Annotated in this window: 49 protein-coding genes and 2 pseudogenes (1 of these 51 running past the window's edge); 24 read left to right on the plus strand and 27 right to left on the minus strand. The window is 69.8% G+C overall.

Going from position 1 to position 57524, the window contains the following annotated elements; genetic code table 11:
• The coding region (locus VMD50_RS19830) for a PE family protein (protein ID WP_325429889.1) at window positions 1–1680 on the plus strand (1680 nt) is incomplete at its 5' end.
• 120 nt (window positions 1681–1800) lie between these two features.
• On the opposite strand, the gene tatB is transcribed toward VMD50_RS19830, so the two are convergent.
• The 4 genes from tatB to sigE form a co-directional block, all read right to left on the minus strand.
• On the minus strand, window positions 1801–2199 hold the full coding sequence (tatB, locus tag VMD50_RS19835) for a Sec-independent protein translocase protein TatB (protein WP_325429891.1): 399 nt from the start codon (window positions 2197–2199) through the stop codon (window positions 1801–1803).
• On the minus strand, window positions 2200–3720 hold the full coding sequence (gene htrA, locus VMD50_RS19840) for a serine protease HtrA (RefSeq protein WP_325429893.1): 1521 nt from the start codon (window positions 3718–3720) through the stop codon (window positions 2200–2202). It abuts the gene before it with no gap.
• A gap of 141 nt (window positions 3721–3861) precedes the next feature.
• The gene (gene rseA, locus VMD50_RS19845) at window positions 3862–4263 is read right to left on the minus strand and encodes an anti-sigma E factor RseA (protein ID WP_325429895.1); all 402 of its coding nucleotides are present in this window, start codon (window positions 4261–4263) and stop codon (window positions 3862–3864) included.
• A 140-nt stretch (window positions 4264–4403) separates the two neighbouring features.
• Window positions 4404–5180 (minus strand): RNA polymerase sigma factor SigE, encoded by a 777-nt coding sequence (gene sigE, locus VMD50_RS19850; RefSeq protein WP_325429897.1) that lies wholly within the window; start codon window positions 5178–5180, stop codon window positions 4404–4406.
• A 202-nt stretch (window positions 5181–5382) separates the two neighbouring features.
• Between sigE and VMD50_RS19855 the strand changes: the two genes are divergently transcribed.
• From VMD50_RS19855 to VMD50_RS19880, 6 genes are all read left to right on the plus strand, one after another.
• Window positions 5383–6051, plus strand: coding sequence for an O-methyltransferase (locus tag VMD50_RS19855; RefSeq protein WP_325429899.1), 669 nt, complete (start codon window positions 5383–5385; stop codon window positions 6049–6051).
• Window positions 6052–6398: 347 nt separating this feature from the next.
• Complete coding sequence (locus VMD50_RS19860; protein WP_325429901.1) at window positions 6399–7037, plus strand: TetR/AcrR family transcriptional regulator; 639 nt, start codon at window positions 6399–6401, stop codon at window positions 7035–7037.
• Window positions 7027–7953: an ABC transporter ATP-binding protein gene (locus VMD50_RS19865; RefSeq protein WP_325429903.1), complete on the plus strand. Its 927-nt coding sequence runs from the start codon at window positions 7027–7029 to the stop codon at window positions 7951–7953. Before VMD50_RS19860 ends, VMD50_RS19865 begins: the two co-directional genes overlap by 11 nt.
• Window positions 7950–9590 (plus strand): ABC transporter permease, encoded by a 1641-nt coding sequence (locus VMD50_RS19870; protein ID WP_325429905.1) that lies wholly within the window; start codon window positions 7950–7952, stop codon window positions 9588–9590. The genes VMD50_RS19865 and VMD50_RS19870 overlap by 4 nt, the downstream gene beginning before the upstream one ends.
• A 7-nt stretch (window positions 9591–9597) precedes the next feature.
• Window positions 9598–10272: a methyltransferase family protein gene (locus tag VMD50_RS19875; protein WP_325429907.1), complete on the plus strand. Its 675-nt coding sequence runs from the start codon at window positions 9598–9600 to the stop codon at window positions 10270–10272.
• A gap of 30 nt (window positions 10273–10302) precedes the next feature.
• Complete coding sequence (locus tag VMD50_RS19880; RefSeq protein WP_325429909.1) at window positions 10303–11985, plus strand: CocE/NonD family hydrolase; 1683 nt, start codon at window positions 10303–10305, stop codon at window positions 11983–11985.
• Window positions 11986–11998: 13 nt separating this feature from the next.
• Here the strand turns inward: VMD50_RS19880 and glgC are convergent, their stop codons facing one another.
• Window positions 11999–13213 (minus strand): glucose-1-phosphate adenylyltransferase, encoded by a 1215-nt coding sequence (glgC, locus tag VMD50_RS19885; protein ID WP_325429911.1) that lies wholly within the window; start codon window positions 13211–13213, stop codon window positions 11999–12001.
• 250 nt (window positions 13214–13463) lie between these two features.
• Between glgC and glgA the strand changes: the two genes are divergently transcribed.
• Window positions 13464–14627, plus strand: coding sequence for a glycogen synthase (glgA, locus tag VMD50_RS19890; protein ID WP_325429913.1), 1164 nt, complete (start codon window positions 13464–13466; stop codon window positions 14625–14627).
• A 6-nt stretch (window positions 14628–14633) separates the two neighbouring features.
• On the opposite strand, the gene VMD50_RS19895 is transcribed toward glgA, so the two are convergent.
• From VMD50_RS19895 to VMD50_RS19925, 7 genes are all read right to left on the minus strand, one after another.
• Complete coding sequence (locus VMD50_RS19895; protein ID WP_003406247.1) at window positions 14634–14801, minus strand: DUF3117 domain-containing protein; 168 nt, start codon at window positions 14799–14801, stop codon at window positions 14634–14636.
• 178 nt (window positions 14802–14979) lie between these two features.
• Window positions 14980–15561, minus strand: coding sequence for a DNA-3-methyladenine glycosylase I (locus VMD50_RS19900; protein ID WP_325429917.1), 582 nt, complete (start codon window positions 15559–15561; stop codon window positions 14980–14982).
• On the minus strand, window positions 15558–15911 hold the full coding sequence (locus tag VMD50_RS19905) for a DivIVA domain-containing protein (RefSeq protein WP_325429919.1): 354 nt from the start codon (window positions 15909–15911) through the stop codon (window positions 15558–15560). The genes VMD50_RS19900 and VMD50_RS19905 overlap by 4 nt, the downstream gene beginning before the upstream one ends.
• 38 nt (window positions 15912–15949) lie before the next feature.
• Window positions 15950–16912: a glucosyl-3-phosphoglycerate synthase gene (locus VMD50_RS19910; protein ID WP_325429922.1), complete on the minus strand. Its 963-nt coding sequence runs from the start codon at window positions 16910–16912 to the stop codon at window positions 15950–15952.
• Window positions 16909–17733 (minus strand): dihydropteroate synthase, encoded by an 825-nt coding sequence (gene folP / locus VMD50_RS19915; protein WP_325430073.1) that lies wholly within the window; start codon window positions 17731–17733, stop codon window positions 16909–16911. The genes VMD50_RS19910 and folP overlap by 4 nt, the downstream gene beginning before the upstream one ends.
• Before the next feature lie 92 nt (window positions 17734–17825).
• Window positions 17826–19610 carry a long-chain-acyl-CoA synthetase FadD6 gene (gene fadD6 / locus VMD50_RS19920; protein WP_325429924.1) on the minus strand — a complete coding sequence of 595 codons (1785 nt, stop codon included), beginning with the start codon at window positions 19608–19610 and terminating at the stop codon, window positions 17826–17828.
• A 36-nt stretch (window positions 19611–19646) separates the two neighbouring features.
• Window positions 19647–20210, minus strand: coding sequence for a TIGR00730 family Rossman fold protein (locus VMD50_RS19925; RefSeq protein WP_325429926.1), 564 nt, complete (start codon window positions 20208–20210; stop codon window positions 19647–19649).
• Window positions 20211–20271: 61 nt separating this feature from the next.
• Here VMD50_RS19925 and VMD50_RS19930 point away from each other — a divergent pair, with 61 nt between their 5' ends.
• Window positions 20272–22389, plus strand: a complete 2118-nt coding sequence (locus VMD50_RS19930; RefSeq protein ID WP_325429928.1) for an AAA family ATPase — start codon at window positions 20272–20274, stop codon at window positions 22387–22389.
• A 6-nt stretch (window positions 22390–22395) separates the two neighbouring features.
• Here VMD50_RS19930 and VMD50_RS19935 read toward each other — a convergent pair whose 3' ends face one another.
• Window positions 22396–25590 carry an adenylate/guanylate cyclase domain-containing protein gene (locus tag VMD50_RS19935; protein WP_325429930.1) on the minus strand — a complete coding sequence of 1065 codons (3195 nt, stop codon included), beginning with the start codon at window positions 25588–25590 and terminating at the stop codon, window positions 22396–22398.
• Between the two features lie 199 nt (window positions 25591–25789).
• Here VMD50_RS19935 and VMD50_RS19940 point away from each other — a divergent pair, with 199 nt between their 5' ends.
• A complete protein-coding gene (locus VMD50_RS19940; RefSeq protein WP_325429932.1) occupies window positions 25790–27280 on the plus strand; it encodes a cellulase family glycosylhydrolase in 1491 nt (496 codons plus the stop codon).
• A 356-nt stretch (window positions 27281–27636) separates the two neighbouring features.
• Here the strand turns inward: VMD50_RS19940 and dapE are convergent, their stop codons facing one another.
• Window positions 27637–28701: a succinyl-diaminopimelate desuccinylase gene (dapE, locus tag VMD50_RS19945; protein WP_325429934.1), complete on the minus strand. Its 1065-nt coding sequence runs from the start codon at window positions 28699–28701 to the stop codon at window positions 27637–27639.
• Window positions 28702–28789: 88 nt separating this feature from the next.
• On the opposite strand from dapE, the gene dapD reads away from it, so the two are divergent.
• Window positions 28790–29743, plus strand: a complete 954-nt coding sequence (dapD, locus tag VMD50_RS19950) for a 2,3,4,5-tetrahydropyridine-2,6-dicarboxylate N-succinyltransferase (protein ID WP_325429936.1) — start codon at window positions 28790–28792, stop codon at window positions 29741–29743.
• Window position 29744: 1 nt separating this feature from the next.
• On the opposite strand, the gene VMD50_RS19955 is transcribed toward dapD, so the two are convergent.
• From VMD50_RS19955 to VMD50_RS19975, 5 genes are all read right to left on the minus strand, one after another.
• A complete protein-coding gene (locus tag VMD50_RS19955; RefSeq protein WP_325430075.1) occupies window positions 29745–31022 on the minus strand; it encodes an MFS transporter in 1278 nt (425 codons plus the stop codon).
• A gap of 126 nt (window positions 31023–31148) precedes the next feature.
• Window positions 31149–32558, minus strand: a complete 1410-nt coding sequence (locus VMD50_RS19960) for an acyl-CoA synthetase (protein WP_325429938.1) — start codon at window positions 32556–32558, stop codon at window positions 31149–31151.
• 22 nt (window positions 32559–32580) lie between these two features.
• A complete protein-coding gene (locus tag VMD50_RS19965) occupies window positions 32581–33489 on the minus strand; it encodes an alpha/beta fold hydrolase (RefSeq protein WP_325429939.1) in 909 nt (302 codons plus the stop codon).
• Window positions 33490–33602: 113 nt separating this feature from the next.
• Window positions 33603–35849 (minus strand): CaiB/BaiF CoA transferase family protein, encoded by a 2247-nt coding sequence (locus VMD50_RS19970; protein ID WP_325429941.1) that lies wholly within the window; start codon window positions 35847–35849, stop codon window positions 33603–33605.
• A complete protein-coding gene (locus VMD50_RS19975; protein ID WP_325429943.1) occupies window positions 35846–37315 on the minus strand; it encodes an aldehyde dehydrogenase family protein in 1470 nt (489 codons plus the stop codon). The genes VMD50_RS19970 and VMD50_RS19975 overlap by 4 nt, the downstream gene beginning before the upstream one ends.
• 201 nt (window positions 37316–37516) lie before the next feature.
• Here VMD50_RS19975 and VMD50_RS19980 point away from each other — a divergent pair, with 201 nt between their 5' ends.
• The 9 genes from VMD50_RS19980 to VMD50_RS20020 are packed head-to-tail and all read left to right on the plus strand — an operon-like array spanning window position 37517 to window position 45293.
• Window positions 37517–38707 carry a cytochrome P450 gene (locus VMD50_RS19980; protein WP_414686128.1) on the plus strand — a complete coding sequence of 397 codons (1191 nt, stop codon included), beginning with the start codon at window positions 37517–37519 and terminating at the stop codon, window positions 38705–38707.
• Window positions 38707–39906: an acyl-CoA dehydrogenase family protein gene (locus VMD50_RS19985; RefSeq protein ID WP_325429945.1), complete on the plus strand. Its 1200-nt coding sequence runs from the start codon at window positions 38707–38709 to the stop codon at window positions 39904–39906. Before VMD50_RS19980 ends, VMD50_RS19985 begins: the two co-directional genes overlap by 1 nt.
• A complete protein-coding gene (locus VMD50_RS19990) occupies window positions 39903–40451 on the plus strand; it encodes a MaoC family dehydratase (RefSeq protein ID WP_325429947.1) in 549 nt (182 codons plus the stop codon). The genes VMD50_RS19985 and VMD50_RS19990 overlap by 4 nt, the downstream gene beginning before the upstream one ends.
• On the plus strand, window positions 40451–40849 hold the full coding sequence (locus tag VMD50_RS19995; protein WP_325429949.1) for a Zn-ribbon domain-containing OB-fold protein: 399 nt from the start codon (window positions 40451–40453) through the stop codon (window positions 40847–40849). The genes VMD50_RS19990 and VMD50_RS19995 overlap by 1 nt, the downstream gene beginning before the upstream one ends.
• A gap of 8 nt (window positions 40850–40857) precedes the next feature.
• Complete coding sequence (locus tag VMD50_RS20000) at window positions 40858–41973, plus strand: acyl-CoA dehydrogenase family protein (protein WP_325429951.1); 1116 nt, start codon at window positions 40858–40860, stop codon at window positions 41971–41973.
• Window positions 41974–41977: 4 nt separating this feature from the next.
• Window positions 41978–42430 carry a MaoC family dehydratase gene (locus tag VMD50_RS20005; RefSeq protein ID WP_325429953.1) on the plus strand — a complete coding sequence of 151 codons (453 nt, stop codon included), beginning with the start codon at window positions 41978–41980 and terminating at the stop codon, window positions 42428–42430.
• Window positions 42427–43596, plus strand: a complete 1170-nt coding sequence (locus VMD50_RS20010) for a lipid-transfer protein (RefSeq protein WP_325429955.1) — start codon at window positions 42427–42429, stop codon at window positions 43594–43596. Before VMD50_RS20005 ends, VMD50_RS20010 begins: the two co-directional genes overlap by 4 nt.
• 9 nt (window positions 43597–43605) lie before the next feature.
• On the plus strand, window positions 43606–44676 hold the full coding sequence (locus VMD50_RS20015; protein ID WP_325429957.1) for a zinc-binding dehydrogenase: 1071 nt from the start codon (window positions 43606–43608) through the stop codon (window positions 44674–44676).
• The gene (locus tag VMD50_RS20020) at window positions 44673–45293 is read left to right on the plus strand and encodes a TetR/AcrR family transcriptional regulator (protein ID WP_325429959.1); all 621 of its coding nucleotides are present in this window, start codon (window positions 44673–44675) and stop codon (window positions 45291–45293) included. Before VMD50_RS20015 ends, VMD50_RS20020 begins: the two co-directional genes overlap by 4 nt.
• A gap of 11 nt (window positions 45294–45304) precedes the next feature.
• On the opposite strand, the gene VMD50_RS20025 is transcribed toward VMD50_RS20020, so the two are convergent.
• The gene (locus VMD50_RS20025) at window positions 45305–46507 is read right to left on the minus strand and encodes a cytochrome P450 (RefSeq protein ID WP_325429961.1); all 1203 of its coding nucleotides are present in this window, start codon (window positions 46505–46507) and stop codon (window positions 45305–45307) included.
• Window positions 46508–46590: 83 nt separating this feature from the next.
• On the opposite strand from VMD50_RS20025, the gene VMD50_RS20030 reads away from it, so the two are divergent.
• Complete coding sequence (locus VMD50_RS20030) at window positions 46591–47481, plus strand: helix-turn-helix domain-containing protein (RefSeq protein ID WP_325429963.1); 891 nt, start codon at window positions 46591–46593, stop codon at window positions 47479–47481.
• A 49-nt stretch (window positions 47482–47530) separates the two neighbouring features.
• Here the strand turns inward: VMD50_RS20030 and VMD50_RS20035 are convergent, their stop codons facing one another.
• Together VMD50_RS20035 and VMD50_RS20040 are read right to left on the minus strand one after the other, a co-directional pair.
• Window positions 47531–48277, minus strand: coding sequence for an MBL fold metallo-hydrolase (locus VMD50_RS20035; RefSeq protein WP_325429965.1), 747 nt, complete (start codon window positions 48275–48277; stop codon window positions 47531–47533).
• Window positions 48278–48308: 31 nt separating this feature from the next.
• Window positions 48309–48518: a hypothetical protein gene (locus tag VMD50_RS20040; RefSeq protein WP_325429967.1), complete on the minus strand. Its 210-nt coding sequence runs from the start codon at window positions 48516–48518 to the stop codon at window positions 48309–48311.
• A gap of 176 nt (window positions 48519–48694) precedes the next feature.
• On the opposite strand from VMD50_RS20040, the gene VMD50_RS20045 reads away from it, so the two are divergent.
• On the plus strand, window positions 48695–50050 hold the full coding sequence (locus VMD50_RS20045; protein WP_325429969.1) for a PE family protein: 1356 nt from the start codon (window positions 48695–48697) through the stop codon (window positions 50048–50050).
• Window positions 50051–50086: 36 nt separating this feature from the next.
• On the opposite strand, the gene VMD50_RS20050 is transcribed toward VMD50_RS20045, so the two are convergent.
• Window positions 50087–51049 (minus strand): proline dehydrogenase family protein, encoded by a 963-nt coding sequence (locus VMD50_RS20050; RefSeq protein ID WP_325429971.1) that lies wholly within the window; start codon window positions 51047–51049, stop codon window positions 50087–50089.
• Window positions 51049–52680: an L-glutamate gamma-semialdehyde dehydrogenase gene (gene pruA, locus VMD50_RS20055; RefSeq protein ID WP_325429973.1), complete on the minus strand. Its 1632-nt coding sequence runs from the start codon at window positions 52678–52680 to the stop codon at window positions 51049–51051. Before pruA ends, VMD50_RS20050 begins: the two co-directional genes overlap by 1 nt.
• An 84-nt stretch (window positions 52681–52764) precedes the next feature.
• On the opposite strand from pruA, the gene VMD50_RS20060 reads away from it, so the two are divergent.
• Window positions 52765–54342 (plus strand): PucR family transcriptional regulator, encoded by a 1578-nt coding sequence (locus tag VMD50_RS20060; protein WP_325429975.1) that lies wholly within the window; start codon window positions 52765–52767, stop codon window positions 54340–54342.
• Between the two features lie 15 nt (window positions 54343–54357).
• Here the strand turns inward: VMD50_RS20060 and VMD50_RS20065 are convergent, their stop codons facing one another.
• From VMD50_RS20065 to VMD50_RS29910, 3 genes and pseudogenes are all read right to left on the minus strand, one after another.
• Entirely contained in the window at window positions 54358–54867 is a 510-nt protein-coding gene (locus tag VMD50_RS20065) for a glycine-rich domain-containing protein (RefSeq protein ID WP_325430079.1), read from the minus strand.
• Window positions 54868–55327: 460 nt separating this feature from the next.
• A pseudogene (locus VMD50_RS29905) lies at window positions 55328–55435 on the minus strand (DivIVA domain-containing protein); the annotation flags it as partial.
• A gap of 24 nt (window positions 55436–55459) precedes the next feature.
• Window positions 55460–55717: pseudogene (locus VMD50_RS29910) on the minus strand (DivIVA domain-containing protein); the annotation flags it as partial.
• Between the two features lie 552 nt (window positions 55718–56269).
• On the opposite strand from VMD50_RS29910, the gene VMD50_RS20075 reads away from it, so the two are divergent.
• A protein-coding gene (locus tag VMD50_RS20075; protein ID WP_325429979.1) for an HNH endonuclease signature motif containing protein crosses the window boundary here: on the plus strand, window positions 56270–57524 show its 5' portion. 275 nt of this gene lie beyond the right edge of the window; only the first 1255 of its 1530 coding nucleotides appear in the window; its start codon is at window positions 56270–56272; its stop codon lies beyond the right edge, outside the window.

The following is a 57524-nucleotide window of genomic DNA, read 5'->3' on the forward strand; positions in this document are numbered from 1 at the left end:
GGCAACGCCAGCCTGCTCGCCGGCCCCGGCGGCGCCGGCGGTACCGGCGGGATCGGCCTTGGTGTCGGCGGCGGCGGGGCCGGCGGAAACGGCGGCAACGCCGGTCTGCTGTTCGGGCCCGGTGGGGCGGGCGGGACCGGCGGGGTCGGCGAGGGAGGCCCCGGCGGGAACGGCGGGACGGGCGGCAGCGCCGGCCTGCTGTTCTCCAGCGGCGGAGTCGGCGGGACCGGCGGGGCCGGCTTTGGCTCCGTCACCGGCGGGACCGGCGGAAACGGCGGCGCCGCCGGCCTGCTGTTCTCCAATGGCGGGATCGGCGGGGCCGGCGGAGCCAGCCTCTTTGGCGTCGGCGGGACGGGCGGGAGCGGCGGTCAGGCCGGCGTGCTCGTGGGCGACGGCGGTGCCGGCGGAGCAGGCGGGACGGGGGCAACGATCGGTGGTGCCGGCGGGGTCGGCGGCAACGCTGTGCTGATCGGCACTGCCGGCAACGGCGGCAACGGCGGGATTGGTCCGACGCCGGCCAACAACGGCGCCGCCGGCCCGAACGGTGTGGCCGGGCCGCTGCAGCCGGTATTCGATGTGATCAACGCTCCGACCGAGTTGCTGCTGCAGCGCCCGCTGATCGGCAACGGTTCCAACGCAGCCCCGGGCAGCGGGCTGCCCGGTGGACCAGGCGGGTTCTTGCTCGGCGACGGCGGGGCCGGCGGGTCCGGTGTGTCCGGCGCGCTCAACGCGCCCGGCCACAATGGCGGTGCTGGCGGGGCCGCAGGCCTGTTCGGCGCCGGCGGGCCCGGTGGAGCCGGCGGGAACGCATCGGGCAACGGCGCCGTCGGCTTCGCCGGCGGGGCCGGCGGGGCCGGCGGGGCCGGCGGGTTGCTGTCTGGTAACGGCGGGACCGGCGGAAATGGCGGAGTCGCATCGGGCCTAAACCTCATGGTCGGCGGGGCCGGCGGGCCCGGCAATAGCAGCGGCGGGTCCGGCGGGGCCGGCGGAAACGGCGGGGCCGCGGGGCTGCTCAGCGCGCTGGTCGGCGCGGGCGGCGGGGACGGCGGGGCCGGCGGGAACGGCGGAGGAAGCAATGGCGGCGCTGGCGGCGCCGGCGGCAACGCCGGCCTGCTCGCCGGCTCCGGCGGCGGCGGCGGGACCGGCGGATTCAGCGGCGGCAACAACAGCGTCGGCGGGGTCGGCGGGAATGGCGGCAACGCCGGCCTGCTGTTCGGCGACGGCGGGATCGGCGGGACCGGTGGGACCGGCTTTAACGCCCTCGGCGGTGCCGGTGGGACCGGCGGCAACGCCAGCCTGCTGTTCTTCAGCGGCGGGGACGGCGGGGCCGGCGGATTCGCCACCAATGGCGGTGGGGCCGGCGGGGCCGGCGGCAACGCCCTCCTGTTCGGCGGCGGCGGGATTGGCGGGATCGGCGGAGCTACCGAAACCGGGCCCGGCGGGGACGGCGGGGCCGGCGGCAAGGCCGGTCTGCTGAGCGGCGACGGCGGCGCCGGCGGCGCCGGCGGATCCAGCGGTTTCGGCGCAGGCGGGCCGGGCGGGGCCGGCGGCCAAGCCGGCGACCTGGCCGGCGACGGCGGCAACGGCGGCAACGGCGGGACCGGCATTACAACCGGCGCCGGTGGCGCCGGCGGCGCGGCGGGGCTGATAGGCGTAAACGGGCTGAACGGTTTGCCGTAGCCAGCCAGGGTATTGGTTCACGCAGTGCTCGAGCGACACCGAGGTGGCGGGCTTTAATGGGCCGAACTGCACCGGCCGATCAGGGTCTCAGTGACGCTTGTTTCATGGGATCAGCGTCCATCAGGTCGCGTCGGCGTCGAACGGCGCCGGGCCGCCGGTCTGGCTCTCCGGCTGTGCGGGCCGTACAGGCTCAGCTGGTTTGGCGGGCGTTCCATTGACCGGCCTGTCGAAGTTCCCCGTGAGGAACGAGTCGTCGCCGTCCAGCAGATGCTTGGTCAGCGCGGCGCGCGGGCTCATGCCACGCAGTTTCTGCAGCTCGCTGAGCGGCTCGCGCAGTTCGTCGAACTCGGGTCCGAGGTCCTGGCGCAGCTGGGTCGTCATGCCGCTGAGGTAGTCACGTGCCTGCCGGAGCGCGTTCGACGTCCACCGGATCGCGCCCGGGAGCCGCTCGGGCCCAAGGATCACCAGCCCGACCACGACGAGGACCAGGATGTGCTCCCAGCTCAGATTCGCGAACACTTAGCCGTTATCCGCGTCGGGTTTCACCGTCAGCGTGACGTGCCGGCCATCGCGGACCACCTCCACCGGGGAGTCCTGCCCGATGGTCAGCTGCCGCACGGCGACGACGAATTCGTCGGCGTCGGCGACCTTGCGGTTGCCGACCTTGACGATCACGTCGTTCTCCAGGATCCCGCCCTTCTGGGCCGGGCTGCCCGCTTTGACGTTGGCGACCTGGGCGCCGGAGGCGATCGCGTTGCTCACCGACCGGCTGCTGACGCCCAGCGTCGGGTGCACGATCTTCCCGTCCTTGATCAGCGTCTGGGCCACCTGCTTGGCCTCGTTGATCGGGATCGCGAAGCCGAGCCCACTTGCGCTGTCGGACAACGACTTACCGGCGGTGTCGATGCCGATCACCTGGGAGTCCATGTCGATCAGGGGGCCACCGGAGTTGCCGTGGTTGATCGACGCGTCGGTCTGGAGGGCGTCGATGACGGTGTCGGTGTCCGAGCCCTCCCCCGACAGCGGGACGGGGCGGTGCAGCGCGCTGATGATGCCATGGGTCACCGTGCTGCGCAGCCCTAACGGCGCACCCGCCGCGAGGACCTCGTCGCCGACACGGACCTTGTCGGAGTCACCGAGCCGGGCCACGGACAGGTTGTCGACGTTGTCGACCTTGAGCACGGCCAGGTCGGTCTTGGGGTCGCGGCCCACCAGGTTGGCCGGCACCTCCTTGCCGTCGTTGAAGACCACGGTCGTCTTGAACTGGCTGGGATTGTTGGCCGCCTCGGAGATGACGTGGTTGTTGGTGACGATGTAGCCGCGGCCGTCGATGACGACCCCGGAGCCCTGCATGCCCTCCTGGTCGCTCTTCGACTCGATCGTGACCACGGCGTTGGCGGTCGCCGTCGCCACCTTGGCGAACCGGCCCGCCGGCTGCTCACCGTTGCCGGGCGTCGACAGCGTGACCTTAGAGGTGGTGAACGCCTCGACGACCTCGGCCGTCTTGCGCCCGATCACGCCGCCGATCAGGCCGATCACCAGCGCGATCAGCAGTAGGACCGACAGCGCCAGGTAGGACACCTTGCGCCCGAACAGCACGTCGCGGACCCCGAGCTTGCCGCCGTAGCCCGGCACGGCCTGCGGTCCGGCCGGCGCGACGGCCGGCGCGCCCAGGGCCGCCGCGGCGGCGGGGTCGCGCCAGGGGTCTTCCGCCCCCTCGGGCTCGGCGCCGTCCTGCTCGGCGGCCAGCGCGCAGGCATCGATCGGGTGGCGCTGCAGCGTGTCCACGGTCCCGACGGGCCGGCTGAACGCCTCCTCGAGGACGGGATCGCCCGGTTGGTCGTGGGGCGTGAACTCGGCCTGTTCGCGGTACTTCGGCGGGCGCACCCGCTCGGCCACGAAGGAGCCCCGGAGCCCGGTGGGACGGCCGAACGCCTGACGCGATGCGGGGTCGACCGGTGGCCGGGAGACGGGGCGCGGCGCCAGGCGATCCGCGCCGTTGCCGCTGTCGTTGCCCCTGTTGTTGCCGTCGGAGGTCACGTTACCTTTGGATCCTCTTCTTGAGCGCTCGAGACAGGCCGCTTACCGGGCGCTTTGCGCCGCGCCCGCATTGCCGTGTCCACCCTAGTATCCACGGTGCGGGATTGGTCGGCACGAACGCGCGGCGGCGATGCCGGCAAGCTACCGGCGCTTACGCTGATCGCGCGCGTCGCGGTCGCGAGAACGGTCCGGGGCCTCCGGAGCGGTCTCGTCGTCGGACGACGGGTAATGCGGAATCTCGGACAGCAGCCCCAGCAGGTTGCTGGGGATGCGGATCGGGTGGGAATCACGCAACGCCGCACGCGCCCGGCTCTGGTCCTCGACCTCGGCCGCGCATTCCGGGCACAGCGAGAGGTGGTGGGCCGCGCGCAGGTGTGCGTTCATCCGCAGCTCACCGTCGACGAACGCGGCGATCGCCTCGATGGACAGGTGCTCGGTGGAACGGAACCGGCGCGGCGCGCCGACGGGCGCGTCGCTCTGGGAGGCGAACTGCGCGGGCAACCAGGAGAACGCGCGGCGAAACACCTCTCCTCGGTCCGCCATCACCAATTCCTTTCTTACCGCCCATCCACGAATGTAGCGCGAGGTCGCGCCCATACCGCGCCTACAGCGCGGAAAGCCGTTGGGTTCTTGCGTCCAACGGTGTTATTCGGCTGTGGATAAGCCGTTCGGCGGCCGTGCCGCTACGCCGGCTCGGCGTGCAGCCCGTGCTCGGGATGCGCGGCCAGATAGTCGCGCAGCGCCTGACGCCCGCGGTGGATGCGGCTGCGCACGGTGCCCAGCTTGACACCGAGGGTGGCGCCGATCTCCTCGTAGGACAGGCCCTCGATGTCACACAGCACGACCGCGGCGCGAAACTCCGGCGGCAGCGAATCCAACGCGGCCTGCAGGTCGGGCCCCAGCCGCGCATCGTGATAGATCTGCTCGGGGTTGGGCTCGTCGGCGGGCACCCGGTCGTAATCCTCGGGCAGCGCCTCCATGCGGATGCGGGCGCGCCGACGCACCATGTCGAGAAAGAGGTTGGTGGTGATGCGGTGCAGCCAGCCCTCGAAGGTCCCGGGCTGGTAGTTCTGGACCGACCGGAACACCCGGATGAAGGTTTCCTGGGTCAGATCCTCGGCGTCCTGCTGGTTGCCGGAGAGTCGGTAGGCCAACCGGTACACCCGATCGGCGTGCTGGCGCACCAACTCGTCCCACGACGGCATCGTCGCCTTGTCCCCGGTCGCGTCGAACACCGCGGTGCCCTGCAACGCGTCCGTCTTCTCCACCCATTCGTCGTCCCGGCAGTCCTGGGCGTGAGACATGGTAGTCGGGCTCAAAAGCGACGTGATGATTGAATCCTCCGGGTTTTCCCTGCTGCCGAAGCCTGACAGCTCGTCGACCGCGTCAACGCGAAGCTGCCAGTGTGTATTCCCAATCCGGTGATTTGTATTCCCGGTCCCCCGCCCACCGCGTTCCATACGCATACCGTCGCCCATCGGCGTATGCGCGACATAGGAGCAATCTGAGGTTTGGCTGAGAAACCAGATCGTTACCTGCGTTGAACTGGGCCAATGCCCGGGGGAGTGAGTTGCGTCGCTCCGCGGGATCCGGGCGTGTCGGCCCGGTTCTATTCAGGCGCGCCTGCCCGGCCTGGCGGCAAATTGGAATACGCTGCGGGTCATGGACGGCACCGACGCAGCAGCCCCCGGCCAGACGGCTCCCAGTCGAGCCGAGTCACTCTGCGCGCACGCCGAGGGGTCGATCTCTGAGGACGCGCTGCTGGCCGCGGCCCGCGAACGCGCCGTGGAGATCGGCGCCGGCGCCGTGACACCGGCGGTCGGTGCGCTGTTGAGCCTGCTGGCCAAGCTCAGCGGCGGCAAGGCCGTCGCCGAGGTGGGTACCGGCGCGGGGGTCAGCGGGCTCTGGCTGTTGTCGGGCATGGGCGACGACGGCGTGTTGACCACGATCGACAACGAGCCCGAGTACCTGCGGCTCGCCAAGCAGTCCTTCTCCGACGCCGGCATCGGACCCTCGCGCACCCGGCTGATCAGCGGGCGCGCCCAAGAGGTGCTCACCCGGCTCGCCGACGAGTCCTACGACCTGGTGTTCATCGACGCCGACCCGATCGACCAGCCCGACTACGTCGTCGAGGGCGTGCGGCTGCTGCGATCCGGGGGCGTCATCGTGGTGCACCGCGCGGCGCTGGGGGGCCGGGCGGGTGATCCCGCCGCGGGCGATGCGGAGGTGACCGCGGTGCGCGAGGCGGCCCGGCTCATCGCCGAGGACGAGCGGCTCAGCCCGGCGCTGGTGCCGCTGGGCGACGGGCTGCTGGCCGCAGTCCGGGACTAGTTCGGGCGCAAGCGCGGCGTAGCCCGGCGCTGGGGTCGCCACCATCGACCTATTTCGTGAGTCGTTAACGCGTTGCCACTAGTGGGCGTTGACGATCGCCCCGCCGGGACGCTTCCACCGCGCCGAGCGTGGACTGGTTGCGAGTTTCTGGCCAAAATTTCGCGGTGAGCGCACGTTCGGTGATGTTGCCCGGGTCGCTCCCAAATCTGATTAAGAATCATGACTTACGAGACCAGGCGTTATGCCGGGTTAGGAATCCGGATTGTCCGTTGCCCGCGTCAAACCCACCCGAAACTCTGGGCGCGCCCCCTTGACGGTCGGCTGAACGCACGTTTAGCGTACTGAACATGCGTTCAGCCGACCTGACCGCCGCAGCCCGGATCCGCGAGGCGGCGATCGAGCAGTTCGGCGAGCGCGGCTTCGACGTGGGGCTGCGCGCGATCGCCGAGGCGGCGGGGGTGAGCGCCGCGCTGGTCATCCACCATTTCGGCTCCAAGGAAGGCCTGCGCAAGGCTTGCGACGACTACGTCGCCGAACAGATCCGCGAGACCAAGGCGGAGGCGCTGCAATCCAATGACCCGGCCGTTTGGTTCGCGCAACTGGCCGAGATCGAGGAATTCGCCCCGATGACCGCCTACCTGTTGCGCAGCATGCAGACCGGCGGCGACCTGGCGAAAATGTTGTGGCAGAGGATGATCGAGAACGCCCAGGAATACCTCGAAGCCGGCGTGCGGGCCGGGACGATCAAACCCAGCCGCGATCCGCAAGCCAGGGCCAAGTATCTGGGCATCACCGGGGGCGGCGGGCTCCTGCTCTATCTGCAAATGCACGACAACCCAAACGATCTGCGCGCGGTGCTCCGCGACTATTCGCGTGACATGATCCTGCCCGCCCTCGAGATCTACACCGAAGGCCTGATGGTGGACCGCACCATGTACGACGCATTCCTGGCCGCCGACGATCAAGGAGGATCCCATGCCAGCTGACCACGTCGCGCCCATCGAAATCCGCGACCTGACGAAGAATTTCGGTGCGGTGCGGGCGCTGGACGGCCTCGATTTGACGGTGCGCGAAGGAGAGGTGCACGGGTTTCTCGGGCCCAACGGTGCAGGCAAGTCGACGACCATCCGCGTCCTGCTGGGACTGGTGAAAGCCGACGGGGGAACCGCCCGGTTGCTGGGTGGCGACCCGTGGACCGACGCGGTCGCGCTGCACCGCCACATCGCCTACGTGCCGGGCGATGTGACCCTGTGGCCCTCACTGACCGGCGGCGAGACCATCGACCTGCTGGCCCGCATGCGCGGCGGCATCGACGAACGCCGGCGCGCCGAGCTGATCGAGCGGTTCGACCTCGACCCGCACAAGAAGGCGCGCACCTACTCGAAGGGCAACCGGCAGAAGGTCTCCCTGATCTCCGCCTTCTCGTCACACGCCAGGCTGCTGCTCTTGGACGAGCCCAGCAGCGGGCTGGACCCGTTGATGGAGAACGTGTTTCAGCAGTGCGTCGGCGAGGCGCGCGACCGCGGTACGACGGTGTTGCTGTCCAGCCACATCCTGGCCGAAACCGAAGCGCTGTGCGAACGGGTGACCATCATCCGCGCCGGCAGGAGCGTCGAGAGTGGCTCGCTGGAGTCCATGCGCCACCTCAGCCGCACCTCGATCAAGGCCGAACTGATCGGCGACCCCGGCGACATCGCGGGCATCAGGGGCGTCGAGGACGTCAGCATCGAGGGCACCACGCTGCGCGCCCAGGTCGACAGCGAAAGCCTGGGCGAACTCATCCGGGCGCTCGGCGCCGCCGGCGTGCGCAGCCTCGTCAGCCAGCCCCCGACGCTCGAGGAACTGTTCCTGCGCCACTACGACGGCACAGACGCCGCCAGCGACGCGAAGGTGTCGGCATGAGCACCGCGACGCTGGATCGGGCCCGCCCCGAGCAACCGGCGCCGCGGGCGGGTTCCCACATCTCCGGCACGCCGGGCATGCTGCGGCTCTACGTGCGCCGGGACCGGGTCTCGTTGCCGCTGTGGGTGCTGCTGCTGTCGGTGCCGCTGGCCACGGTGTACATCGGCAGCATCGAGAAGGTCTACCCGACCCAAGCGGCCCGCGCCGGGTTCGCGGCGTCGATCACGGCCAGCCCGGCCCAGCGCGCGCTCTACGGCCAGGTCTACAACGACAGCCTTGGCGCCGTTGGCATTTGGAAGGCCGGGATGTTCCACCTGCTGATTGCGGTGGCCGTCATCCTCACCGTGATCCGGCACACCCGCGCCGACGAGGAGACCGGCCGGACCGAGCTGGTGGACTCGACCGCGATCGGCCGCTACGCCAGCCTGACCGCGGCGCTGCTGTTGTCCTTCGGGGCCTCGATCGCCACCGGCGCGATCGGGGCGGCGGGATTGCTGACGACCGACGTCCCGGCCGGCGGGTCGCTGGCGTTCGGGGCGGCGCTGGCCTGCTCCGGCCTGGTCTTCACCGCGGTCGCCGCGGTGACCGCGCAGCTGTCGCCGAGCGCCCGGTTCGCCCGCGGCGCCGCGTTCGCCGTGCTGGGGGCCGCGTTCACGCTGCGCGCCATCGGCGACGCGGGTGGCGGCGCGCTGTCGTGGCTCTCGCCGCTGGGGTGGTCGCTGCAGGTCCGGCCGTACGCGGGCGACCGCTGGTGGGTTCTCCTGCTGCACCTGGTGACGACGGCCGTGCTCACCCTGGTGGCCTATCGACTGCTCGCCGGCCGCGACGTGGGCGCCGGCCTCATCGCCGAACGCGCCGGTCCCGGCGCCGCCGGAAGCCGGCTGAGCGGCGTCGACGGCCTGACGTGGCGGCTCGACCGCGGCGCGCTGCTGCTGTGGACGGTGGGCCTGTGCCTGTATGGCCTGCTGATGGGCAGCGTCGTGCACGGCATCGGCGACGAGCTGGGCGGCAGCACCGTCGTGCGCGACATCGTCGCGCGGATGGGCGGCACCAGCGCCCTGGAGGAGGCCTTCATCGCGGTGGCCTACGCCATGATGGGCATGGTGGCCGCCGCGTTCGCGATCTCGCTCACCCTGCGCTTGCATCAGGAGGAATCCGGCCAGCGCGCCGACACGACGCTGGCCGGCGCCGTCTCCCGAACTCACTGGCTGGCAAGCCATTTGGCCGCCGCACTGATCGGATCCGCGGTCGCGATGCTGGTCAGCGGCGTGGCCGGCGGGCTGGTCTACGGCGTCGCGGCCGGCGACGTCGGCGGCAAGCTGGCCGTCGTGGTCGGCACCGCGGCCGCCCAGCTGCCCGCCGTCTGGCTGCTCGCCGCCGTCACTGTCGCGTTGTTCGGTGCGGCACCGCGGTTCACGCCGTTGGCGTGGGGCGTGCTGGTCGGGTTCGTCGCCGTCTACCTGATCGGCGAGTTGGCCCGGTTCCCGCAGTGGCTGCTCGACCTGGAACCGTTCGCGCACACCCCGCGGGTCGGCGCCGACTTCACCGCCGTGCCGCTGCTGTGGCTACTGGCCATCGACGCGGCGCTGATTATCTTGGGCGCCATGGCTTTCCGACGTCGCGATCTGTGTTGTTAGGAGCACCATGAAACTCGCTGCCCGGCTGACGTTGTCCTCGATCCTCGGGCTGGCCTTCTACGGCCTGATCCTGTTCGGACCGGCCGGCACGTTCGACTATTGGCAGGCCTGGGTTTTCATCGCCGTGTTCACGGCGTCGACGATCGTCCCCACGATCTATCTGGCCCGGAACAACCCGGCGGCGCTGCAGCGCCGCATGCGGGCCGGGCCGAGGGCCGAAACCCGAACGGCCCAGAAAATCATCATCACCGGCTCGTTCCTGGACCTCTTCGCGATGATGGCGTTCAGCGCCCTCGATCATCGGATGGGCTGGTCGACGGTGCCCGTGTGGCTGTGCGTGCTCGGTGACGTCCTGGTCGCGACCGGGCTGACGATCGCCATGCTGGTGATCATCGAGAATTCCTACGCCGCCGCCACCGTCACGGTGGAGGCCGGCCAGCGGGTGGCCTCCGGCGGCCTCTACAAGTTCGTCAGGCACCCGATGTATGTCGGCGACGTGATCATGATGGTGGGCATACCTTTGGCGCTCGGCTCCTACTGGGGACTGCTCTTCGTGATCCCGGGCGTCGCGGTGCTCGTCTTCCGCATCCGCGACGAGGAGAAGCTGCTCACCCAGCAGTTGCCGGGATACCGGGAGTACGCGCAGCGCGTGCGCTATCGCCTGGTGCCCGCCGTGTGGTAGCGGCCCGGCTGAACTGCTTAAGGTAGCGGCGTGGCGCGAAATTCGGCACCCGCGCTGGACCGGCCCTGGCGACGCCCCGGCGGCCTGCGGTACGCGCTGGTCAGGCTCCGCGGCATCGCCAAACCCCCGATCACGATCACCCCTGCCCCACCGGACGTCTTCGTCGAGCATGATGTCGCCGTCCCGACGCGCGACGGGACGGTGTTGCGGATCAACGTCTACCGGAAGTCCGACGACGTTCCGCGGCCGGTCATCCTGAGCATCCACCCCTACGGCAAGGACAACCTGCCGAGGCGACGGCGCGGGAGGTGGACGTTCTCGGTGCAATACCGGGTCTTGCGTCAGCCGCGACCGGTGACCTTCTCGGCGCTGACCGGTTGGGAGGCGCCGGACCCGGCGTGGTGGACCGCGCGGGGCTTCACCGTGGTGAATGCCGACTCGCGGGGGTGCGGCCACTCCGACGGCACCGGAAACCTGCTGTCGCGGCGGGAGGCCGAGGACACCTACGACCTGGTGCAGTGGATCGCCGGCCGGCCGTGGAGCGACGGCCGCATCGTCATGCTCGGGGTCTCCTACCTGGCCATCACCCAGTACGCGGTCGCCGCCCTGAAGCCGCCGGCGCTGCGGGCGATCTGCCCTTGGGAGGGCTTCACCGACGCGTATCGCGACCTGACCTTTCCCGGCGGCGTTCGCGAGACCGGATTTACCCGGCTGTGGTCGCACAACCTGCGTCGCGACACCCGGCAGGCCTACGACCTCGCGCGGATGCAGGAGGGCCACCCGCTGCGTGACGACTTCTGGCGCTCGGTGGTGCCCGACCTGTCGGCGATCGAGGTCCCCATGCTCGTCTGCGGCAGCTTCTCGGACAACAACCTGCACAGCCGCGGGTCGATGCGCGCTTTCACGCGCGCCGGTTCCGCCCACGCCCGCCTCTACACCCATCGGGGCGGCAAATGGGCGACCTTCTACTCCGAGGCCGCGCTGGCCGAGCAGCTGACGTTCTTCCGGGGCGTGCTCGACGGAGCGGCGCCTTCCCGTAGCGTCCGCCTCGAGGTGCGCGAGGACCGCGATACCGTCGCCGCGGTGCGCGAGGAGGCCGAGTGGCCGCTGGCCCGCACCCGCTGGCGGCCTTTATATCTGGATGGGCCCGGGCTGCTGGCGCCCGAGCGGCCGGCTAGCGCCGGCAGCATCGCGTTCGAAACACGTTCCACCGCAGCGGCCTTCAGCTGGACGGTGCCCGCCGACCTCGAGCTGACCGGCCCGATGGCCGCCCGGCTGTGGGTGGCGCTGGATGGCTGCGACGACGCCAACCTGTTCGTGGGCGTGGAGAAGTGGCGTGCGGGCCGGTTCGTCGCCTTCGAGGGGTCCTACGGCTACGGCCGCGACCGGGTGACCACCGGGTGGCAGCGGGTCTCGCTGCGGGCGCTAGACCCCGAGCTGTCGCGGCCGTGGGAGCCCGTGCCGTTGTGCGCCGAGCCGCAACCGGTTTCCGCGGGCGAGGTGGTCGCGGTCGACGTCGCGCTGGGCCCGTCGGCCACGCTGTTCCGGGCCGGCGAGCAGCTACGGCTCGTGGTCGCCGGGCGGTGGCTGTGCCCGACCAATCCGCTGATCGGTCAGATGCCCGCCGCCTATGAGAGCTCGCCCCACGGCCGCGTCGCCCTGCACTGGGGCCCGCGCTATGACGCGCACCTGCTGATCCCCGAGGTCCCCTAATTAGCCGAGCCGGCTAAATCCAGACGCCCTTGCCGACCGCGACCACGCCGCCGGCGCTGATCGCGAAGCGCTCGCGGTCCTTTTCCAGATCGACCCCGACCATCTCGCCGGGCCCGACGACGACGTTCTTGTCGAGGATCGCGTGGCGCACCACCGCGCCGCGGCCGACCCGGGCGCCCGGCATGATCACGCTGCCCTCCACGATAGCGCCGTCGTCGACCACGACGTTGGACGACAGCACCGAGTTGCGCACCGATGCCGCCGAGATGATGCTGCCGGCGCCCACCACCGACTCCTGCGCCGAGCCGCCGTTGACGAACTTGGCCGGCGCCAGGTTCTCCGACTCGCCCCGAATCGGCCAGCGCTTGTTGTACAGGTTGAACACCGGATGCACCGAGACCAGGTCCATGTGCGCGTCGTAGAACGCGTCCAGCGTTCCCACGTCGCGCCAGTAGCCGCGGTCGCGGTCGGTGGCGCCGGGCACCTCGTTGTCGGAGAAGTCGTAAACCGCGGCCATCCCGTCCTCGACCAACCGCGGGATGATGTCGCCGCCCATGTCGTGATCGGAGTGGTCGTCGTCGGCGTCGGCCCGGATCGCGTCGATGAGCACCTTGGTGGTGAAGATGTAGTTGCCCATTGAAACGAACGTCGACGAGGGGTCATCGGGAGTTCCGGGCGGCTCGAACGGCTTCTCCACGAAGGCGCGGATGCGGCGGGAGTCGTCGGCGTCGATGCAGCCGAACGCCGAGGCATCGCTGCGCGGAACCCTGATGCCGGCCACGGTCGCGCCGGCCCCGCTGTCGATGTGGTGACGGACCATCTGTTCGGGGTCCATCCGGTACACGTGGTCGGCGCCGAAAACGACTATGTAGTCGGGATCTTCGTCGTAGATCAGGTTGAGCGACTGATAGATCGCGTCGGCGGAGCCCGTGTACCAGCGCGGTCCGAGGCGCTGTTGCGCGGGCACCGGCGTGATGTATTCGCCGGCCAGGCCGGACAAGCGCCAGTTCTGCGAAATGTGACGGTCGAGTGAATGCGACTTGTACTGGGTGAGAACGCAGATCCTCAGATAGCGGGCATTGACCAGGTTGGAAAGCACGAAGTCGATCAGCCGGTAGGCGCCACCGAAGGGAACCGCGGGTTTGGCCCGGTCCGCGGTCAGCGGGTATAACCGCTTGCCCTCACCGCCGGCCAGGACAATGCCCAGCACGTGTGGCGCTTCCCTCATGGCTCCCAAACTATCGGCCGCCGCCAACCGCTGCCAGGGGGAATCCCGGTGGCCGCCGTTCTGACGGACTGCCTGTCAGGGTATTTGGCTCAATTCTCGCCAGGTTTCACAACCCGATACCGTCCATTATTGCTCAGGCCCACTCAAGGGCCGTGCAATCACCGCGCCGTGACCGAGCGGAAACCGAATTCTCCGAATTCCTCACCGCCCGACTCGCGGGCGGCGGCGTCGCCGAACTACGGTGCGGAGTATGCGGGTGGCGATGATGACTCGGGAGTACCCACCGGACGTCTACGGCGGGGCCGGGGTACACGTCACCGAACTCGTCGCGCAACTGCGCCTGCTGTGCGCGGTCGACGTGCACTGCATCGGTGCGCCCCGCCCGGATGCCTTCGCGCAGCAACCCGACCCGCGCATGCACGGCGCCAACCCCGCGCTGTCCGCCCTGTCCGCGGACCTGATGATGGTCAACGCCGCGTCGGCGGCCACGGTCGTGCATTCGCACACCTGGTACACCGGTCTGGCCGGGCACCTGACCGCGTTGCTCTACGACGTTCCCCACGTCCTGACCGCGCATTCGCTGGAACCGCTGCGGCCGTGGAAGGCCGAACAGCTCGGCGGCGGCTACCGGGTGTCGACGTGGGTGGAGCGGACCGCGGTGCTGGCCGCCGATGCCGTCATCGCGGTCAGCGCCGCGATGCGCGAAGACATCCTGCGCGTCTACCCCACGCTCGATCCGAGCCTGGTGCACGTCATTCGCAACGGCGTCGACACCAACGTCTGGTATCCCGCCGGCCCGCTGCAAACCGGGTCGGTGCTCGCCGAACTCGGCGTCGACACCAGCCGGCCCATCGTGGCGTTCGTCGGGCGCATCACCCGGCAGAAGGGCGTCGCGCACCTGTTGGCCGCCGCGCACCGGTTCCGCCCCGAGGCGCAGGTGGTGCTGTGCGCCAGTGCTCCCGACACCCCGGAGCTGGCCGAGGAGATTCGGGCCGCGGTGGCGGAGTTGGTCCTCGACCGCGATGGGGTGTACTGGATCAGGGAGATGCTGCCCGTCGGCGAGCTACGCGAAATACTTTCGGCAGCAACGGTTTTCGTATGCCCATCGGTGTACGAACCGTTGGGGATCGTCAACCTCGAGGCGATGGCGTGCGCCACCGCCGTGGTGGCCTCCGATGTCGGCGGGATACCCGAGGTGGTCAGGGACGGGATCACCGGGTCGCTGGTTCATTACGACCCCGACGATCCGACCGGCTTCCAGGCCGGGCTGGCCGAAGCGGTCAATGAGCTGGTCGCCGATCCCGACAAGGCTAAGCGCTATGGCGAGGCGGGACGCCAGCGCTGCATCGAGGACTTCTCCTGGGCCCACGTGGCCGAGCAGACGCTGGAGATCTACCGGAAGGTGACGGCGTAAGCCGGCTCAGCTGGTAACGCCCTTGAGTTCGTCACCCAGGGCGGCGGCTTCGTCGGGCGTCAGCTCGACGACCAGTCGGCCGCCACCCTCGAGCGGTACTCGCATAACGATGCCGCGCCCCTCCTTGGTTGCCTCCAAAGGACCGTCTCCGGTGCGGGGCTTCATCGCCGCCATCGAGTGCTCCCTCCAGATTCGAGCTGGCCCGGCGTCGCGGACCTGGTCGGCGCCGAGCATGCCCCGCCAGTGGATTTCCAGCCGTACCCGACATTGAACTGCCAAATCACGCCTCCATTGTTCCCTATTGGGGGCGGCAGTTACACCAAGACCCGCCTCTGACCCCTCACAGAGGCCCTCACAGTGCGTTCGCCGGCACCCAGCAACCGCGAATGTGGTCGTCGACCATGCCGGTCGCCTGCATCAGCGCATAGGCGGTGGTCGGCCCGACGAAGCGGAATCCGCGCCGTTTGAGCTCGCTTGCCATCGCCTTCGATTCGGCGCTGGCCGAGGGAATTTCGGACCCGTCGGTGGGGCGGGGGCGCGGTGACGGCGCGAACGACCACAGCAGCTTGGACAGGTCGCCCGCCGATCCCAGCTCGGCGGCGGCGCGCGCGTTGGCGATCGTCGCGTCGATCTTGGCCCGGTTGCGGACGATCCCCTCGTCGGCCATCAGCCGCTGCACGTCGGCGTCCGTGTAGCCGGCGACCGTCTCGATGTCGAACCCGGCGAAGGCGCGCCGGAAATTCTCCCGCTTGCGCAGAATGATCAGCCACGACAGGCCGCTCTGGAAGGCCTCCAGGCTCATCCGCTCGAACAGCGCCACCCCGTCGTGCACCGGGCGGCCCCATTCCCGGTCGTGGTAGTCGCGATACATCTCGAAGTCCGCTCCGGGCCGAATGGCCGCCCAGCCGCACCGAACCAGCCCGTCCTCGCTCATATTGAGTCCTGACGGTTCTCGCCGTCCTCGGGTTCCACGGAATCGGTCTCGTCGTCGGGGGCTGCGGAAGCGTGCACCGCCGCCAGCTGGCCGCGCAGCGCCTCGAGCTCGCGGGCGAGCCGGTCCAGCACCCAGTCCACCTCGCTGGTCTTGTATCCGCGCAGCACCTGGGTGAACTTGACCGCGTCAACGTCGGCGCCGGTGACCCCGTAGGCGGGCAGCACGGTCGCCGTCGTCCCCCGCGGCAAGGGCGGCAGCTGCTCGCCGCGGCCGAACAGCAGGCTGGCCGCGCCGAACAGCACGATCGCCACCAGGACCAGCACGACCAGGTACAGCAACACCAACGCCACGCGTTCGATATTGCCCTATCGCCCCGACATCCCGGCTATCAGCGGGGCCTGACCCCCTGGATCGGCGGACGGTCCTCCAGCGACACCGGCGAGGTGTGCGCGGTGTAGCCGAAACCCTCCGCGCCGTCGGCGAAGAACTGGGTCAAGCCCACGCCGGAGTCGGGGATCCCGCAGCGCGAGAGCAGGGTCGCGATGACCTGGCGGCTCATCGCGCCCAGCTCGGGCAGCGGCCGGTTGCGGTGCGCCCGCACACCGAGGTTCACCTGGGCGATCGCGTCCAGGCCCAACCGGTCGAAGGTGTCCACCAGCAGGCCGATCTCCACGCCGTAGCCCGGGGCGAACGGCAGCGATGTCAGCAGTTCCCGGCTGGCCGCGTACTCGCCGCCGAGCGGCTGCAGGATGCTACCCAGCTCCGGGCGCAGCGCGGCCAGCAACGGCCGGGCCACCAGCTCGGTGACCCGCCCGCCGCCCGCTTCGGCGCCATGGAGCGGCCGCCGGTAGAAGCTCTTGACGAGGTGAATCCCGTCGCCGGTGAGCAGCGGGGCCACCAGCCAGGGAACGAACATCGGGTGGGGGTTGATCAGGTCGGAGTCGACGAACACCACGATGTCGCCGCTGGTGGCCGCCAGCGAACGCCACAGCACCTCGCCCTTGCCGGGCCGGACCGGCACCTCGGGCAACGCCTGCTCGCGGCTGACGACGCGCGCGCCGGCGGCGATGGCGCGGATCTCCGTGTCGTCGGTGGAGCCGGAGTCCAGGACGATCAGCTCGTCGACCAGGCCGTCAACCAGCGGCGAGATGCTTTCGACCACCGACTCGACGGTGGCTTCCTCGTTGAGGGCCGGCAGCACCACCGAGATGGTGCGCGCGGCCTTCGCGTCTGCGAGTTCGCCGAGTGTCCAGCCGGGCCGGTTCCAATTGCGGTCGGATAGCAAGACGTCCCCGGGGCGGGCGGCAAGCACGCCCGCGCCGGCGAGATCGACCAGGTCCGATGCCGTCATGCGAGCCCCCTCACCGTGCGCGCCGGCGGGCGCACGCCCTGGATCGAGGACACCATCTCGAGCACCCGCCGGGTGGCCGCGACCTGATGCACCCGGAACATCCGGGCGCCGGCCGCCGCCGCCAGCGCGGTGGCCGCCAGCGTTCCCTCGAGCCGTTCGGTCAGTTCCACACCCAAAGTCTCCCCGACGAAGTCCTTGTTACTCAAAGCGAGCAGGACGGGCCATCCGGTCTTAACCAGATCGCCCACGTGGCGCAACAAAACCAGCCCGTGGAAGGTGTTCTTGCCGAAATCGTGGGCCGGGTCGATCAGCACCCGGTCGCGGGCCACCCCGGCCGCGACCGCCCGGTCCGCCGCCGCGGTCACCCGGCGGATAACGTCGTCGACCACCCCGCGCGTGGAGGTTCCGTAGCTCACCCGGAACGGCCGCGTGCGCGGCAGCGCCCCGCCGGTGTGCGAACACACCAGCCCCGCCCCGAGCTCGGCGGCGACCTCGGGCAGGGCGGGGTCGATGCCGCCCCAGGTGTCGTTGATCAAGTCGGCGCCGGCGGCGCAGGCCACCCTGGCCACGCCCGAGCGCCAGGTGTCGACGCTTATCAGCTGGTCGGGGTAGGCGCCGCGCAGCCATTCGATGAACGGCACCAGCCGGGCGATCTCGGTCTCCTGGTCGACGCTGTCGCCCGGGCCCGCCTTGACCCCGCCGACGTCGATGACGTCGGCGCCCTCGGCGATGGCTTTGTGGGCGGCCTCGCGGGCGGCCTCGTCGCTGAAGGTCGCGCCCCGGTCGTAGAAGGAATCCGGGGTGCGGTTGACGATCGCCATGATCAGCGGGCGATCGCCGGCGACGGGCCGCCCGCAGAGAGTCGACTGCACGCGTCTATGGTGCCTGGCGCGGTCCGCGAGTGTGCGGCGACTCAGCCCTTGGGCCGCTTACCCTCGGCCACTTCCTCGGGGTACTCGTCGTAGAACGGCACGTAGCCCTCGTCGCGGCCGGCCAGCACATACAGCGGGTCCTTGACGTCGGAGCCGTAGCCCTGCTCGCGCAGCTCCACCTTGCGGCTCTTGAACGTCGACGTGTGCTCCAGCGTCTCGACCACCCGCACGAACAACGGCAGCGCGTAGGGCGGCAGCTGGCCGTATACGGCGCGGGCCAGGGAGTGGCCGTCGAACTCGGCGCCGTCGCGCAGCTGGACGGCGGCCATCCCGGCGCGGCCGCCGGTGCGCGGAATCTCGACGCCGAACACCGTGCATTCCTCGACGGACTCGTCGGACGCCAGGGCCGCCTCGACCTGTGTGGTCGCGACGTTCTCGCCCTTCCACCGGAACGTGTCGCCGAGCCGGTCGACGAACGCCGCGTGGCCCATGCCCTGCGGGCTCATCACGTCGCCCGAGTTGAACCAGCAGTCGCCCTCACGAAAAGCGTTGCGCACCAACTTCTTTTCGCTCGACTCCTTGTCGGTGTAGCCGTCGAACGGCTGCAGGCGGTTGACCGGGCTGAGCAGCAGCCCGGGCTGACCGGCAGGCACCCGGCGCACCCGCCCGCTCTCGTCGCGCAGCGGCTCGCCGGTGTCGGGGTCGTACTCCACGTAGGCCAGCGGCATGGGAAAGACGCCGGTGCTGCGGGGCACGTTGAAGATGTTGATGAACGCGGTGTTGCCCTCGCTGGAGGCGTAGAACTCGCAGACGCGCGCGATGCTGAACCGTCTGGTGAACTCGTCCCAGATCTCCGGGCGCAGCCCGTTGCCGGCGATCACCCGCACCTTGTGCGCGCGGTCGGTCGGCTTGGCCGGCTGGTTGAGCAGGTACCGGCAGATCTCGCCGATGTAGATGAACGCGGTGGCCTCGTTGGCGATCACCTCGTCCCAGAACTTCGACGCCGAGAACGACTTGCCCAACGCCAGTGTCGCCCCGGAGTTGATCACCGACGACAACGCCACCGTCAACGCGTTGTTGTGGTACAGCGGCAGGCAGCTGTACAGCGTGTCGGTGCTCTTCAGCCGCAACCCGATGCCGCCGAACGCGGCCAGGGCCTTGAGCCACCGCAGGTGCGTCATCACGCTGGCCTTCGGGAAACCCGTCGTGCCCGAGGTGAAGATGTAGAAGGCGGTGTCCCGGGCCTGCACGGCCGACGCCGACGCCGGGTTGGTGGCCGGTGCGCTCACCGCGAATCGCTCCAGGTCCTCCACCGTCAGCGTCTCGGTGGCGCCCGCGCCGCCGCACTCGGCCACCGCGCTGACCAGGTCGGTCTCCGCGATCAGCACCTTGGCGTCCAAAAGGCCCAGGCTGTGCGCCAGCACCTCCCCGCGCTGGTGGTAGTTGATCATGCCGGCGACCGCGCCGCACTTGACGGCCGCCAGCATCGCCAGCACCGCCTGGGGCGAGTTGCGCAGCATGATCGCGACGACGTCGCCGCTGCCGACGCCGCGCGCGGCCAGCACCGCGGCGTACCGGTTGGCGGCCGCGTTGGCGTCGCGGTAGGTCAGCTGCTGGTCGCCGAACCGCAGGAAGACCCGGTCACCGTGGCGGGCGGCGCGGTCGGCGAACACCGTGCCGATCGACTTCCGGGAGCCCGGCTGGGCCAGCAGCCCGGTCAGCGCCCCGCGCACGATCACGGGGATGTCGGCCAGCACTCCCGGCACCCGCGATGCGATGTCGGTCAGCCTGACCGCCGTGCGGGCTCCCCCGTCGTGGTCGGACACGTCATCCTCGATTCCCCTGGGCGCCTGTCCGCAAACTCAGGCGGGTGCGCACGCCTCCACTGCGGCACCCACCTTATCCACCAGTACCAACCGGTCCATCGCGGCTTGCGAGATGTAGCCGCTGTCGACCAACCCGCACAGCCACAGCCACAGGCCCTCGTAGTGCCCGAAGGGGTCCAGCATCACGATAGGTTTGCCGTGCACGCCGAGATAACCGGTGGTCCAGGCGTCGAACAGCTCGTCGAGGGTGCCGACGCCGCCGGGCAGCACGATGAACGCGTCGGCGCGCTGCTCCATGACCTGCTTGCGCTCATGCATGGTGTCGGTGACGACCAGCTCGTCGGCATGGGCGTCGGCGAGCTCGCGGCGCATCAGGTTCTGCGGGATGACACCGACGGTCCGCCCACCGCGGGCGCGCGCCGCGCCGGCCACCGCACCCATCGCCGACACCCGGCCGCCGCCCCACACCAGGGTCCAGCCGCGCTCGGCGATCGCCTCGCCGAGTTCCGAAGCGAGCGTGAGCAATTCGGGGTGCTCGGGGCCCGACGCGCAATACACGCACACCGCCCAGGCGGCTGACGGATCGCGTTGCGGGCGCATACAACGAAAGGTAGACCAAGCCCGATGCGCCACGCACACGACGCGCAATAAAATCCGGCGGGTGCCGATTCGATGGAACGTCCCCCAGCACGAGGAGGCGTTGGAGCGGCTGAACGACGCTCTGGTGGCCGGCCGGGGGGCCGTCGTGCTCGGGCCCGACGGCTGCGGCAAGTCGACCCTGGCCCGGTTGGCCGCCGAGGGCTACGCCCGCTCTCATCCGGCCACGCTCACCCGCTGGGTCACCGGCACCCCGACCGAGCGGCCCATCCCGTTCGGGGCGTTCAGCCACCTCGTCGCGATCTCCGAGATCGGGAAGCCCGCGGCGCTGTTGCGGGCCGCGCGGGCCTCCCTCGGCGGGGATGACCTGCTGCTCGTCGTCGACGACGCCCACGAGCTCGACGTGCTGTCGGCCACGCTGGTGTACCAGCTGGCGCTGGCGGGCACGGCCCGGCTGATCGTCACCGCCCGGGCGGAAGTCGCGCCCGGGGCCATCGCCGCGCTGTGGACCGACGGCCTGCTGGATCGGATCGACATCGAGGCGCCCGGCGGGGCGACCACACCGGCCGAAGTCGACGCCTTCCTCGCCGAATTGCCCGCCGCGGCGCGGGCCGTGCTGGACTATCTCGCCGTCGCGGAACCCCTGTCGCTCGCCGACGTGACCGTCCTCGCCGGCGCGGGCGCGGTCGACGAGGCGGTGGACCTCGGCGCGGCGGAGACCCGGGCGCGCGGCGGGCGTTCCGACGACCCTGTCGTGTACACGGCTCACCCGCTGTTCGCCGAGCGCGCGCTCGCCGCGCTCGCCGCCGACGATGCGCGACGACGGCGCACCGAGGTTGTCGGCGTCCTGTCGCGGCATCCGTCGGAGCACCTCAGCGACCGGCTGCGGCTGGCCTCGCTGGCGCTGGACGGCGACGCCCCCCAGCGGGGCGCCGACGTCGCCGCCGCAGCGCAGCAGGCGTTGCGGCTGGGCGACCTCGCGCTCGGCGAACGACTGGCCCGCTCGGCGCTGGAACGCTCCGGGGGCCTGGCGGCGCGGCTGGCGCTGGCCCACGCACTCGCGTGGCAGGGCCGTGGCCGCGAGGCCGATGCGGTGCTGGCCGCCGTCGACGCGGGCGCGTTGGCCGAGCCGGCGCTCATGGACTGGGCGCTGCTGCGGGCGGCCAACCAGTTCTGGATGCTCGGCGAGCCCGAACGGGCCACCGCGTTCCTGCGAACCATCCGGGGCCGGGTTTCGGACCCGGGCCCGCGCACCACGCTCGACGCACTGAGCGCCACCTTCGCGATGAACGCGGGCAACGTCGGCTACGCCGTCAAGGTCGCCGGCGAGGTGCTGGGGTCGCCGTCGGCCGACGACCAGGCAGTGGCCTGGGCCGCCAGCGCGTCCGCGCTGTGCGCGGCGCGGCAGGGCCGTTTCGGCGACGTCGAACCGCTGGCGCAGCGCGCCCTAGCCGCCGAGCACCCCGGGCTGCTGCGCTTCACGATCGGGCTGGGCCAGACCACCGCCTTGCTGATGGCGGGCCGGCTGTCCGCCGCGCGCGAACTGGCCCAGCAATTCACCGATTTCGCCGAACTGCAGCAGCCCGGCCGCGCGATCGGCGAGGTCCTCCTGGCGCACGTGCTGATCGCCGACGGCGACTTCGCCCGCGCCGCGGCGCTGCTCGGCCCGGCGTCCGCCACCCTGCAACGCACCGGCTACTCGTGGGGGCCGCTGTCGCTGACGCTGCTGGCCACCGCGCTGGCCCAGCAGGGCGACACCGCCGCGACCGCAAAAGCCTTGAGCAGGGCCGAATCCCGGCACGGCACCAAGTCGGCGCTGTTCGCCCCGGAGCTCGGCGTGGCGCGGGCGTGGCGGCTGGCCGTCATGCGCGACCCGCACGGCGCGGTGGCCGCCGCCCGCGACGCCGCCCGGATGGCCGAACGTGGCGGGCAGTCGGCTGTGGCGCTGCGCGCCTGGCACGAGGCGGTGCGCCTCGGGGACACCCGCGCGGCGGATCCGCTGGCGCGGTTGTGCGGCGAGGTCGACTGCGCGGTGGGTGGGCTCGCTCTGGCGCACGCGCGGGCGCTGGCAGCCGGCGACGGCGCGGCGCTGCGGGCCGTTTCCGACGAGCTGGCGGCGGTCGGGATGCGCGCGGCGGCCGCCTCGGCATTGTCAGCCGCCGCGCAGGCGGACCGCTGCTGACTTCCGTCATGTCATCGCGTCGGCCAACGCGATATGGCCCTCGAAGCCCAGCGTTGTGGCCATGTCGCGGTATCGATCCCGGAAGTCACGATAGGCCATCGCGTCACCGCGGGCCTTCGCCAACAGCGCCCGCATCCGTAGCAGCGGAAGTTCGTGCATGACGAACCCGGGGTCGGTGGGGATGGCTGCCAGCCTGTCCATCGCAGTCTGCGCCTCCTGAAGGTCGCAGTGGGCGCCGCGGCGTAGCAACGCTTCCACCAGCGTGCCGGTAGCCGGTCCACACCATTGCATCTCGCCGCCGGCGAGTTCGACGCCGATGGCCGCCCGCGAAAGTTCAATGGCGCCGTCGACATCCCCGGCGCGAGCCCTCTCCCTGGCGGTCGCGATGTCGACAATCGGCACGGCACTCATGCTGTAGCGCTCGTTGATGGCCATGTCTCGGGCTTTCGCGAGCAAGTCGAAGCCGGCATCGCGTTGGCGGGGGTCGAGCTGAAGCAGGGTGATGCCTCGCGTCAGTCGAGCACTGCCCAGCGCGAAATTGTCCCCGGAGTCCTCCGCGATCTGCAGGGCCGCGGCCGTGTCCGACAGGGCGGCCTCGTCGATCAATAGCGTCCCGTGCAGGTAGCCGAGAACGTATTTGTACATGATGACCAACGCACGGGTCGTCGGCTCGAAAGTGCGTGCCAGCGCAATGGACTCGTCGAAGTCTTCTCGCCATCCCGGAATTCCCAGGTACATCCTGGCCGTGCCCCGATGCGTGAGCGCTATCGCCAGCGGCGATCCGATGAGTAGGTTCCCCATCGCGGGGTCACCATCGGCCAGATCGATAACCTGCTGCGACAGTCGCAGGGCTTCCACCATTTCACCGGCCTCGTACTTTGCGACGATCGCCGCGCAGAGAAGTGCGACGGTCAACGTCGGATCCCCGATCGGCTCGAGCAGCCGCGCGAGTTCTGTGGCCAGCCGCGATGCTTCGCGATGCTGGTTGTGATACATGTGCGCCAGCACCAGCCCCGCCGTGCCAAAGACGAGTGACACCCAGTCGCCCGCGGCGATGCACAGCTCGCGCAGTTCGGCGAAACCGACATCGGCGATGCTGCCGCCTACTCGCCACTCGGTTCCGCACAGCAGCGTGCGCGGCGCGATCCGCATCGACATCCGATCGGGGTCGTCGTCGGGCAGCCGATCGGCGACCTGGCGAGCCCGCTGCCAACTGACCCGCGCCGCGGCGACGTCACGGTTGGTCGACCAGGTTCCCGCGCGCATGTGCCAGGTGAAGGCGGCACGCAACTCGCCCGCCGCCTCGAGATGCTCGGCGATCAACGCCGCGTTCTCCTCGACCGATCCAGGGTCGTTGTGTTCGATCGCGGCGGCCAGTCGCCGGTGCAGCTGCACACGATCGGATTTCAGCTGCGACTCGTAGGCCACCGCCCGGATCAGCGGCTGGCTGAACGCATACTCAGCGCGCGGGGTGGGGCCGACCTGATCGATCAGCTCTGCCACTACCAGCTCGTCGAGAACGGGGTCGATTCCCATGCTGGACAGGACACCCGGGCTGAACCGCGACCCGATCACCGCCGCGGCGCTCAATGTCTGCTTGGCCCGAGCACCGAGGCGGTCAATGCGGGCGGCGATGGTTGCCTGCAGGGTGGCGGGCACACCGACCTCAGCGCCTTCCGTACGGCACACATACGCGCCGCGGGTGCCGTGCAGCACACCGCGCTCGGCCAGATCACGCACCATCTCCTCGATGAAGAACGGATTACCGGCGGCCTGCCCGGCGATCGTGGCGGCCAGCGCGCCAACCGAGGGATCCGGTCCCATCAGCTCGGCGAGCAACGTCGTGGCTTCCGAATCGTTCAGGGGGCCAAGGGAAATCGTTTGGGCGCCGGCCACCGTGGCCAACCCACTGCGATACTCGGGGCGGTACGTGATCACCACCATCGAGTGGGTCTGCGGGATCACCGAGATGAAATCGGCCAGCATCGACTCGCTTACCTCATCGATCCAGTGCGCATCCTCGAGGATGTAGACCGCCGGTTCTGCGCGGGCCGACTGCGCGGCGCGGACCACCGCGGTCAAGCGACGTCGTCGCGCGTCGGGGTCGATCTTCGGCGACGGCGTACCCGGGTCTGCGATCCCAAGCAGCTCATCTAACAAGACCAGGTCCTGCTCATTCGCATCCGGAAGCCGGAGTCGTACCCGGGCCCGGGCCGCCCGGGCATCCAGCTCGCCCAACCCGAGCGCCCCACGCAGCAGGGTCGCAATCACGTGGAACGGGATCCCGCTGGCGTGCGACTCGCAGAACGTCCAGAACACCTCGACACCGCGGCCGGCGGCCAGCGCCTCGACTTCCCCCGCCACCCGGCTCTTGCCGATGCCCGCCGGCCCCACCACTCCGACGACACCGCCGTGGCCCTCGATCGAGCGGTCCAAAATGGCTGCTATGGGGGCTATCTCCCCGCTTCTTCCCACCAGGCTCGACAACACGCGTCCGACGAGGCCATGCCGCGGCTCGATCACGAGCAGGCGACGTGCGGGCACCGGGGCATCGACCCCCTTGATGTGCACCCACTCGCGTCCACCCAGCACCGCGCCACTTTGCTCGACCAGGTGCGCGGTGGACTCGCTGAGCATCACCCCACCGGGCGGGGCGACCGACTCCATCCGCTGCGCCATGCCCACGTGCTCGCCGACGGCGGTGTAACCGAAAGGGCCCGAACCGATCTCACCCGCGATCACCTGACCGGAGTTCAGTCCGACACGCAACTGAAGGTCGACACCGTCGCGCCGCCGGATGTTGCCGGCCAGCCGCTTGGCCTCCTCCTGAATACTCAGGGCGGCCAGGCAGGCCCGAACGGCGTGGTCCTCCAGTGCCACCGGTGCACCAAACATCGCCATGACGCCGTCACCCGTGAACTTGTCCACCGTGCCGCCGTACCTCTTCACCACGGCCGCGCAGCGGTCGGCCAGGTCGGCCATGATCTCGCGCAGTCGCTCCGGGCCGACGGCTGCGGCGATGTTCAGGGAATGAACAACATCGGCGAACAGCACCGTCACCTGCTTGTACTCCGCCGCTCGGCGGGCCGGTGTGACGGGTGCACCGCACTGGTGACAAAACCTGGACTCTGGAGGCAATCGGGTGCCGCACGACCCGCACGACGTCGCCGCCGCTTTCGGTGCGCCCCGTGCTTCGTCCACGCCACTATCGTGTCACTCGGGTCAACGGTGTCCGTCGTATCGCCGGGTGATCCCAGCATTCGGGACCCTTTCAATGCCGTCGGCCGCGCCGAATCGTACGCGAACCGTGACCCAATCGTGTTGGCGCAGTGACGATCACCCTTCACTGTTTCCAAAGTGGTTGCGGCGGTTGCAATTCAGCCGACGGTTTGGAGGCGCGATGCGTACCCGTGCGGCCAGACTGCTCGCGGCCGGTTTGCTGATCGCGGCGCTGACGACTGACGCGTCCTCGGTCGTCGCCCCACCGGCCGCGCTGGCGGCATCCACCGGGCCGACGCTGCCGCTCGGCCACGCCGGCCGCTGGATGACCGACGCCGACGGTCGCGTCGTCGTGCTGCACGGGCTCAACCAGGTGTACAAGGTGCCGCCGTACGAGCCGTCGGCCGACGGGTTCGGCGACGACGACGCGGCCTTCCTGCAGGCCAACGGCTTCAACGCGATGCGGCTGGGTGTCATCTGGGCCGCCGTGGAGCCGCAGCCGCTCAGCTACGACGACAACTACCTCACCTCGATCGCGCAGACCGTCGCGACGCTGGCGTCGCACGGCATCGTCAGCCTGCTCGACTTCCATCAGGACCTCTACAACGAGGCGTTCCAGGGCGAGGGCGCACCCGCCTGGGCGGTGCAGCAGGCGGGCCTGCCCAACCCGCAACTCGGCTTCCCCGGCAACTACTTCCTCAACCCCGCCGAGGAGTACGCCTGGAACGCCTTCTGGCGGGACGCCCCCGCGCCGGACGGGATCGGGCTGCAGGACCACTACGCGCGCGCCTGGCAGCACGTCGCGTCCTTCTTCCGCGGCAATCCCGGCGTGTTCGGCTACGAGGTCTTGAACGAGCCGTGGCCCGGGTTCATCTGGGAGGGCTGCTTCAACTTCGTGCTGGGCTGCCCGCTGCAGGACCACAAGCTGACCGTGTTCTACCGCAAAGTCGTGCCGGCGATTCGCGCGGCCGACCCCACCACGCTGGTGTTCTTCGAGCCGAACACGTTGTCCGACGAGGGCGTCCACACCGACCTCGGCGGGGTGGTCGACCCGAGCACCGGGTTCTCGTTCCACGACTACTGCGCGATCGAATCGGTGTTGCACAAGAACATCACCTGCCGCTTCGAGGACGGCCTCACGATCACCAATGCCAGCCTCTACGCGGACTTCCACCACATTCCCCCGCTGCTGACGGAGTTCGGCGCCACCAACGACCTCAACAACCTCGCCGAGGTGATGCGCCACACCGATCACCAGCGGATGGGCTGGCTGGAGTGGGCCTATACCGGCAACGACAAGACGAGCTCGTCACCGACCGACCAGGCGCTGGTTTTCGACCCCGGCCAGCCGCCGACCGGCGCCAACGTCAACACCCCCAAGCTCGCGGTGCTCGCCACCCCCTACCCGCAGGTGGTCGCCGGCACGCCGCGGGACTGGTCGTTCAGGTCCGGCACCTTCCGGCTGTGCTACTCGACCGAGCGGGCCGACCGCGCGGGCCGCTTCGCGCCCGGCGCGCAGACGCTCGTCTCGGTGCCGCCCATCGAGTACCCGAATGGTTATCACGCGAGTGTCACAGGCGGACAGGTGGTTTCGCCGCCCAACGCCCCCGTGCTGGCCGTCGTGGCCAACGCGGGAGCGGAGAGCGTCGACGTCGTCGTGACGCCGTCGTGACGCTCAGCGTCACGCTAGCGTGGCCGTCGGCGGCGAGCGCCACGCTGGCGTGACGCTCGGGCCAGCCGTCAACCATCCAATGCTGACGTCACCCTGGAGTCCCTGGTCGATTGACCAGTCCAGGTCAGCGCGGAACAGAACATGGCCGATACGCACGGCCCCCGCCGCTGGCGCGGCGACGTCATCGCGCTAGACGAACGAAGAAGGACGACCCGCTCTGATCGGGCGAAGCTCGGCCACCGGTTCGCGTCGCGGGTGACGACGAAAGTCTCGCCCGATGTCACCGCATCGATCACCTTTGCGCTCCTATTGCGCAGTTCGTGCTGGTCGATAGTCCTCGCCATGGTGCTATCCCACTACGCGCTCAGATACCGCCGCAGGATCTCCACCGCGGCGGTGATGTTGGCGACCGGCACCCGCTCGTTGCGCGCGTGCGCCACGTTGGGATCCCCCGGGCCGAAGTTCACCGCCGGGATGCCCAGCGCGGCGAACCGCGCCACGTCCGTCCAGCCGTACTTCGCCCTCACCCGGCCCCCGGCGGCCTCGACGAGCGCCTTGGCGGCGGGCTGCGACAGGCCGGGCAGCGCGCCCGCCGCGGCGTCGGCCTGCTCGATGCGCACGTCGAGCCCGTCGAACACGTCATGCACGTGTTGCAGCGCCCCATCCACCGAACGGTCCGGAGCAAAACGGAAGTTGATCGTCAGCGAGGCCGCGTCGGGAATCACGTTGCCGGCCACACCGCCGTCGATGCGCACCGCCGACAGGCCCTCGCGGTACTCGCAACCGTCGATGTCGACGGTGCGCGCGGTGTAGGAGGCCAGCCGGTCCAACACGGCGCCCAGTTTGTGAATGGCGTTGTCGCCCAACCAGGCTCGCGCCGAGTGGGCGCGCGTGCCGGTGGTGCTGATCACCACGCGCAGGGTGCCCTGGCACCCGGCCTCGATGTAGCCGCCGGTGGGCTCGCCCAGGATGGCGACGTCGGCGGCCAGCCAGTGCGGCAGTTCCCGCTCGATGCGGCCCAAACCGTTTGCCGCCGCGTCGATTTCCTCGCAGTCGTAGAACACCAGCGTCAGGTCGTGCGCCGGCTCGGCCACGGTGGCGGCCAAGTGCAGGAACACCGCGTCGCCGGATTTCATATCCGAGGTGCCGCAGCCATACAGCTCGGCGCCGTCCAGACGGCTGGGCAGGTTGCCCGCCACCGGGACGGTGTCCAGGTGACCGGCCAGCAACACCCGCGACGGCCGGCCCAGCGAGGTGCGGGCCAACACCGCGTTGCCGTTGCGGACAATCTCGAAGCCCGACGTCTGGGCGCGCAGCGCGGCCTCCACCTCGTCGGCCAGGCGCGCCTCGTGGCGCGATTCGCTGGGGATGTCGACCAGCGCAGCGGTCAGCTCGATCGGGTCCCCGCGCAAGTCCAGCACGCCCCCCATTCTGCCCACCAGACACCAAAGCCCCCTTTTCATCGGCGTGTCGGGGGCTTTTGTGTCTCCTCGGCCGCGAGCAAGTAGCGTGTCGGCCGTGACTGGAGCTGCGGGTATCGGGCTGGCGACGCTGGCGTTCGACGGATCAATCCTCGACACGTGGTTCCCCGCACCGGAGCTGACCGAATCGGGCGCTGGCGGCACGTCGCGGCTGGCGCTGTCCGACATCCCCCCGGAGCTGGCCGCGCTGCTCGGCCGCGACGACGACCGCCGCACCGAGACCGTCGCCGTGCGCACGGTCATCGGTTCGCTCGACGACGTGGCCGCCGACGCCTACGACGCCTACCTGCGGCTGCATCTGCTGTCGCACCGGTTGGTGGCGCCGCATGGGCTCAACGCCGGCGGACTGTTCGGGGTATTGACCAACGTCGTGTGGACTAATCGCGGACCCTGCGCGATCGAGGGCTTCGAGGCGGTCCGCGTGCGGCTGCGCCGGCAGGGGCCGGTGACGGTCTACTGCGTCGACAAATTCCCGCGGATGGTCGACTACGTGCTGCCGACCGGGGTGCGCATCGCCGACGCCGACCGGGTGCGGCTGGGCGCCCACCTGGCGCCGGGCACGACGGTCATGCACGAGGGCTTCGTCAACTACAACGCCGGCACCCTGGGCGCGTCGATGGTCGAGGGGCGCATCTCGGCCGGCGTGGTCGTGGGCGACGGGTCGGACATCGGCGGCGGGGCGTCCATCATGGGCACGCTGTCCGGCGGTGGCACGCAAGTCATTTCGATCGGCAAGCGGTGTCTGCTCGGCGCCAACGCGGGCCTGGGCATCTCCCTGGGCGACGACTGCGTCGTCGAGGCCGGCCTTTATGTCACCGCGGGCACCAAGGTCACCACGCCCGACGGCACGACGGTCAAGGCCCGCGAGCTTTCCGGCGCCAACAACCTGCTGTTCCGGCGCAACTCGGTCACCGGCGCCGTCGAAGTGGTGGCCCGCGACGGTCAGGGCATCGCGCTGAACGAGGACCTGCACGCCAACTGAGTCACCGCGCTTCGCGACCGGCCCCAAGCGTCGTCCCGTTGGTTTCCGGCAGCACATAGGTGCACACCAGGCTGGCCACCACCAGGGCGGCCAGCATCACGCCGATCGCCCAGCCGCCATAGGTCGCCAGCAGTGAGCCGGCGAGCAGCGGCGGCAGGGCCCCGCCGATGACGCCGGCGAGGTTGAGGGCCAGCGCCGATCCGCTGTAGCGGTAACGCGTGGCGAACAGCTCCGGAACGAAGGCCGCGGTGGGTCCGGAGCCGATCCCACCACCGACGGCCATGCCGACGACGGCAACCACATACAGCGCCGGGTTGCGGGTGTTCAGTAACGGCATCACCACGAACGCCCACGGCAAGAGGATCGACCACCCCAGCAGCATCAAGCGGCGGCGCCCCACCCGGTCGGACAGGGTGGCCGAAGCCGCGACCGTTGCGATGCTCACCAGCCCGGTCAACGCGCCCACGGACCAGATGAAGCCGCGCGTATAGCCGAGGTGCGAGTGGGCGTAGATGAGGAGGTAGGTGTGACCCAGGTAGCCGAAACCGAACCCGCCCAGCAGGCTGCCCCCGGCCAGGAGGATCTCGCGGCGCTGCAGGCGCCACAGCTCCCCGAGCGGCGCCTTCGGGACGAGGTTGCGGGCCTTTTCGTCGGCGAACACCGGGGTCTCGTCGATGTTGAGCCGCACGTAGAGGGCGATGCCGATCAACCCCGCGCTGAACAGGAACGGCAGCCGCCATCCCCACTGCATGAAGGCGGCGCTCTTTTCGCCGATGCTGAAGTTGACACCCAAAAAGGTCAGGCTGCTGAGCACGGCCGCGGTGCCGGCGCCGAGCAGGGTGAACATGCCGTAGCGGCCCCGCTGGCCGGCGGGCGCGTACTCGGCGCTCAGCAGCGCCGACCCCGCCCATTCGCCGCCGACGGCGAACCCCTGCATGAGCCGCAACACGATCAGGATCAACGGGGCGAACGCACCGATGGCCGCCGTGCTGGGCACCAGCCCGACGCTGACGGTCGACACGGCCATGATCAGCAGCGTGGCGATCAGCGTCTTCTTGCGGCCCAGCCGGTCACCTAAGTACCCGAAGACAGCCGCGCCCAGCGGCCGGGACAGGAACGCCGTCGCAAACGTCGCCATCGAGGCGACGATGCCCAGCGTCGAACCGAGTCGCGGGAAGAACACCGTCGGAAACACCAGCGCCGCCGCGGTGCCGTAGATGAGGAAGTCGTAGTACTCGATCGCCGAGCCAACGAGGCAGGCCGCGGCCACCCGTCGCATGGGTGTGGGCGCGGGTCGCGCCGCGACCGTCGGCAGTTCCGTCACGCCTACGACGGTAGGTGAAGGTTCGCGGTCGCGCTCGACGGAAAGCTGGCAAAACGCTGCGTGTCGCCCGAGGCCGAGCGCTCAGCCCTCGGACAGCAACTGCTTCTTGAGGACCTTGCCCATGGCGTTGCGCGGCAGCGCCGCCACGAGGCGGACCTCGCGTGGCCGCTTGTGCATCGAAAGCTCTTGGGCGACGTGGTTGATCAGGTCGTCGGTCCGCAGGTCGGACGAACCAACGACGTAGGCGACGATGCGCTGGCCCAGGTCCTCGTCGGGCAGCCCGACGACGGCCGCCTCCTGCACGCCGGGGTGCCCCAGCAGGGAGGTCTCGATTTCTCCCGCACCGACGCGGTATCCGCCGGACTTGATCAGGTCGACCGACTCGCGTCCGACGATGCGGTGCATGCCGCCGCCGTCGATCACCGCGACGTCGCCGGTGCGATAAAAGCCGTCGGGGGCGAACGCCTCCGCGGTGGCCTCGGGCCGATTCAGGTAGCCGTCGAACATCATTGGCCCGCGAACCTGAAGCCGCCCAACGGTTTCCCCGTCGTGCGGCACCGGGTTGTCGTCGTCGTCGAGCAGCCTGGTCTCCACCCCGGCGACAGGCAGGCCCACCCAGCCCGCGCGGCGCTCGCCGTCGGCGCGCGTCGAGATGGTGATCAGCGACTCCGAGGCGCCGTACCGTTCGATGGGCTGGTGCCCGGTGAGCTCGGCCAGCCGGTCGAACACCGGCACCGGCAGCGGCGCGCTGCCGGACACCAGCAGCCGCGCCGGACGCAGCGCCTCGGCCGCCGACGGGTCGGCCACCACCCGCGACCACACCGTGGGCACCCCGAAGTACAGGGTCCCGGCGGCCTGCGCGTAGCCGGCCGGTGTCGGTCTTCCGGTGTGCACGAAGCGGTTTCCGATCCGCAGCGATCCCAGCAGGCCCAGTACCAGGCCGTGCACGTGGAACAGCGGCAGGCCGTGCACCAGGACGTCGTCGGCCGTCCACTGCCAGGCGTCGGCCAGCGCGTCGAGGTCGGCGGCGATCGCGCGTCGGCTCAGTACCACGCCCTTGGGCAGCCCGGTGGTGCCCGAGGTGTAGACGATCATCGCGGTCGCCTCGGGCCGCGGCTCGGGGTAGCGGTGCCAGGAGCGGGCGTGCAAGCGAACCGGGATGTGCGGCAGCCCGTCACGATTCTCGGGTTCCGGGCCCAGCCACGCCTCCGCCCCGGAGTCGGTGAGCATGTGCCGGCGCTCGGCCACTCCGACATCGGAGGGCACCGGCACGAAGGGCACGCCGGCGGTCAGGCAACCGGTGACGGCCAGCACGGTGGACGCGGTCGGCGTGGCCAGGATCGCGACCCGGTTCGCGCCGGCGACCCGCTCGGCCACCGACGTCGCGGCGCCGACCAAGTCGCTGCGGCTGAGCGTCGCCCCGTCGATCCGCACTGCGTCGGCGATGTCGGTGGTGGTGACGGCCGAGGGATTGAGCGACGCGAGCAGCACGTCTGCAGGTTACCCGGCGCCGTCAGGCCCCCTCGTCCCAGATCTTCATCAGGGTGGACAGGATCTCCTCGCCGCGGCCCAGCCCGGCGAGATGGCTTTCGCCGGGCAGCACGAACAGCTCGGCGTCGGGCAGCATGGAGACGACGTGCTCACCGTGGGCGAAGGGAACGATGTGGTCGCTGTCGCCGTGCCACCAGCGGACCGGGACCTTGACCTCGTCGAGCCGGAAGCCCCAGTCCTGAGTGAACAGGATGATGTCGTTGAAGGGGGCCGCCAATTGCTTGCGGCTGCCGTTGAGCAGGTCGTCGAGGAACATGGCGGCGAACTCGGGCCGGGTGAGCAGCCGCCGGTCGGCCTCCGGCGACACCGCGGCATACAGATACAGCGCGGGATTCGCGACCGGACGGATCATCCGGATCACCAGGCTCGCGCCGATGCGCAGCGGGTCGCCCCCCAGCCGCAGCAGCGGCGCCGCCCGCTTACCCAGGTTCATCAGACCGCTGGTGATCCCCTCCTCGCCGAGGAAGGGCGCCACGCCGCCGAGCACGCCGGCCGCCACCACGCGATCGGGCATCACCGCGGCGGACGCGAGCGCGTAGGGGCCGCCGCCGGACAGGCCGATGACGGCCATCTTGTCGATGCCCAGCGTGTCGGCGATCGTGCGCAAGTCTTCGCCGAAGGCCCGAATGTTCTCGTACCGGTGGGGCGTCGACGAGCCGATGCCCGGCCGGTCGATCCCGATCAGGCGGATGTTGTGCTGTTCGGCGTAGACCCGGGCCTCGATCGGGATCTGCCGGCGGGCGCCGGGAGTTCCGTGCAACCAGAAGACCGCGCGACCCCAGGGGGCGCCGAACTCGGCGAAACCGATTTGGCGGTCCTCGCCGACCGCGATGTTGCCTTCGAGCTTGGGGCGAGCGATCTCGATGACCATGCCCAGCAGCCTTTCATGTGGCGAGCCGTTTACCAAAGGCGCACCGGGCTGTCTCCAGGACCGTTGACGGTTGGCGAAAGCGGTATCGCGGGCGCTATCACAAAGCCGGGCGGCTACGCGTTCAGCGGCCGCTCGCCGATGACCCGCTCGGCGCGCAGGGCGGCCAGCTCGTCGTCGGAAAGGCCGAGCCCGCGCAGGATCTCGTCGTTGTGCCGGCCCAGCGTCGGCGGGGCGCTGCGGTGGTGGCGCGCCGGGCCGGGGGTGATGCGAAACGGCCACCCGGGATAGCGGTGCGCTCCGGTGACGGGATGTACGAGCTCCTCGTAATATCCGCGCGCGTCGAGCTGAGCCATGTCATACATCCGGTCACCGGCGATCACCTCTTCGGCCGGGATGCCCTGGGCAGCAAGGGTTTCCACGATCGCCTCCGGCGCCTGGGTGCGGGTCCAGGCGGCAACCGAGTCGTCGAATGCGTCGTGGTCGACGTCCGGGTCCTCGGGCAGTGACAGCGCCACCCATACTCCTTCCGCGTTCGTCGGGTAGACGCCCTGCAGGTAACCACGCCGGCGATTGCCCTCCCGCGCGCGCACGACGCCGTTCATCGAGTACTCGATCACCGGCTCGGCAGTCACGCACGCAGCGACCTCGATCTGGGCGATCTCGATGAGCTGGCCCTCCCCGGTGCGGCTCCGGTGCTCGAGCGCGGCCAGCAGCGCGACCCCGGCGTGCACGCCGACGATCGGATCGGCCGGCCCCTGCGGGTTGCACGGCGGCCCGTCGGCGTAACCGGTGACCGCCGACATCCCCGAGGTCTGCTCGAAGTTCAGCGCCCAGCCGACGTAGTCACGCCAGGGGCCGTGCAGCCCGTATCCCGGCATCCGCACGGCGATCACGTCGGGCTTCAGCGCCACCAGCGAGTCGTAGTCCAAGCCGAACTGCTCGACCACTCGCGGTGAGAAGTTCTCCACGACGACGTCGGCCCGCGCGGCCAGCCGGCGGGCGATGTCCAGGCCCCGCTGCGTGGTCAGGTCGAGCGTGAGACCGCGCTTGTTGAGGTTGGTGCCCTGCCAAATGGGGCTGCGCTCGTACCAGTCGTCGCCCTCGTAGGCGAACGCGCCCGAATAGCGATGCCCGTCCGGCCGCTGGATCGACTCGACCTTGACGATGTCGGCGCCGAACGCGCCCAGGTAGCAGGTGAGATACGCCCCGGCCCAGAACGTGGTCAGATCGAGCACCTTTAGTCCCCCAAAGGGTTCCGGCCGCGAGTGTGACGCCATGGTGATTTCCGGCGCGGAATTTCGCCGTGGCGTTACGCTCGCGCCCAACCGGAACGGCGTGCCGGGACGTTGAAATCCGCCGCCATCGATGAAGAATCCCCGCTTGGCGTACTGCGGACAGTCCAGCACGGTGGCGCCGTCGTTGACCGGGGCGGCCGGAATGCGCAGCGCCTGGCCGAGTTCCACGATCTCGGAGACGGTCTGCGCGGCGAGCAACGGTCGCGCCTTCGCGAAGAATTCGTCCCGCTCGGGGCCGCCCATCATGATCGCGAGCTGCTGCTCGCCGTACTCGGGCAGGCCGAGCATCGCGCACACGTCGAGCCAGTGCTGGCCGGTCAGGCAGTTGATCCCGACCCACCCGTCGGCGGCCCGCACGACCCCCAGCATCGGGGCCGACCTCAGGTTCGCGGGCAGGCCCAGGCGCTGCATCCGCTGCGCCATCAGCATCGGGTACGGCAGCGTCGACAGCAGCGCTTCCAACTGGGAGACGTCGACCTGCCTGACACCGCCGGCGGGTCCCAGCCGCAGCGCGGTCAGCGCACCCAGCGCGGCGTAGCCGCCCGCGACGTACTCCGAGATGCGGGCGCCGACCTGGACCGGTGGGCGCCCCGGGTCCCTGGCGCTGATCCACCCCGATGCCGCCTGCAGGGTCAGCGGCGTGGCCGGCCGATGGCGCCACGGCCCGGTCTGGCCGAAGGCGGAAATGCGAAGCAGCACCAGGTTCGGGTTGAGCCGGCCCAGGGTGTCGGGGTCCAGTCCCCAGCCCTCCAGCGTCCCGGGCCCGAAATCCTCGACCACCACCTGCGCCCCCGCGATCAGCTCGCGGGCGGCCGCCAGGTCGTCGGGCCGGGCCAAATCCAGTGTGGCGGCGCGTTTTCCGGCGTTGAGGTACTCGAACAGGCCGCAGCGCTGCGGGTCGCGAACCCCGCCGGGGAACGGGCCCCAGCGGCGCAGCGGGTCGCCGGCGGGAGGCTCGATCTTGGTGACCGCGGCGCCGAGGTCGGCGAAAAGCTTTGCGGCGTAAGGGCCCGCAATCTCGTGGGCGAATTCGACGACGTGGATCCCGGCGAGGGGACCCGTCATGCGGGAATCCCGATGGCCTTCATCTCCATGTACTGGTGCAGGCCGACGACTCCGCCGCTCTCCCGGCCGAACCCGCTCAGCTTGAAGCCGCCGAACGGCGCGTCACCGGGGCCGACGCCGTTGACCGCGACCTGGCCGGTGCGGATGCGCCGTGCTACGCCGACGGCCCGTTCCACGTCGGCTGCCCACACGGCCCCGGAGAGCCCGTAGCGCGAGTTGTTGGCGATCGCGATCGCGTCGTCGTCGTCGGAGTAGCGCAGCACCGACAGCACGGGCCCGAAGACTTCCTCCTGGGCGATCGTCGAATCCGGGTCGACGTCGGTGAGGATCGTCGGCTCGAAGTAGAACCCTACGTCCAGGCCGGCCGGACGGCCGCCGCCGGTCGCGAGCTTGGCCCCGTCGTTGACCGCCCCGTCGACGTGGGCCTGGACGCGGTCCCGCTGCGCCGCGCTGATCAGCGGCCCCATCTGCGCCCCGGGGTCCCTGGGGTCGCCGACTTTCACGTCGCGGGCGAGCGCGACGAGCCGGTCGACGAGGTCGTCGTGCAGCGAGTCGGGAACCAGGAGCCGGCTGTGCAGGATGCAGGCCTGCCCGGCGTGCAGCGAGCAGCAGTCGAACAGCATCTGCCGCAGCATCTCGTCGGTCACCTGCGCGTCGTCGAGCACGATGCTCGCCGACTTTCCGCCGCACTCCAGCAACAGCCGCTTCATGGCGTCGCCCGCGGCGCGCATGACCTCGCAGCCGACGGCCGAGCTGCCGGTGAAGCTGACCATGTCGACGCGCGGGTCGGTGGTGAGCAGCCGCGCGGCCTCGAGTCCCGACGGCGTGACGACGTTGACCACCCCGCGCGGGATGTCGGTCTCCTCGTCGATGACGCGCGCGAGCGCCAGCCCTGCGAGCGGCGTCAGCGGCGAGGGCTTGAGCACGACGGTATTGCCGGCCGCCAAGGCGTTGTTCACCTTCATGACGTTGAGGCAGTGCGGGAAGTTCCACGGCGTCAGGATGGATACGACGCCGAGCGGCTCGCGCCGCAGCAGCGTCGTTCCCGCGCCGACGCCGCTGACCGGCTCGTCGGTCAACTTGGTGGCGAGCTGGGCCGCGTGCATGGACATGTATCCGGCGCCGTCGATCTGCATCATCCGCTCGTTTTCGACGCAGCCCCACTCCGCCTGCGACAGCGCGAAGAACTCGTCGGCGTGCCTGCCCAGGGCTTCGCCGAGTTGGTTGAGGCAGGCGGCCCGCTCTTCGGGGCCGGTGGTCGCCCACGGCCCACTGTCGAAGGCCCGGCGCGCCGCGGCGATCGCCTCGCCGACCTGCGCGACGCTGGCGTCGGGCGCGGCGGCGATGGTCTGTTCGGTGGCGGGGTCGATGTCGTCGTAGCGACCGCCCTCCGGTTCGACCCAGCTGCCGTCGATGTAGAGCTGGTAGGAGTCGGCAAGTGGTCCCGGAGGTTGCAGCTCGGCCATGTGCGTCCTTACCCGAATGTCGGTCATCTAGAGAGCCAGTGTTCACCCCCCGCGTCCCCGCCGTCAATCATCAATACGGCGAATTTCCCTCTATTTCATGGCGTTGCGAACGTGTTGACAGCCGCGGCCATGCCAGAGTAGACACAACGTCGCAAGACACATTGCCTCGATGTGTCGGATCGCCGTTCAGGGAGGCCGGCCGTGCGGACTACTTTTCCCGCTTCTCTGTTGCACTCCCCCGACTTCTACGCCGGCGACCCGTACCCGGCGTACCGGGAGTTGCGCGCGGCGTCGCCGGTGTGCTGGAACGACGTCACCAACTTCTGGGCGCTGCTGAAGTACGAGGACATCCGTTTCGTGTCGGGCAACCCGGCGCTGTTCTCGTCCACCCGGGGCATCACCATCCCCGACCCGAACATGCCGAGCCCGGTCCAGCCGGGCAGCCTGATCTTCACCGACCCGCCGCGGCACCGGCAGATGCGCAAGCTGATCAACTCGGGGTTCACCCGGCGGCGGGTGGCCGTGTTGGAGCCGAAGATCCGCGAGATCGTGCGGGGCATCCTCGACGGCGTCCAGCCCGACTCCGCCCACGAGTTCGCCGAGGAGATCGCCGCGCCGCTGCCCACCCGGATGATCGCCGAGCTCATCGGCGCCCCGCCCGACGACTGGGAGCAATTCCGGGCCTGGTCGGACGCCGCCACCGGGACCGCCGACCCGGAGATCGAGCTCGACCCGCTGGTGGCCATGGGGCAGCTGTTCGAGTACTTCCAGAAGCTGATCGCGGCCCGGCGCGTCGACGCCCGCGACGACCTGCTGTCGGTTCTGGCCGGAGCGGAGATCGACGGGGTCCGCCTCACCGATGAGGACCTGCTGAACTTCGCGTTCCTGCTGCTGGTCGCCGGCAACGAAACCACCCGCAACCTCATCGCTTTGGGCACCTTGGCGCTGATCGCGCACCCCGACCAGTGCCGGCTGCTGGTCGAGGACCGGTCGCTGATCCCGGGCGCGGTCGAGGAGATGTTGCGCTGGAACAGCCCGGTGGTGCACATGGCGCGCACCGCAACGGCCGACGTCGAGATTCGCGGGCAGCTGATCGCCGAAGGCGACACGGTGGTGATGCTGTACGGGTCGGCCAACCGCGACGAGGACATCTTCGGCGTGGACTCCGAGGAGTTCGAGGTGACCCGCCACCCGAATCCGCACATCGCGTTCGGCTGCGGTGAACACTCTTGCGTCGGTGCGCAATTGGCACGACTGGAGGCCACGGTCATGTTCGACGAGCTGCTGCGGCGGTTCCCCAGGCTGGAGCTGGTCGGCGCGGTCGACCGGATGCGCGCCACGATGGTGCCCGGCGTCAAGCGGATGCCGGTGCGGCTCGGGACGGCGGGGTGATGGAACTCGACTACACGCCCGGGCAACAGCGGCTGCGCGCCGAGATCCGCGCCGCGTTGGAGAAGGTGATGACGCCCGAACGCACCATGGCGCTCGGTGCACGCATGGAGGGCGGCCCCGAGGTGCGCGAATGCGTACGCGCCCTGGCTGCGGCCAAGCTGCTGGGTGTCGGTTGGCCCAAAGAGTATGGCGGACGGGGATTCTCGGCGATCGAGCAGTTCATCTTCGCCGAGGAGGCGCAGCGGGTCGGCGCCCCGATCCCGCTGGTGACGCTCAACACCGTCGGGCCGACGCTCATGCAGTACGGCACCGAGGAGCAGAAGCGGACGTTTCTGCCGGCGATCCTCGACGGCAGCGTGGAGTTCGCGATCGGCTACTCGGAGCCCGGGGCGGGCAGCGACCTGGCGTCGCTGCGGACCACGGCGGTGCGCGACGGCCCGGATTACGTGATCAACGGCCAGAAGATGTTCACCAGCGGCGCCGCGTACGCCGACTACATCTGGCTGGCGGCACGCACCGATCCGAACGCGAAGAAGCACAAGGGCATTTCCATCTTCATCGTGCCGACCTCGTCGCCCGGACTCTCCTGGCAGCCGCTGCACACCATGCCGGGCATCTCCACCTTCTACACGTTCTACGACGACGTGCGTGTCCCGGCGAGCGCGATCGTGGCCGGCGAAAACCACGGGTGGCAACTGATCACCACCCAGTTGAACTTCGAACGCGCCGCCCTGGGCAACCTCGGCGCGCTCGAGCCGCTGTTCGAGAAGACCCTGGACTGGGCCACCGCCACCGAGCTCGACGGCGGGCGCGTCATCGACCGGCCATGGGTGCGGCTCGCGCTGGCCCGGGTCGAAGCGCAGGTCGCCGCGTACAAACTCGTCAACGCGCGAGTCAACGCGGCCATGACCAAGGGCGCGCTGAACATGGGAGAAGCGTCGGCCGCCAAGGTTTTCGGCACCGAGCTCACCCAGCAGGTCGCCCGTCAGCTGCTGGAAGTGCTCGACGGCAACGGGGTCCGCCGCGGCGACGATGCACCCTTGCGCGGCGCCCTGGAATCCGCATATCGCTGGGCGGTCATCAACACGTTCGGGGGCGGCGCCAACGAGATTCAGCGTGACATCATTGCCATGGCCGGATTGGGCATGCCGAGGGCACCCCGAGACCTTCGGGCCCCAGACAAATCAGGAGGATCGTGACCGATCAAGACTCCGAGGTGCTTGCGAAGCTGCGCGAGCTCGTCGGCAAGCCCACCGGCGGGACCGGAAAGCCCTCGGTGGCACCGGATCCGGTCAACCAGCCGATGATCCGGCACTGGGCCCACGCGCTCGACGACATGAACCCCGTCTACCTCGATCCGGAGTTCGCGGCGTCGTCGCGGTTCGGCGGCATCGTGTCGCCGCCGGTCATGCTGCAGACCTGGACGATGCCGTCCCCGAAGCTGGATGGTATCGGCGACCGGGGCGGCGCTCCCGTCGAAATCCTCAGCAACCCAACGGCATTCCTCGACGAGGCCGGGTACACCAGCACGGTGGCGACCAACTCGGAGTTCGAGATCGAACGCTATCCCCGGCTGGGCGATGTCATCAGCGCGACGTCGGTGTTCGAGGACGTCTCCGACGAGAAGAAGACGGCGCTGGGCACCGGCTTCTTTTTGACCTGGGTGATCACCTACACCGACCAGAACGGCGAGGTGCTGGGGCGACAGCGGTTCCGCGTGCTGCGATTCAGGCCGGCGCGCTGATGGCCCCCCGCCTGGCGCCGGCGATCAGTCCGGACACCGAATTCTTCTGGAGCGGGCTGCGCGAGCACAAGCTGCTGATCCAGCGGTGCAGCGGTTGCGGGGCGCTGCGCCACCCGCCGCGGCCCATGTGTCCGAAATGCCGCTCCCTGCAGTGGGAGGAGATCGAGTCGTCGGGTCGCGGCACCGTCTACAGCTACGTGATGCCGCACGAACCCCGCTTCCCCTTCTTCGACTATCCGTACATCGTGGCGCTGGTCCAGCTCGACGAAGGGGTGCGGCTGGTGTCGAATCTGTGCGGCATCGACCCGGCCGACGTCACGGTCGGGATGCCGGTCGAGGTCTACTACCAGGCTTTCGATAACGACCTGGTGCTGCACCAGTTCCGGCCTCGTCAGTAGGTGGCACAATGGATTTCACCTTCACCGAAGAGCAGGAGGCGATCGCCGAACTCGCCCGCGAGATCTTCGAGCGCCGGGCCACCCCCGAACGGCTGACCGAACTGGAGGCGGGCGAGACCCGGTTTGACGCGGCGCTGTGGCGGGAGCTCGCGGCCGCCGACCTGTTGGGCACGGCGCTGCCGGAGGCGGTCGGCGGGACAGGCGGCGGCTTCGTGGAACTCGGGGTGCTGCTGGCCGAGGTGGGCTGGAGCGTCGCGCCGGTGCCCGCGTATGCGACGCTGGTGCTCGGCGCCGACCCGATCGCCCGGCACGGCACCCCGGAGCAACGGCGACGGTTTTTGCCGGGCGTCATCGCGGGAACCCGCATCCTGAGCGCGGGCCTGCAAGAGCCGGGCCGCTCCGACCCGCTGAGGCCGTCTTGTACCGCGCGCCGTGACGGCCCGAACTGGCGGCTGGACGGTGCCAAGGAGCTGGTGCCGGCCGCCCAAATCGCCGACACCATTGTGGTTCCGGCCGCTACCGACGACGGTGGTGCGAGGCTGTTCCTGCTGCCCACCGACGCCCACGGCATCGAGGTCCGGCCGGTCGCGACCACCAACGGAGAACCGCACGCGGACGTATTCCTCAACGGCGCAACAGTTTCCGAGGACGACCGGCTCGACGGGCCGATCGAGTCGCTCTACACGCGCGCCCTGGTCGGCCTGTGCGCGATCCAGCTCGGCGTCTCCGACCGGGCGTTGCGCATCGCGGCCGACTACACCAGCGGGCGTGAGCAATTCGGGCGACCTATCGGCAGCTTTCAGGCGGTGCAGCAGCGGATGGCCGACGCCTTCATCGACGTCGAGGCGATCCGGTGGACCACCTGGCATGCGGCCTGGCTCGTCGCGCGGGGACGGCCCTTGGAAGAGGCCCGGCGGGCGGCCCGCATCGCGAAGTTCTGGGCCGCCGAGGCCGGCGCCCGGGTCGCCGCCACCACCCAACACGTCCACGGCGGCATCGGGATCGACGTCACCTATCCGCTGCACCGCTACTTCCTGTGGGCCAAACACAACGAGCTCACCCTCGGTCCCGCCAGTGCCCAGCTGGCCGGTATCGGCAGCACCTATCCGGAAGGAAACCGATGACCCTATGACAGCAGCCAAGCCCCGCTCGACACTCAAGTGGGCCGACATCGATGTCGGGGACGAGGTGACCACCCTCGAAATCCCCATCACCACAACGATGATCGTCGCCGGCGCGATCGCCTCGCGGGACTTCATGCCGGTGCACCACGACCGCGACTACGCCAACAAGCAGGGCTCCCCGAACCTGTTCATGAACATCCTGACCACCAACGGGTATTGCGTGCGCTTCCTCACCGACTGGGCCGGACCCGAGGCGATGGTGAAGAACCTGTCGATCCGCCTCGGCGTGCCGTGCTTCCCCGATGACCCGCTGCGCTTCACCGGCAGCGTGACTTCTAAAACCGAAGGTTCGGACGGGGAGAACTTCGTCGAGGTGACGTTCAGGGGCTCCAACAGCCTCGGCGACCACGTCTCCGGCACCGCGGTGCTCAGCCTGCTCGACGGGGCCGGCGCGTGAGCTCCTCGCTGCCCGGCAGCTGCGCCATCGTCGGGATCGGCCAGACCGAGTTCTCCAAGGAGTCCGGGCGTAGCGAGCTCCAATTGGCTTGTGAGGCAGTCAGTGCCGCGCTAGACGATGCCGGCCTGGCACCCGGTGACGTCGAGGGCATGGTCACCTTCACCATGGACGCCAGCGACGAGATCGACGTGGCGCGCAGCGTCGGCATCGGCGACCTGAGCTTCTTCTCCCGGGTGCCGCACGGCGGTGGTGCGGCGGCCGGCACGGTGGTGCACGCGGCGATGGCCGTCGCGACCGGCGTTGCCGATGTGGTGGTGTGCTACCGCGCGTTCAATGAGCGGTCCGGCATGCGGTTCGGCGGCAGCGGACGCACCAGCGCCGAGACCCCGCTGTTCATGGCGCATTACGCGCCGTTCGGGCTGCTCACCCCCGCGGCCTGGGTCGCGCTGCACGCCCAGCGCTACATGTCGACCTACGGGGTGACCAACGAGGACTTCGGCCGCATCGCCGTCGTCGACCGGGCGCACGCGGCGAACAATCCCGACGCCTGGTTCTACCGGCGCCCGATCACGCTGGAGGACCACCAGAATTCGCGCTGGATCATCGAACCCGTGCTGCGCCTGCTGGATTGCTGCCAGGAGAGCGACGGCGGGGTCGCTCTGGTGGTGACCAGCGCCGAACGCGCCCGGGATCTTCGGCAGCCGCCGGCGGTGATCACCGCGGCCGCCCAGGGCGCGGCCCGCGAGGGCGAGATGATGACCAGCTACTACCGCGAGGACATCACCGGTCTCCCGGAGATGGGGGTAGTCGCCAACCAGCTGTGGCGCGATTCGGGCCTCAAGCCCCAAGACATCCAAACCGCCTTCATCTACGACCATTTCACGCCGTTCGTGTTCACGCAGCTCGAGGAGCTCGGCTTCTGCGGGCGCGGTGAGGCCAAGGACTTCGCCACCGTCGAGCGGCTGTCGCTCGGCGGGGAATTTCCGATCAACACCAACGGCGGGCTGCTCGGCGAGGCGTACATCCACGGCATGAACGGCATCACCGAGGGCGTGCGGCAGGTGCGCGGGACCTCCCCCAACCAGGTCGAGGGCGTCGAGCACGTGCTCGTCACGTCGGGAACCGGCGTGCCCACCAGCGGACTTATCCTCGCGCCAGCGGACTGAGGGGGACCCATGCCCAAGCTCGCGGTGTTGACCGCGCCCGGGGGGCCGATCGAGCTGGCCGAATTCCCGCTCACCGCGCCCGCGCCGGGAACCGCGGCGCTCAAGCTGCGGATGGCCGGGATCTGCGGATCCGACCTGCACATCTTTCGCGGCGAGCTGCCATTGCCGTGCCCCTTCGCCCTGGGCCACGAAATGGTCGGCGAGATAGCCGAACTCGGCGAGGGGCTGACCACCGACGCGACCGGCAAGCCGCTCGCCGCCGGCGATCGCGTCGTCACCCCGTACTTCTGGACCTGCGGGCAGTGCCACGCCTGCGCGCGGGGCCGCTCCCACGCGTGCCAGAACCTGATGGCCGGCGAATACCGGACCCACGAGCAGGAGCCGCACTTCGTCGCCGCGCACGGCGAGTACTACTACACCAGCCGGCGGCAGCCGTTGTACAAGGTGCCCGAGGACCTCCCCGACGAAGCCGTCGCCCCGCTGAATTGCGCCTTGGCCCAGGTCTTGTTCGCGCTGCGTGATGTGCGCCTGGGCGACACGGTCGTCATCCAGGGCGCGGGTGGGCTGGGCATCAACGCCGCCGCCGTGGCGCGCACCGCGGGTGCGGCTGAAGTCATCGTCATCGACAAGATCGCTGAAAGGCTCGATGTCGCGTCCGATCTCGGCGCCACCGTCTGCATCGACGCCAGCGGCATCTCCACTTTCGAGGTGACGGAGCGGGTCCGCCGGCACACCGACGGCATCGGCGCCGACTGGGCGCTCGAGGTCGTCGGGGTGCCGGGCGTCATCCCCGACGGTGTCGGCTTTCTCAACAACGGTGGCACGCTGCTCGAGGTCGGCAATATCGGGATGGGGCGCACGTTCGAGCTCGACCCGAGCGTCCTGGTCTACGGCAACAAGTCCGTGCGCGGCGTCATGCTCTACGACCCGGCCACGCTGGCGGTCGGCCTGTCCTTTTTGCAGCACACCGACTTTCCGTTCGGCCGGCTGATGCCCAGGCCGTTACATCTCGCCGACGTCAATGCCGCCTACGCCGCAGCCGACGCCGGGCTGGTGCCCAGGGGGGCGCTGGTGCCGTGACTCAGGCCTCGGCTTTCACCCCGGCGACCGACACCCGCGAGCTCATCGTGGAGTCCGCGTATGCCTGCTTCCGCAGACAGGGGCTGCAGAAGGCGACGATCGTCGACATCGCCCGGACGGCCGGCGTTTCGCGCAGCACCGTCTACGAGTACTTCAGCGACAAGGCCGCCATCATCGAGGCGTGCGCCGAACACGCCTCCGAGCGGTTCTACCGCGAGATGTCCAAGGCGATGGACCAGGGCAGCTCGCTGGAGGACAAGCTGAGCCGCGCTGCGGTGTTCGTGACCCAGGCGCGGCGGGTCATCGCCTCCGAGAAGTACTTTGATGAGGACGCGATCAGCCTGCTGCTGACCAAGGACGCCGCGGTGCTGCTGCGCGAGTGCGTCGATTTCTTCGCGCCCTACCTTTCCGCCGCCAGGCTCACCGGCGAGGTCCGCAAGGACCTCGACGTCGAGGCCGCCGGAGAATGGTTTGCGCGCATACTCTTTTCGCTCTTCAGCACGCCGTCGTCGACGCTGGACATGGACGACCCCGAGGTGGCGGCGGAATTCGTGCGCGCTCACGTGGTCCGCGGATTCGCCCGGGACCGCCCCAGAAATAGGCGCGCAGCAGGCTAGGCAACTCTTGGTCAGGCCGGGTCGAAGTAGACCGGAAGCGAGTCGGGGCCGCGCAGCGTCGTCACCGTCTGACTGGTGATCCGCGCGCCTTCCGCCGCCCCCGCGGCCAGGCGCAGGTTCGGGAGCCTGTCCAGTAGGGCACGCAGCGCCGTGACGAGTTCGGTAAATGCCAGCCAGTTTCCAATGCAGCTGTGTGGGCCCTGGCCGAACGCGACGAGCGGCGTCGCGCGCCGGGTGATGTCGAATGTGTGCGGGTCCGGGTAGACGGCCGGATCCCGGTTGGCGGCGTTGATCGCGAAGATCATCGGCGTCCGGGCCGGGATGTTGATGCCGCGCCAGGCGACCGCCTGCGGGCAAACCCGGGGCAGCAGACCCACCGGCGGCTCCCAGCGCAGCGCCTCCCATATCGCCCACGGCAGGTGTTCGTCGACGTCGGAGCGCAACAGCGCCAGCTGCCCCGGGTGGGTGAGCAGCGCGGCCAGCACGTTGCCCATCGCCAGCATCGTGGTGTCGGCCCCCACCGGGTACAGCAGCCGCACGAACGACAACACCTGCTCGTCACCGAGTCGCTCGCCGTCGTCGGTGGTTTCCGTGACGATGCGCGAAATCATGTCGTCGCCGGGCTCGCGCCGGCGCGCCGCGATGATCGGCAACACGTACTCCGAAAGCTCCCGGGCGCACCGTGTGGCCTCCGCCGGATCGATGGCGTAGTGCAACAGGCCCTGAGCCCACCCGTAGACCGTGTCTTCGTCCTTGATGGGAATCCCGAGCATCCGGTTGTTGATCAGCAGCGAGAACCGTTGGGTGAACTCGGAAACCAGGTCCGCCCGGCCCCGAGACGCAAACCGGTCGATCAACTCGTCGATGACCGGCGCGATGATCGGCTCGGCGTAGCGGTCTACGAAGCTACGGCGCAGCGGGGTCGACACGATCGCGCGGTTGACGCGGTGTTCCCTGCCGGTCATGCACTGAATGGTGTGTCCCCACACCGGTTTCGTGGTCAACGAATACGCGGCCCACGACGGGAAAGTCTCCTCGTCGCGGAATCCGGCAGCCACCAGCTCCTGGGTCAACAGCAGGACCGCTTTGGCGCCCGCGAACGGCACGATCGCATGATCACGACGCCGCCGCAGGCCCGCCAGCACCTCGTGCAGATCGGGCTGGTCGTCCAGCGCGAAATCGATGCCCTCGATGTCGGCCCGGGGCAATGCCATTGGGTTCACTTCAGTCCTCGATGCGATTATTCGTATAGCATAGTGCGATTATCCGCCTAGGCAGTTCACTGTACGGAGAGGCCATGCAGACTGGCAAGCCCCGCGCCGGGTCGCCGTCCCCGCCGACGCTGCGGGTGATCTCGGTCGTCGAGTTCCTGACCCTCCGCGAGCGGCCGCAGTCCTCGGCGCAGATCGCCGACGGCCTCGGCCTCAGCAGATCGACCGTGGGCGCCATTCTCGCCGCGCTCGATGACCAGGGCTGGGTCACTCGTCTACCCGATCTGACCTACCGCCTGGGTCCGGGCCTGATCGCGATCAGCGAGCGGGCCCGGCCCGCTCTGCCTCGCCCCAACGTGGTGGACGCCGAGCTCGAACGCCTCGCCGACAGCGTCGGCTGCGCGGTCGGCCTGAGTACGGTCCATCGCCGACAGTTGATCATCGTCGCGGTCACCGCGCTTCGCGGCCACGTTCCCGCCGGCATCTCCTCCGGTACGCGGCTGCCGCTGGCGCCGCCGGCCGGCGCGTCGATCATCGCCCACGCCGACAAGACCGCGCAGCGCGACTGGCTCGGGCGCGGAAAACCCAAGGAAATCAAACGGTTACGGCGCACGCTCGAGGTGATCCGGGAAACCGGAATCGGTGTATGGGGTGCCGGAGCCGCCGTCGAAACGGTCGATGTAATCGCCGACGTTGTGAGCTTCCTGTCGGAGGACCCCAGCAGCGCGCAACTGCGCAACCGGGTCGTAGCACTGCTGGGTAGCCTCAACGGCACCGCGTATGAACCCGAGCAGCTGGCCATCGATGATGAATTGCCGGTCAGCGTGCTGACCGCGCCCGTCTTCGACAGCGACGGCACCGCGCGATGGGAATTGCAGATCGGACCGTTCCGGCCGGCGGTTTCACGGCCGCAGCGGCAGCGCTACATCGACGAATTGCGTCATACCGCAGACCGGCTCAACGGGGCCCGACCCTAGCCCGGCCCAGTCCGATCTCAGTGGCCGCACTGCGGAATACCGCTGGAATTCATCGGCGTTGCTCGGGCCACACGGTATCGCCGGCGTGAACCGGTCTGCCATGGCCCGGCAGCAGGTGGGCGACCGGTAGTTCTTCAAGTTGCTTGCGGGTGACGGCGGCGCTGACCGCGTCGACGATTTCCGGTGTGTGCCATACCTTGCCGCGAACTGTCAGCACGGCGTCACCCGACAGCAGCGTGCGCGTCGTCGGATTCCACAGCGCGATGCTGTCATCGGTGTGTCCGCTCGCATTGACCACGGCCCAATCCGGGGCGCCGGGCAGCGGCTGGCCATCGGCAAGGCCACCGCCAGGGGGTGGTCCGGTCCAGCGCATACCGGCCGGCGTGCCGTATCCGGCCACCCGGGCACCGCTGAGGAGCCCGGTCACGCCGAGTCGATCCAGCGGCTGGTCGATCATGGTGGGCCAGATACGCGCGGCCCGGGCCGGGGTCGGGGTGCGCGGTTTCACCCCGTCGAGGTAGGTAAGTGTGTTCTCGGGCAACCAGATTGGCGCGCCGTGACGCATGGCCAACTCCGCCGCACCGGCGACGTGGTCGCTGTGTCCGTGGGTCGCCACCACGGCGTGCAGGGTTCCGCCGAGGCGATCCAGGACGGCTGAGAGATCGCTGGCGACCCGCGGCAATCCGGCGTCGACCACCACCGCGCCGTCACCGCTTCGCAGGACGTAACAGTTGAAGATCCAGCGCGAAAGCCGGGTGATACCGAGGTCGGGCATCTCGTCGATAACCAGGCTCATAGCCGAGACGCTACGCCCGCGACTCCGATCGCTAGCCCGCCGGTGGCACCGGGATCGGGAACTCCACGGGCGGCGACCACGGCTGGGGCTCAGGCGACGGCGGCGGCGGCGGGCCCCATGGTTGCCCGGGCGCCGGAGGTGGTGGCGGGTCGGCGTGTGCCACGCCGACGCCGATACCGAGTGCAACCACCCCCAGCGCAGCGGCGACGGCGGATCCGGCCAACAGCTGCTTGACATGCATGGCGCGAATCTACTTGGCGCGCCGGGCCCGCGCGGTGTTCGCTTTCCACGGATCGCGGTACAGTGCTCCTGCCGGCTGGTCGAAGTCGGCGGGACGACGGCTCGGTCGGCATGGCTTATTGGCCATGACGCATCGAGGGGTGCCAGGCGTCCTTTCTCATCACAGCCCCGGAGACATTGACCGCGGTCGCAACGGATTTGGCGAGTATCGGTTCGGCACTCACCGCGGCCAACGCGTCGGCGGCGGCGCCGACGATAGGCGTGGTGGCCGCGGGCGCCGATGAGGTGTCGGCGGCGATCGCGGCGGTGTTCGGCGGCCACGCCCAGGACTACCAGGCTCTCAGCGCCCAGGCCGCGTCATATCATGACCAGTTCGTGCAGGCGCTCAACGCGGGCGTGAACGCGTATGCGAGTACCGAGGCCGCGAGCGTTTCGCCCCTGCAGGAGGTGCTCGACCAGATCAACGCGCCGACCTTGGCGGTATTGGGTCGCCCGTTGATCGGCAACGGCGCCAACGGCGCCCCGGGTACCGGGGCGAACGGCGGGGCCGGCGGAATATTGTTCGGCAACGGCGGGGCGGGCGGGTCGGGCGGCATCGGCCAGAACGGCGGGTCCGGCGGAGCCGCCGGACTATTCGGCAACGGCGGTGCCGGCGGAGACGGTGGGATCTCAGCGGGCACGGCCGGCGCTGGCGGAGCCGGCGGGCACGGTGGCATCTTGGTCGGCAACGGGGGCAACGGTGGCACCGGCGGGTTCTCAGGGGGCAACACCGGGGGGACCGGCGGGGCCGGCGGCGCCTCCGGACTGTTCGGCTTCGCCGGGACCGGCGGCGCGGGTGGCCTGGGCGCTACCGGCGGTATCGGCGGGGCGGGCGGGGCCGCGGGATTGTTCGGCGCGGCGGGAGCCGGCGGCGTCGGCGGCAACGGCGGCCTCGGGGGCGCCGGCGGGGCCGGCGGGACGGCGGGATTGTTCGGCGCGGCGGGAGCCGGCGGAACCGGTGGCACGGGCGGCGTCTTCGGCGGTGGCGCCGGCGGCGCCGGCGGCAGCGGCGGCCTGTTCGCGTCGGGCGGCGCCGGCGGTGCGGGCGGTCTCAGCACCCAGGGTTCGAATGGCGTCGGCGGAGCCGGGGGCGCCGGCGGCAATGGCGGCATCATCTTCGGTTCCGGCGGTACCGGCGGCATTGGCGCCTACGGCGATCACGGCGGGGGTGCCGGCGGGGCGGGCGGCAATGCCGGCATGCTCGCCGGTTCCGGCGGCGCTGGCGGCACCGGCGGTGTCGGCCTTAACTTCGTCGGTGGAGCCGGCGGGGCCGGCGGCAAGGCGGGGCTGATCGGCAATGGTGGCGCCGGCGGCGCCGGCGGGATTTCCTTTCACGGGGTAGGCAGCCAGGGCGGACCGGGCGGCAATGCCGTGCTGATCGGTAGCGGCGGCAACGGCGGCAACAGCGGGCCGGGAACTTCCAACGGCACGCCCGGCGCCGGCGGCACCGGCGGTCTGCTGCTCGGCCTCAACGGGATCGACGGGATGTCTTAGCCCGCGTGTGCAACGTGGGCTTCGAGCGTGCGGGGTTCACGCCCGGTGCGCCAGCGCCCGCAGGAAGAACTTCAGGTTGGCCGGTCGCTCGGCCAACCGCCGCACGAAGTACCCGTACCACTGGGTGCCGAACGGCACGTACACCCGCACGCGGTCGCCGGAGCCGGCGAGCCGGCGCTGCTCCCCCTCGCGGATGCCATAAAGCATCTGATATTCGAAATCGTCGACGCCGCGCCCCGATTCGCGGGCCATACCGGGAACCGCCTCGATCACCGCCGGATCGTGCGAGGCCACCATCGGATACCCGTTGCCCGCCATCAACACTGCAAGGCATCGCAGGTACGAGTCGGTGACCTCGGTGTCGTCCCGGTAGGCCACGGACGCGGGTTCGTCGTAGGCGCCCTTGCACAACCGGATCCGCGCGCCGGACGCGGCGAATTCCTCGCAATCCCCGCGCGTGCGGCGCAGGTAGGCCTGGAGAACCGTTCCAAGCCATGGGAAGTCGGCCCGCAGGTCACGCACGATCGACAGCGTCGAATCGGTGGTGGTGTGGTCCTCGGCGTCCACCGTCACCCACACACCGGCCCGACGCGCCGCGTCGCAGATCGCAAAGGCGTTCTCGCGGGCGATCTTCTCGCCGTCGCGGTCCAGCGCCCGCCCCAGCGCGGACAGCTTCAGCGACACTTCCAGCGGCCGAACCCCGTCGCCCTCGTCACGGAACTGGGCCAGCCTGCCGATCAGATCGACGTATACCCGCACGGCCGCGTCGGCGTCATCGGAGTCGGTGACGTCCTCGCCCAGGTAGTCAATGCTGACGAGGCGGCCCGAATCACGAAGCGCAGCAACGCTGCCCAGCGCGCAATCGATCGTCTCGCCAGGTACGAACCGCCCGACCACCGTGCGCGTGACCGGCATCCGCTCGGCCGTGCGGCGCAATCCCTCCCACCGGCCGGCCGCCAGGATCGCCGGGCGCACGGTGTGGGCGAACAATCCGGCCATCAGCCGGCCGCCATGTGCGGGTAGGTGTGGTCGGTGGCCGGAACGAACGTCTCCTTGATCGTGCGGGCCGACGTCCAGCGCAGCAGATTCAGCGCCGAACCGGCCTTGTCGTTGGTGCCGGAACCGCGCGAGCCGCCGAACGGCTGACGACCGACCACCGCGCCGGTCGGCTTGTCGTTGACGTAGAAATTCCCTGCGGCGAACCGCAGCCGGTCCTGGGCGGTCAGCACGGCCGCTCGGTCGTCGGCGACGACGGCGCCGGTCAGGGCGTAGCGTGACCCGGTGTCGATGACATCCAGGACTTGTTCGTACTGGTCGTCGGGGTAGACGTGCGCCGACAGGACCGGGCCGAAATATTCCGTCGCCAAGGACTCGTCGGTCGGATCGTCGGACAGCAGCACAGTGGGCCGCACGAAATAGCCGACGCTGTCGTCGTATTCGCCGCCGACCGCGATCGTGACGCCGGGCGCGCCCTTCGCCCGCTCGATGGCGTCGACGTTCTTGAGGAAGGCCCGCCTGTCGATCAGCGCGCCGCCGAAGTTGGTGAGGTCGGTGATGTCGCCGTAGCGCAGCGCGGCGGTCTCGCCCAGGAAGGTGTCGCCCATGCGCTGCCACACCGAGTGCGCGATGAACACCCGTGACGCGGCGGAGCACTTCTGGCCCTGGTAGTCGAAGGCCCCGCGAATCAGCGCCGTGCACAACACCTCCGGCCGCGCCGAGGCGTGCGCGACGACGAAGTCCTTGCCGCCGGTCTCGCCGACCAGGCGCGGGTAGCTGAGGTAGCGGCCGATATTGGCGCCCACCCGCTGCCACAGGTGCTGGAAGGTGGCGGTCGACCCGGTGAAGTGGATGCCGGCCAGCCGGGGATCATCCAGGGCCACATCGGAAACCGCGTAGCCGTCGCCGGTGAGCAGGTTGATCACGCCGGGCGGCAGGCCCGCCGCCTCGAGCAGTTGCATCGTCAGATATGCCGACAGGGTTTGGGTGATCGACGGCTTCCACACCACGGTGTTGCCCATCAGCGCGGGCGCGGTCGGCAGGTTGCCGGCGATCGAGGTGAAGTTGAACGGCGTGATCGCGTAGACGAAGCCGTCCAGCGGGCGGTAGTCGCTGCGGTTCCACTCGCCGGGTCCACTGATCGGCTGCTGCGCCAGGATCTGACGGGCGAACGCCACGTTGAACCGCCAGAAGTCGACCTGCTCGCACGGCGAGTCGATCTCGGCCTGATACGCGGACTTTGATTGCCCGAGCATCGTTGCGGCCGCGATCTTTTCGCGCCACGGCCCGGCCAGCAGGTCGGCGGCCCGCAGGAACACCGCGGCGCGCTCGTCGAAAGGCATTGCCGCCCAGTCTTTCTTCGCGGCCATCGCCGCGTCGATCGCCGCCGTCGCGTCGGCGTGCGTGGCGTTGGTAAGGGTGCCCAGCTTCGCGGCATGCCGGTGCGGCTGGACGACGTCGACCCGATCACCCGCACCCATCCGGTGCTCGCCGCCGATGACGTGCGGGAGGTCGACCGCGTGGTCGGCCAGGGCGCTCAACTCGGCGAGCAGGCGAGCGCGTTCGGGGGATTGCGGCGCATAGTCGTGGACCGGCTCGTTAGCCGGGACCGGTACCTGGGTGATCGCGTCCATGCTGCCGATGATCCCCGGCGCGGACCCTGATCTTGTTGGCCGATTGGACAAGGTTGGGGGTTCTGGCTAGTAGAATCGGACAACATGCGAGTGGCGGGTATCGGTCTGGGTCAGATGTTGCTCGCGCTGGACGCAACGCTGGTCAGCCTGGTCGACGCCCCGCGCGGCCTGGACCTTCCGGTGGCGTCGGCGGCGCTGATCGATTCCGACGACGTGCGGCTGGGCCTTGCCGCGCCGGCGGGTTTGGCCGACGTCTTCTTCCTGCTGGGCGTGACCGAGGACGAAGCGCTGCGATGGCTCGACGGACGGACGTGCGCACCGGCGGCGATCTTCGTCAAGGGGCCGTCGGATGCCCTGGTGGCGGCGGCGGTCGCGGCCGGGTCGGCGGTGGTGGCGGTGGAGCCGAGGGCCCGTTGGGAGCGGCTCTATCAGTTGGTCAATCACGTGCTGGAACATCACCGGGACCGCGGCGACCCGGTCGATGACTCGGGCACCGACCTGTTCGGCCTGGCGCAGTCGCTGGCCGACCGCATCCACGGCATGGTCAGCATCGAAAACGCCCAGTCGCACGTGCTCGCCTATTCGGCTTCCAACGACGAGGCCGACGAGTTGCGCCGCCTTTCCATCCTGGGGCGCGCCGGGCCGCCCGAGCATCTGGAGTGGATCGGCCAGTGGGGCATCTTCGACGCGCTGCGCTCCAGCGGCGAGGTGGTGCGTGTCGCCGAGCGCCCGGAATTGGGTCTGCGCCCGCGGCTGGCCATCGGCATCCGCCAGCCCCCGGCCGGTGCGCGCCGACCGCCGGTGTTCGCCGGCGCCATTTGGGTGCAGCAAGGCTCGCAGACCCTGGCCGACGACGCCGAGGACATGCTGCGGGGCGCGGCCGTCCTGGCCGCGCGAATCATGGTGCGGCTGGCCGCCCGGCCGTCCACGCATGCGCGGCGCATGCAGCAACTTCTCGGGCTCACGGACGAACCCGCTGACGCGGCTGCCGTCGCCCACGAACTCGGCCTGCCCGCCGACGGCGCCGCCGCGCTGATCGGTTGGGACACCATCGGGACTGCGCATCCGCGCCTCGCCGACGTCCTGGCGTTGAGCGCCAGCGCTTTTCGCCGCGACGCCCAGGTCGCGTCGCATGCATCCCGGATCTACGTGCTGCTGCCACAGACGCAGACGCGGTCGGTCAGCTCATGGGCGCGCGGCACGATCGGCTCCCTGCGCGCCGAACTCGGCGTCGAGCTGCGGGCCGCCATCGCCGCGCCGGTCGCCGGTCTGGCGGAAGTCGCGGCGGCGCGCTCGGAGGTCGACCGCGTCCTTGACAGCGCTGAGCGACACCCGGTTTTAGGCCAGGTGACCACGCTGGCCGAAGCCCGCACCACCGTCCTGCTCGACGAGATCGTCACCCTGGTCGGCGCGGACCAGCGGCTGGTCGATCCGCGGATACGCGACCTGCGCGCCCAAGATCCGGTGCTGGTCGAGACGCTGCGGGCCTACCTGGACAGCTTCGGCGACATCGGCGCCGCCGCCCGGGTGCTGCAGGTGCATCCCAACACCGTTCGGTACCGGGTGCGACGGATCGAGAAGCTGTTGTCGACGTCGCTGTCGGATCCCGAGGTGCGGCTGCTGTTTTCGCTGGGATTGCGGGTGACCGAGCGCTCGGCTTGACCAAGGGGCCTGTTGTCATCGAATCGGGCGGCCACCACCGACTTCCGCTGCAGCGCTCTGGATCGCCGCGACCCGATCGCGATCGATACCCCAGGGCTCGTCAACGCCGACGCGTTGGTCGAGATCCCATAGGACACAGTGCTCGCCCGGTGTTGCGACGAGCGACCATGCGAGAACCGTTCTGCGCAAATGCTCATCGGCTGAATCGAACGCGCCACGAACGTCGTCCGGTGCGCCGCCCTCCGGGTAGTGATGCAGAAACTCCCCATACGCCTGCCTGCAGAACTTCGCATACTGGACCGTGCACAGGATCAGGCCGTGCCACGCCTCATCGACTGCACGCGAAGGCATCCCGATCACCCGATGGTCCCGCAGCGCGGGCGCGCAGCAGCGCAGCCATTGCCGCAACCCGCTGTCGACAAGCGGTCTCGGCTGCCACGGAGAGGTTTTGAACACCGCCGCGGGAAGCTCCAGCCGCGCGACCGCGGAGTTCGCCCGATCGAACCGACCGCCGCGCCAACGCATTTTCGGTATGTCAATGCCCCCCGCCACCACAGCCGCCTCCGCCGCAGCCGGATCCTCCGCCGCAACCGCCGTGACCGCCGCCGCAGCCGCTGTGCCCGCCGCTGCACCCGGAACCGCCGCCCCCGTCGCCGCCCCCGCCCGTCGCCCAATAGCGATGACGGCGTCTGTTGCGGGTTTGCAGATGTCGAACCACATAGGCGACAGCCATCACCACGGGTATGACGAAAAACGCAATGCCCATCCAGTCCGGCGCGGGGCCGTCCAGTCGAACGAAGTGGCCCAGAAAACGCAGCCCGGCTCCGCCGCCGGCGAGGAGGACGAATAAGAGTAAATACCAAACCCAAAAGCTACTGAATACAGAGCTGACGACGTCAGAAATCCTGCGGCCCGAGCCCTGGGGACCCGCGGCATGCGTCGTGGGAACCCGGCCGATGGGCAGCTGCGGAGCCGCGCCCGTTCTGAGTTGTTGCTCAACGAGATCGAGAAACGCATCGACCTCGTCTTCGTTGTACCCGCGTCTTCCGATCGGTGGCCTCGCGAATGACACGTCGTGCACGTGCTCTGACATCAGAGCGTGTCCCGTGGGGTCTACCAGCGCCGACTCGATGAGGTCCAGAAACGCGTCGACCTCGTCTTGGTTGTAGCCGGACTTTCCGATGGGTGGCTTGGAGAAAGCCACGCTGCGAACCTGTTCTGCACTAAGGCAATCGCCCGTCGGTGACGCAAATCTGTTGACCTTCCATTTTTGTCGCCCGGCCGCGCCGTGGGTGGCGGTCAGGCGCTTTTGCTCGGCCAGCTGGCTTTCCAGCTCGGCGATGCGTTTCTCGGGGTCGTCCTGGTTGATCTCCATGGCGTTTCCTGTCGCTGCGGTCAGGCGAGAGATTACTGCGGGGCATTTGCGAAATTCTTGCGTCACTCTCGCGTCAACCCGGTTGGTACAAGCGCCGGCCAGACGCCAATTCCCCGATCCGAGCGGAGCAAGTACACGTCACTTAGGGGGCCTGCCCTTGGGTAATTGCCATCTCCGTGCCAGGTCACCGCGCCGAAAAGCAAGAAGCGGGCGCGGCGACGCCGACACCCAGTGCCGAGGTGGTGTTCATGTGGCGCTCCACTTGTCTGACCTCGGTGACAATCATGACGGGCTCCGGCCGACGGCGGAAGGGCGAAAGCGCCAATCACATGCTTGAACATCACGGGGCCGCGACGACCCGGTTGATGCCTCGGGCAGCGGCTTGTCCGGCCTGGCGCGGTCTGCGGCCGCGGTCCACAGATAACAGAACGTATTGGCGCTGAGCCCCAGCGCTTTCCGCCGCGACGCGGCACTTATCCACAGTTGGGACTTGGTCCACAGACTCCGTTGTCGTGGCGTGCCTGCGTCGGGGGCCGCATTAGAATCGAAAGCATGTTCGAACTGCCGGATGCCGAGGCGCTGCGCGCGGCCGACGACGCGGCGGTGGTGGCCGCGATCACGGAGGGCGCCCGCGCCGAGGCCGCCGCCGCCGCGCGGCGGCTGGCGGCCATCGCCGAGTTGGTGCGTCGCCGCGCCGACGGGCCGGTCGACCGCGCGTACTGGTCGTGCGACAACTGGGACGCGATGGCCGCCGAAGTCGCTGCGGCACAGGGCGTCAGCCACGCCATGGCCTCGGGGCAGATGTATCTCGCGGTGGCCCTGCGCGACCGCCTGCCCAAGGTGGCGGCCTTGTTCGCCGAGGGCACGATCAGCGCGCGGCTGGTCTCGGGGATCGTGTGGCACACGGACCTGATCAAGGACTCCGAGGCGCTGCGGTTGGTCGACGAGACGCTGGCCCGGGACGCCAGGCACTTCGGGCCGCTGTCATTGGGCAAGACCGCCCAGGCCATCGACGCGGTCGTCGACCGCCACGACCCCGCGGCCCTGCGCCGCAGCCGCGCCGGCGCGCGCGGGCGCCACGTGACGATCAGCCCCGACGAGCACGACTCGGGCACCGCGGCCCTATGGGGTTCGTTGTACGCGACGGACGCCGCCGCCCTCGATCGCCGATTGACCGAGATGGCCCAGCAGCTATGCGACGGCGACCCGCGAACGCTCGATCAGCGCCGCGCCGACGCGCTGGGGGCCTTGGCCGCCGGCGGCGAACACCTCGCGTGTGGCTGCGGCAAGGCCGAGTGCCGGGCCGGCAGCGACTCTCGAGCCGCCGCCGTGGTGGTCCACGTCGTCACCGACGCAGCTGCCCTCGATGCCCAGCCCGACCCGCACAACTCGGGCGAACGCAAGTCGCGGCCCATCACACCGGACATGACCCTGGACGAGGCGCTGGCCCCCGACCCCGAACCCGACATCCCGGCGGTGCGGTTGCCCGCGGCCCACCTCACCGGCGGCGGCACCATTCCCGCCTCGATGGTGGCCGAGCTGATCCGCAACGGCGCCAAAGTCCAACCACTGCACCACCCCGCCGATTCGCCACCCGAGCCGGGTTATCGCCCCTCGGCCCGGCTCGAGCGATTCATCCGCTGCCGCGACATGACGTGCCGATTTCCCGGCTGTGATCGACCCGCCGAGTTCGCCGACATCGACCACACCATCCCGTACCCGATCGGCCCGACCCACGCCTCGAACCTCAAATGTCTATGCCGAAAACACCACCTGCTAAAGACTTTCTGGCCGGCATGGCGCGACG

Source organism: Mycobacterium sp. (genome assembly GCF_035506235.1).
Taxonomy (GTDB): Bacteria; Actinomycetota; Actinomycetes; order Mycobacteriales; family Mycobacteriaceae; genus Mycobacterium.

Coding starts and splice junctions, on each gene's coding strand:
- glgC (WP_325429911.1), bottom strand. CDS start 13,213: ATGAGGGAAGCGCCACACGTGCTGGGCATTGTCCTGGCCGGCGGTGAG.
- VMD50_RS19900 (WP_325429917.1), bottom strand. CDS start 15,561: ATGAGCGAGGACGGGCTGGTTCGGTGCGGCTGGGCGGCCATTCGGCCC.
- glgA (WP_325429913.1), top strand. CDS start 13,464: ATGCGGGTGGCGATGATGACTCGGGAGTACCCACCGGACGTCTACGGC.
- VMD50_RS20015 (WP_325429957.1), top strand. CDS start 43,606: ATGCCCAAGCTCGCGGTGTTGACCGCGCCCGGGGGGCCGATCGAGCTG.
- VMD50_RS19895 (WP_003406247.1), bottom strand. CDS start 14,801: ATGGCGGCGATGAAGCCCCGCACCGGAGACGGTCCTTTGGAGGCAACC.
- rseA (WP_325429895.1), bottom strand. CDS start 4,263: ATGGCGGACCGAGGAGAGGTGTTTCGCCGCGCGTTCTCCTGGTTGCCC.
- VMD50_RS19970 (WP_325429941.1), bottom strand. CDS start 35,849: ATGACGGGTCCCCTCGCCGGGATCCACGTCGTCGAATTCGCCCACGAG.
- VMD50_RS19925 (WP_325429926.1), bottom strand. CDS start 20,210: ATGCGCCCGCAACGCGATCCGTCAGCCGCCTGGGCGGTGTGCGTGTAT.
- VMD50_RS19985 (WP_325429945.1), top strand. CDS start 38,707: ATGGAACTCGACTACACGCCCGGGCAACAGCGGCTGCGCGCCGAGATC.
- VMD50_RS19965 (WP_325429939.1), bottom strand. CDS start 33,489: ATGGTCATCGAGATCGCTCGCCCCAAGCTCGAAGGCAACATCGCGGTC.
- VMD50_RS20000 (WP_325429951.1), top strand. CDS start 40,858: ATGGATTTCACCTTCACCGAAGAGCAGGAGGCGATCGCCGAACTCGCC.
- VMD50_RS20065 (WP_325430079.1), bottom strand. CDS start 54,867: ATGCGTTGGCGCGGCGGTCGGTTCGATCGGGCGAACTCCGCGGTCGCG.
- folP (WP_325430073.1), bottom strand. CDS start 17,733: ATGGCGATCGTCAACCGCACCCCGGATTCCTTCTACGACCGGGGCGCG.
- pruA (WP_325429973.1), bottom strand. CDS start 52,680: ATGGACGCGATCACCCAGGTACCGGTCCCGGCTAACGAGCCGGTCCAC.
- VMD50_RS20005 (WP_325429953.1), top strand. CDS start 41,978: ATGACAGCAGCCAAGCCCCGCTCGACACTCAAGTGGGCCGACATCGAT.
- VMD50_RS19870 (WP_325429905.1), top strand. CDS start 7,950: ATGAGCACCGCGACGCTGGATCGGGCCCGCCCCGAGCAACCGGCGCCG.
- VMD50_RS20035 (WP_325429965.1), bottom strand. CDS start 48,277: ATGAGCCTGGTTATCGACGAGATGCCCGACCTCGGTATCACCCGGCTT.
- VMD50_RS20050 (WP_325429971.1), bottom strand. CDS start 51,049: ATGGCCGGATTGTTCGCCCACACCGTGCGCCCGGCGATCCTGGCGGCC.
- VMD50_RS20040 (WP_325429967.1), bottom strand. CDS start 48,518: ATGCATGTCAAGCAGCTGTTGGCCGGATCCGCCGTCGCCGCTGCGCTG.
- VMD50_RS19865 (WP_325429903.1), top strand. CDS start 7,027: ATGCCAGCTGACCACGTCGCGCCCATCGAAATCCGCGACCTGACGAAG.
- VMD50_RS19955 (WP_325430075.1), bottom strand. CDS start 31,022: ATGCGACGGGTGGCCGCGGCCTGCCTCGTTGGCTCGGCGATCGAGTAC.
- VMD50_RS19975 (WP_325429943.1), bottom strand. CDS start 37,315: ATGGCCGAGCTGCAACCTCCGGGACCACTTGCCGACTCCTACCAGCTC.
- VMD50_RS20025 (WP_325429961.1), bottom strand. CDS start 46,507: ATGGCATTGCCCCGGGCCGACATCGAGGGCATCGATTTCGCGCTGGAC.
- sigE (WP_325429897.1), bottom strand. CDS start 5,180: ATGGAACGCGGTGGGCGGGGGACCGGGAATACAAATCACCGGATTGGG.
- VMD50_RS20060 (WP_325429975.1), top strand. CDS start 52,765: ATGCGAGTGGCGGGTATCGGTCTGGGTCAGATGTTGCTCGCGCTGGAC.
- VMD50_RS19910 (WP_325429922.1), bottom strand. CDS start 16,912: ATGACGGCATCGGACCTGGTCGATCTCGCCGGCGCGGGCGTGCTTGCC.
- VMD50_RS19860 (WP_325429901.1), top strand. CDS start 6,399: ATGCGTTCAGCCGACCTGACCGCCGCAGCCCGGATCCGCGAGGCGGCG.
- VMD50_RS19940 (WP_325429932.1), top strand. CDS start 25,790: ATGCGTACCCGTGCGGCCAGACTGCTCGCGGCCGGTTTGCTGATCGCG.
- VMD50_RS19995 (WP_325429949.1), top strand. CDS start 40,451: ATGGCCCCCCGCCTGGCGCCGGCGATCAGTCCGGACACCGAATTCTTC.
- VMD50_RS20030 (WP_325429963.1), top strand. CDS start 46,591: ATGCAGACTGGCAAGCCCCGCGCCGGGTCGCCGTCCCCGCCGACGCTG.
- VMD50_RS19875 (WP_325429907.1), top strand. CDS start 9,598: ATGAAACTCGCTGCCCGGCTGACGTTGTCCTCGATCCTCGGGCTGGCC.
- VMD50_RS19855 (WP_325429899.1), top strand. CDS start 5,383: ATGGACGGCACCGACGCAGCAGCCCCCGGCCAGACGGCTCCCAGTCGA.